The sequence below is a fragment of the Candidatus Chloroploca mongolica genome (assembly GCF_004762035.2).
GTDB lineage: Bacteria > Chloroflexota > Chloroflexia > Chloroflexales > Chloroflexaceae > Chloroploca > Chloroploca mongolica.
The window spans coordinates 1-43,426 of sequence record NZ_SIJK02000041.1 but is presented as its reverse complement, the minus strand read 5'-3'; the positions used below and the strand labels follow the sequence as shown (position 1 = coordinate 43,426).

The 43,426-nt window shown below is 58.8% G+C and carries 27 protein-coding genes and 1 riboswitch; of the genes, 9 read left to right on the top strand and 18 right to left on the bottom strand.

The window, feature by feature from the left end; translation table 11 throughout:
• Together EYB53_RS18715 and EYB53_RS18710 are read left to right on the top strand one after the other, a co-directional pair.
• Positions 1–1,780 (top strand): ATP-binding protein (locus EYB53_RS18715; protein WP_135479918.1); only part of this gene is annotated, 1,780 nt, incomplete at its 5' end.
• 37 nt (positions 1,781–1,817) lie between these two features.
• Positions 1,818–3,911, top strand: a complete 2,094-nt coding sequence (locus tag EYB53_RS18710) for a GmrSD restriction endonuclease domain-containing protein (protein WP_135479917.1) — start codon at positions 1,818–1,820, stop codon at positions 3,909–3,911.
• Positions 3,912–3,983: 72 nt separating this feature from the next.
• Here the strand turns inward: EYB53_RS18710 and EYB53_RS18705 are convergent, their stop codons facing one another.
• Positions 3,984–4,286: an RloB family protein gene (locus EYB53_RS18705; RefSeq protein ID WP_167857476.1), complete on the bottom strand. Its 303-nt coding sequence runs from the start codon at positions 4,284–4,286 to the stop codon at positions 3,984–3,986.
• A 47-nt stretch (positions 4,287–4,333) separates the two neighbouring features.
• Positions 4,334–5,662, bottom strand: coding sequence for an AAA family ATPase (locus EYB53_RS18700; protein ID WP_135479915.1), 1,329 nt, complete (start codon positions 5,660–5,662; stop codon positions 4,334–4,336).
• A gap of 891 nt (positions 5,663–6,553) precedes the next feature.
• On the opposite strand from EYB53_RS18700, the gene EYB53_RS18695 reads away from it, so the two are divergent.
• Complete coding sequence (locus tag EYB53_RS18695; RefSeq protein ID WP_135479914.1) at positions 6,554–7,834, top strand: DUF418 domain-containing protein; 1,281 nt, start codon at positions 6,554–6,556, stop codon at positions 7,832–7,834.
• Between the two features lie 7 nt (positions 7,835–7,841).
• On the opposite strand, the gene EYB53_RS18690 is transcribed toward EYB53_RS18695, so the two are convergent.
• A complete protein-coding gene (locus tag EYB53_RS18690) occupies positions 7,842–9,215 on the bottom strand; it encodes an NAD(P)/FAD-dependent oxidoreductase (RefSeq protein ID WP_135479913.1) in 1,374 nt (457 codons plus the stop codon).
• Positions 9,216–9,457: 242 nt separating this feature from the next.
• On the opposite strand from EYB53_RS18690, the gene EYB53_RS18685 reads away from it, so the two are divergent.
• Positions 9,458–10,102, top strand: a complete 645-nt coding sequence (locus EYB53_RS18685; RefSeq protein WP_205712686.1) for a cysteine hydrolase family protein — start codon at positions 9,458–9,460, stop codon at positions 10,100–10,102.
• 69 nt (positions 10,103–10,171) lie between these two features.
• Here the strand turns inward: EYB53_RS18685 and mgtE are convergent, their stop codons facing one another.
• Together mgtE and EYB53_RS18675 are read right to left on the bottom strand one after the other, a co-directional pair.
• Positions 10,172–11,524, bottom strand: coding sequence for a magnesium transporter (gene mgtE / locus EYB53_RS18680; RefSeq protein WP_135479912.1), 1,353 nt, complete (start codon positions 11,522–11,524; stop codon positions 10,172–10,174).
• 358 nt (positions 11,525–11,882) lie between these two features.
• A riboswitch (M-box (ykoK) riboswitch) is annotated at positions 11,883–12,049 on the bottom strand.
• Between the two features lie 126 nt (positions 12,050–12,175).
• Positions 12,176–13,276 carry a glycoside hydrolase 5 family protein gene (locus EYB53_RS18675; RefSeq protein WP_254151135.1) on the bottom strand — a complete coding sequence of 367 codons (1,101 nt, stop codon included), beginning with the start codon at positions 13,274–13,276 and terminating at the stop codon, positions 12,176–12,178.
• 90 nt (positions 13,277–13,366) lie between these two features.
• On the opposite strand from EYB53_RS18675, the gene EYB53_RS18670 reads away from it, so the two are divergent.
• A complete protein-coding gene (locus EYB53_RS18670) occupies positions 13,367–14,755 on the top strand; it encodes an FAD-dependent oxidoreductase (protein ID WP_135479910.1) in 1,389 nt (462 codons plus the stop codon).
• Between the two features lie 216 nt (positions 14,756–14,971).
• The gene (locus tag EYB53_RS18665; protein WP_135479909.1) at positions 14,972–17,983 is read left to right on the top strand and encodes a protein kinase domain-containing protein; all 3,012 of its coding nucleotides are present in this window, start codon (positions 14,972–14,974) and stop codon (positions 17,981–17,983) included.
• Positions 17,984–18,090: 107 nt separating this feature from the next.
• On the opposite strand, the gene EYB53_RS18660 is transcribed toward EYB53_RS18665, so the two are convergent.
• From EYB53_RS18660 to EYB53_RS18640, 5 genes are read right to left on the bottom strand one after another with little or no spacing between them, the layout of a single operon-like run.
• Positions 18,091–18,705 carry a sulfite oxidase-like oxidoreductase gene (locus EYB53_RS18660; protein WP_135479908.1) on the bottom strand — a complete coding sequence of 205 codons (615 nt, stop codon included), beginning with the start codon at positions 18,703–18,705 and terminating at the stop codon, positions 18,091–18,093.
• A gap of 12 nt (positions 18,706–18,717) precedes the next feature.
• Positions 18,718–19,449, bottom strand: a complete 732-nt coding sequence (gene pgl, locus EYB53_RS18655) for a 6-phosphogluconolactonase (RefSeq protein WP_135479907.1) — start codon at positions 19,447–19,449, stop codon at positions 18,718–18,720.
• Positions 19,446–20,450: an aminoglycoside phosphotransferase family protein gene (locus EYB53_RS18650; RefSeq protein WP_135479906.1), complete on the bottom strand. Its 1,005-nt coding sequence runs from the start codon at positions 20,448–20,450 to the stop codon at positions 19,446–19,448. Before EYB53_RS18650 ends, pgl begins: the two co-directional genes overlap by 4 nt.
• Entirely contained in the window at positions 20,447–23,899 is a 3,453-nt protein-coding gene (locus tag EYB53_RS18645) for a flippase activity-associated protein Agl23 (protein WP_135479905.1), read from the bottom strand. Before EYB53_RS18645 ends, EYB53_RS18650 begins: the two co-directional genes overlap by 4 nt.
• Positions 23,900–23,902: 3 nt before the next feature.
• Positions 23,903–26,323, bottom strand: a complete 2,421-nt coding sequence (locus EYB53_RS18640; RefSeq protein ID WP_135479904.1) for a flippase activity-associated protein Agl23 — start codon at positions 26,321–26,323, stop codon at positions 23,903–23,905.
• A gap of 234 nt (positions 26,324–26,557) precedes the next feature.
• Here EYB53_RS18640 and typA point away from each other — a divergent pair, with 234 nt between their 5' ends.
• From typA to EYB53_RS18625, 3 genes are all read left to right on the top strand, one after another.
• The gene (gene typA / locus EYB53_RS18635; RefSeq protein WP_135479903.1) at positions 26,558–28,390 is read left to right on the top strand and encodes a translational GTPase TypA; all 1,833 of its coding nucleotides are present in this window, start codon (positions 26,558–26,560) and stop codon (positions 28,388–28,390) included.
• A 272-nt stretch (positions 28,391–28,662) separates the two neighbouring features.
• A complete protein-coding gene (locus tag EYB53_RS18630) occupies positions 28,663–29,610 on the top strand; it encodes a sigma-70 family RNA polymerase sigma factor (RefSeq protein ID WP_135479902.1) in 948 nt (315 codons plus the stop codon).
• Between the two features lie 175 nt (positions 29,611–29,785).
• Positions 29,786–34,204 carry a hypothetical protein gene (locus EYB53_RS18625; protein ID WP_135479901.1) on the top strand — a complete coding sequence of 1,473 codons (4,419 nt, stop codon included), beginning with the start codon at positions 29,786–29,788 and terminating at the stop codon, positions 34,202–34,204.
• On the opposite strand, the gene EYB53_RS18620 is transcribed toward EYB53_RS18625, so the two are convergent.
• The 8 genes from EYB53_RS18620 to EYB53_RS18585 form a co-directional block, all read right to left on the bottom strand.
• Entirely contained in the window at positions 34,205–34,675 is a 471-nt protein-coding gene (locus tag EYB53_RS18620) for a hypothetical protein (RefSeq protein ID WP_135479900.1), read from the bottom strand. It abuts the gene before it with no gap.
• Between the two features lie 85 nt (positions 34,676–34,760).
• Positions 34,761–36,473 (bottom strand): sodium:solute symporter family protein, encoded by a 1,713-nt coding sequence (locus EYB53_RS18615; RefSeq protein WP_135479899.1) that lies wholly within the window; start codon positions 36,471–36,473, stop codon positions 34,761–34,763.
• Positions 36,474–36,487: 14 nt separating this feature from the next.
• The gene (locus EYB53_RS18610) at positions 36,488–36,775 is read right to left on the bottom strand and encodes a DUF4212 domain-containing protein (protein ID WP_167857475.1); all 288 of its coding nucleotides are present in this window, start codon (positions 36,773–36,775) and stop codon (positions 36,488–36,490) included.
• A gap of 520 nt (positions 36,776–37,295) precedes the next feature.
• Entirely contained in the window at positions 37,296–38,591 is a 1,296-nt protein-coding gene (locus EYB53_RS18605; RefSeq protein WP_135479898.1) for a dihydrolipoamide acetyltransferase family protein, read from the bottom strand.
• 3 nt (positions 38,592–38,594) lie between these two features.
• Positions 38,595–39,572: an alpha-ketoacid dehydrogenase subunit beta gene (locus EYB53_RS18600; protein WP_129670316.1), complete on the bottom strand. Its 978-nt coding sequence runs from the start codon at positions 39,570–39,572 to the stop codon at positions 38,595–38,597.
• 1 nt (position 39,573) lies between these two features.
• Positions 39,574–40,641 (bottom strand): pyruvate dehydrogenase (acetyl-transferring) E1 component subunit alpha, encoded by a 1,068-nt coding sequence (gene pdhA, locus EYB53_RS18595; RefSeq protein WP_135479897.1) that lies wholly within the window; start codon positions 40,639–40,641, stop codon positions 39,574–39,576.
• Positions 40,642–40,656: 15 nt separating this feature from the next.
• On the bottom strand, positions 40,657–41,124 hold the full coding sequence (locus EYB53_RS18590) for a CBS domain-containing protein (protein ID WP_135479896.1): 468 nt from the start codon (positions 41,122–41,124) through the stop codon (positions 40,657–40,659).
• A gap of 212 nt (positions 41,125–41,336) precedes the next feature.
• Positions 41,337–43,199, bottom strand: coding sequence for a VanW family protein (locus tag EYB53_RS18585; protein ID WP_371879135.1), 1,863 nt, complete (start codon positions 43,197–43,199; stop codon positions 41,337–41,339).
• Positions 43,200–43,426 lie beyond the last annotated feature (227 nt).

Below are 43,426 nucleotides of genomic sequence, written 5' to 3'. Positions count from 1 at the left end.
GGGCGTGGCCGGGGGCGTGGCCGGGGTCGTGGCCGGGGTCGTGGCCGGGGGCGTGGCCGCAGTAAGTACATCACTCCACCTCTGGAGTTACCCATTCGGCCTGCTCGGGGTGCTGCGGGTTGCGTTCGGCAAGCCTACCCCGGCGCGGGCGCGCTGGTTGCCGCCACTCTGGGACGAACGGGCCGTGCTGCCCTTCCCCTGGCTGAGCCGGGCTCTGGTGAACCTGGCCCGACACTACCCGCAGGAAGGGCGCGAGGTGCTGGCTCAGGTTGCGGCGCATCCCTACCAGCGCCGGGCGGCATTGCAGGCCTATGTGCGGCTCACGGTGAACGAGGCCGGGCAGGCGCAGAGTTTGCCCACAATCGCCAATCTGAACAACAGCCTGACCTGGCTGCCCGCCGACGACGATCTGCTGCCCCAGTTGCGCTCGCTGTTGCCAACCCTGCGCGACATCAGCAAGGAGGTCGCTGCGGCGCTGGAGCCGGGCAGTAGTGTTGACAACCAGATCAACCGTTTGCACGATGCCCGCCAGTACATCGATGAGACCCGCCAGGGCGGGTTCTGGTCGGCCACCCCCGATCTGGCCCCGCTCCAGGCCACGCTGGGTGCCTGGGACAGGATCATCGCCGACCGCATCAACCAGATCGAGCGCGAACTCCAGGCCCGAGGCTACATCCGCAACCCCTACAAACCTTCAGGCAATCCGCTCGAACCCGACCGCAGCGGCGACCATGAGGTCTTCCGTGGGCGCGATGCGACCTTCGAGCGTCTGAGTCGGCTTGTCGGCGACAACAGCCGCCCAACGCCGCTGCTGCTGGTTGGCCCGCGCCGCAGCGGCAAGTCCTCGATCCTGCGCTTCCTGCCCAAGCGTATGAGCAGCAAGATCCTGCCGGTCGATCTCTCGATGCAGGCCCAGGTCGACAGCCTGCCGGCCCTGCTCGAACGGCTGGAGCAGGACATCCGCGAGCGGGCGCTGCGGGCGAGCAATCGGCGCAGCGACATGCCCAGACTCGACCGCAACCGGGCCGAACGGGAACCACTGGCGGCCTTCTGGTCCTGGATCGACCAGGTCGAACAGTGGCTTGGCGAGCAGGTGTTACTGCTGGCCCTCGACGAATACGAAGGACTCGAACGAGGCATTACCCGCGGCACCTATGATGAGCGCGTGCTGGAAATCCTGCGCTCGCTCATCCAGGATCGGCGCAAGATCGCCGTCATGCTCGCGGGCGTTCACGAACTCGACGAAATGCGCCCGGTCTGGGCCAGCCACCTGATCAACGTCGTCTCGATCCGGGTCGGTTTCCTGGAGCAGGCCGACGCCCGCGGGTTGCTACGGCAGCCCACGCCTGCATTCCCCACCGCAACCCTGGCACCGGTCGAAGACGAGATCCTGCGCCTGACCCACTGCCAGCCATTCCTGCTACAAGTGCTGGCCTACAGCCTGATCGAGCGGCTCAACGCGCAGGGTCGGTACACAGCCACCCCCGCCGATCTCACCGCCATCTTGCCCCAGCTCTTCGCCGAACAGACCGGCGCCTATCTGAGCGATCAGTGGCGCACCGAGAGCGGCGGCGACATTGGCGAAGCCGTCCTGACTCGGCTGGCGCAGCGCCCGCACAGCGGCGACGAACTGCGCACCCTGGTCGGCAGCGACGACAGCTTCGGGCGGCTCCTACGGCGCATGACCCGCCGCGAGATCATCACCCGCACCGAGGATGGCCACTACCAGATCACCGTGCCGTTGCTCCAGCACTACATTCAGCAAGAGACGAGGTTGTAGGGAGATGTAACACCCGTTATTCCAGTGGAGTATTACAATGCACGACACCCAATCCCGCACCGAATCGCTCCTCGACACGATTCGAGGCATTCAGCAGCAGACAATCATGCTCCCCGAGTTCCAGCGCGACTTCCGCTGGGAACTCGACCGTACCTACGATCTGTTCGACTCGCTGGTGAAGGAGATCTTCATCGGCACGATCATCTATGGCAAGCCATCCTTTGGCATGACCTTGCGCGAAATCGACACCCGTCCGCGCAAAGGCAAGGGCAGCAATCGGCGACTGACCGTCCATGCCATCGACAGCGACGAGATGAAGCGTCGGGCACAGACCGAGAACCTGCGCATCGTGCTCGACGGCCAGCAGCGGATCACCGCACTCTACCGCGCGATCACCGGCATCGACGAGGTCTACTGCATCGTGCGTGACGTGCGCCACGAGACCAACCCGCACCAGTTCGAACTGGAAGCGATTTTAGAAGAGTTCGCCGGCGAGGAGCGATCCGACGCCATCTCGGTGCGCCTCGTCGATGCCTATACCGCCGAGATTGAGAACTGGGATGACGAACAGATGGATGAGCGGTTTGCGGCCTCGGCCTATGCCCGACAACAGCTTGCCGAAGCCGACCCTGACACCATCAAGCTGGATCGGCGCATCTATCGGCGCACACTGCGACGCCTGATTGAACTCTACAAACGCCAGAAGATGGTCGCTTTCTACCTGCTCGATATGACCCTGGAGAAATTCTGCCTCTTCTTCGAGCGCAGCAACAGTCGGGGCATTCAGCTCAACTTCATCGATATTCTGGCAGCCAAGCTCTACAGCGGGTTCAACCTGCGCAAACGGATCGAGGAGTTCGAGACCCAGACCCAGTTCCAGATGAACCGTGAGGTTATCGTGCGCACGATTGCCTTCATTCGTGCCACCGAACGGGGCGGGCAGATCAAGATCGACCGTAGCTACATCCTTGAGCACCTGGAGGCTGCCGACTTCCAACGGCTCTGGGACGAGGTCTGCACACTCTATGCTTCCACACTGCGCTATCTGGATGGACAGCACTTCATTCTAGCGCAGAACTGGATGCCCTCAGAGAACATGCTCATCCCGCTCATGATCTTCCTACGCGAGATTGGCGGCGGCTTCGACCGCATGAGTGAGGAACAACGGGCCTTCGTCGAGTTCTGGTACTGGGCTTCAGTCTTTGCAAACCGCTACAGTACGGCGACGAACGAGGTCATCATCACCGATAGCCAGGCACTCACCCAGATTGCACATGGCCAACCCATCACCGCCCGCGGTTACTTCCGGCGTTTGCGCTCACTGATCACTGAGCCGACCGACCTCTACAGCTACACCCGGCGTGCCAGCCTGACCTATCGTGGTGTGCTGAACCTGCTCGCCTACAATGCCAGTGGCTTGCACGACTGGAGCAGCACCCAGCGCATCAGCCTGGCGACAAGCGATCTCGACGACCATCACATCTATCCCCGTGCCTACATTGCCAGCCGGCCCGAACTCGATATGGACAACGACGAGGCCGAGCAACTGGTCGACTGTGTCGCCAATCGCACCCTGATTCCCAAACGCCTGAATATCCGCATCGGCAAACGCTCACCACATGACTACCTGGATGAACTGCGGCAGAAAAAGAATACCCAGCTTGCGGACTGTCTTGCCAGCCACCTCATTCCTGCCGAGATCCTTGACGAACAGACCTGGGACGGCCTGTTCGGCTTCTTCGTCGAGGAGCGTGCCAAAGCGATCTTCGCGTTGATAGAGCAGTACGCGATGACGCCACTCACAGAGATGGCTGAACGCTACGGAGCTGGCAGCGACATCGAGCACAATACTGCATCTCGGCGTACCAGTCGCGACCGGCTGCCGCGCATGCTTGCCGATGGGCGAATCAACGTCGGCGACCGGGTCTACGTTACCGGCCATCCCAATGCCGTTGCCACAATTGCAAGCGGCTACGATGTCGAGTACGAAGGTCGGCGCATACCGATCAATACCTGGGGCCAGCAGATCACCGGCTGGGCGTCGATCAACATCTACGCAAACGTCTATCTGGAACGCACCGGCAAAACCCTCGAAAGCCTGCGCCAGACGAGCGAGGATACACCAGAGTAATGGGCCGCTGGAATACGACAACCTGACCCGCTCGCTGGAGAACAAGCAGCGCCGTTACATCTCCCGATCTCATTACTGACGGCGATGCCGATTCAACTGCTCAACCAGTTCGTGTACTGTTGTGGACGGATCGTCGTTTTCTGGACGCCAGGGGTTATAGCATGCAAGCAAGCGCTGAGCATTGGCAATTGCTGTTGCTTGCCGTTCGTACAGGAGTGTATAGATCTGCACGTCGTTCTTGGCATAGCCATGCGTGAGTCGCCGAGCTAACCGATCACCGTAATCGCTACGTGAGATCGCAGTGTGATGAAAGTCAAAGTGGAGCAGATACCAGAGTTCAAAGGCTTGATTGGAGAATGCGCTGGCGTACCTCACGAACGCCGATGCGTCGCCGGGATCGACCTTGTGCAGTCTTACCCGATTTATTCCTGGCCATGTTCGGCCTCTAGCAAACCGGCTAAATCCCCAATAAACGGCACCGCACCATAGCGCCCGGCGATATAGTCCTTCTCAAACGAAGCATCGTTGCGCACCATGCGCTCGTCAAGACGATACTCGACCAGCGAATAGAGATCTGAGGCACCTCGACGCGATTTCTCGACAAACCAGATCTGATCACGCCGAAACAGCTTCGCACTGAGCAAGTTGGTGTTGTGCGTGGTGAAGATCAACTGGGCATGGTGCGGATTGGTGACCGGATCATTGAAGAGCTTGATCAACTCGACTGCCAGGTTCGGATGCATGCGTGCATCCAACTCGTCTACCACCAGCACCCCACCCTTCCGCAATGCACGGACGATTGGGTACGCCAGCGCAAAGGCACGACGAGTACCAGCAGACTCTTGCGCTTCCAGGTCAAAGGCCACCGTACCCACCGATCCTCCGTCACGATCATAACGCTGATGATAGGTTTTCACACTCACAGACTCGACCTTGTCGCTATTTTTCGTCAGCCGGTCGAACATCTGTTGCATCAATTCGGAAACCTCGGCAGGCATAGTGGATGGCGGTTGAAAAGGCACACGTTCGATAGCGATAGCCTCAATGCCGATATCAAGCCGCCGTACCAACTCCTCAATTGCTTCACGATCAGATGAACGCTCAAAATTGTGTAGTGCCTCAATCAAATCGCGCTTGTCAGTGACACCAAGATTCACACCAAGCTGCCCAAACCAGCGCACCAGATCGCCGGCGATTGCCCCGTTATTCTGGGCGACCACCGACAGAAACAGCGCATTGGAACGAGTTCGTTTTTCAAGGCCCAATCCTTCCCGAAACGAGCGGGAATTGACCTTGATCTGCGCATCGTGACGTTCAAACAGGGTGAGTTCACGCGATGAGCCGAGCCGAAACAACCATTCCCGCACAATCTGTTCCGAATTCGCCGCAAAACCATAGCGGTATTGCTCATCTGCAATGAGAAAGACGATCTCGAAGGTCGACGGGAGCCGTTCTGTTTCCGTATTCAGGCGGAACGGCTCCACCGGGATCGGCTCGCCAACCTGAGTATCGCTGAACGACCTGCCTACAAACGTGCGCATAAAGCGCAGCGCGGCAATCAGATTGCTCTTACCACTTGCGTTGGCACCATAGATTGCGGCACTGGTCAACAGGCGCACGTTTTTTCCTGCACTGAACACATTGTGCTCGTCAAGCGACGCTGGGCGTGAGGAAATCTTTGCCGCCTCCATGCTCAGGGTTACCTGATCTTGAAACGAACGAAAATTTTCTACGCTGAACTCAATTAACATAGCTCGCTCCGTATCGAAACACTGATATGCGTGAAAATATCACACGTAAAGATTATAGCTACAAAGGAAGGCCTATGTCAATCGGTGATCGGGCAAACGCTCGATGTAGGCCCAGGACGGCAGCCCAGGTGCATGGAGTTCAGTCCCTGAGCGTGGCAGGGTGCGCCTGGCGAATGCTGTCGATACCCCGTAACGATGCCGATGTTTACGTCACGTTTTGGAGCCATTTTGGCGCTGTTTTGGCGCCGTTTGGGCGTATCGCCGGGCGGCCTTTCCTGATGCAGACGCGGAGTTTCCGCCATGCCCCGACAAGTACCGCCTGGTGTCCGTCGTGCACACGCCCTCGTGGCGTGAATGGTCGTGCTGTTCCGGGCTACGGTTGTGCATCGTGGATGCTTCGCGATAGACGCAATGCACGCATCGTCAGCGCAGGGTGTCCCATGCTCCAATCGAGGGATCGCGATGGTCGTGTTGGGCCATCATGCCACCTTTCGACCGCGAGCCGCCTGCACCAACCCGGCCATCTGGTCGACGTACGCGCTCCAGCCGGCCAGCGCCAACGGAAGATGCAATTGCCCTAAAGCACGCGCCCCCGTCCAAGGCCCACGCCCGTGGGCGGGGCGCATCCTTCGGCCCATCATTCCATGACCATTGTCATCCCGCTTTGATGACGATCGTCACTCGTCAGATCCCCGGCCACGCGGTACTATACCAATGACGATAGACGATAAGTGGTACCGTATGGTCAGCGCTGTCATTGGGACGCCCACGATCCTTCGCTACGCTCCTCACCCAACCCAAGGTTTCAGGCTCCTGTACCGTTCGGAGGCATACATCGCGCCCTGATACGCTCGCCTATTTCCTATTTCCTCATTGACAGGAGGTTCACCGATGACGCAGGCACCGGCAATGCCCGACGTTTCGCCAATGCCCCAGGCGTCCGCTCGCCCTGTGGCCGAGACTGAACGCATTGCGACGATTGATATCCTTCGTGGATTCGCGCTCTTTGGCATTCTGACGGTCAATATGTATCTGTTTAGTAATCCGTTTCAGAATTATTTGCTCCCGCTCGACCCGAATATGCCCTGGTATGATCGGGTTGGCCTCTGGTTGGTGCATTTTCTGACCGAAGGCAAGTTTTATACGCTCTTTTCGCTCTTGTTTGGCCTGGGTTTTGCGCTTCAGCTTCAGCGCGCTCGCGCACGCGGCGGCAAGTTCTGGACGGTCTATATGCGTCGGTTGCTGGTGCTGCTGGGGTTTGGCCTTGTTCACGCCTTTTTTATCTGGATCGGCGATATTTTGGTCCTCTATGCGCTGCTCGGGTTTGTGCTTTTGCTCTTTAGCAAAGTCAAACGCCCACGTACCTTGCTAATCTGGGCTGGCATCTTTCTGGCGATCCCGCAAGTGCTTAGTCTGGCGCTCGCTGCCCTGATCGAGTTTGGCCGCACTGTGCCCGAGGCTGCTGTCCAGATCGAGGCGGCGTTTGTCGAGCAAGAAGCGATGTTTGCCCAAGAGGCTGAGCGTGCGCGCGAAGTCTATCAAACGGGCTCGTTTCTGGAAATCACGGCCCAGCGCGCCCGCGATCTTCAGACGATGTGGCTTGGTACCCTCACGATGGCCCCGACGGTCCTGGGGATGTTTCTGATTGGGGCCTATTTTGGCAAACGCGAGATCTTTGCTGATCTCGATGCCCATACGGGCCTTTTCCGTCGCCTGGTTATCTGGGGTTTTCTGATCGGCATTCCAGCTAATCTCTACTATGCCTTTGCGATCATGCAGATCTCGCGGGCGATCTTTGGCTGGGATCTGGCTTTTGCGAATCTGGCCCTGGCTATCGGTGGCGTGGCTCAGTCGTTGGCGTATCTCGGTAGCATCACGCTACTCTCGCGCCGTGATCCGTGGCAGCGCCCGCTGAGTGCGCTCGCCCCTGTTGGGCAGATGGGCCTGAGCAACTATCTGTTGCAGTCGATCATTGCGACCCTGATCTTCTACAGCTATGGCCTGGGTTTCTTTGGGCAGGTTGGGGCGGCAGCCGGCTGGCTGATCGCCATTGCCATTTATGCCACCCAGATCCCGCTGAGCCACTGGTGGATGCGGCGCTTCCGCTACGGTCCCGCCGAATGGCTCTGGCGTACGCTGACCTATCTGCGGTTGCAACCAATGCGTCGCTAAGGCTACCTTACAACTGTCCCACGTCCCCCCACTGCGCCAGACGCGCCATATACGCCGCATCATCGTAGCGGCGCAGGTCAAAGGCAGGGGCATACGCGGGCAGGCTGGCCCCGACGACGTGAGCCGCGACCAACTCGCTCGCGCCACACGCTGCCATCAGCCCAAATCCACCAAGTGCGCCGATGATGTAGGTCCCCTCAACTGGCAGGGGGCCTACCAGTGGGCGGTTTTCGCGGGTGCGCGTGTAGTACCCACCATCAACATAGCTCTGCGGCAGACGTTCGAGGTAGGCTGCTAGCCCTGGAATGAGCGTCGCCATGCCACGCAGCACCACCTCGCTCACAACGGGATCGACCGGCAGCGGAAAAATTGGCTCGACCGGGGTTGTGTGATAATCCCAGAGCAAGAGCAGCGTTGTTGCGCCGGGGCCGCCTTCGGGCCGCCCGTGGGCACCGGCAGGCAACGGGTCAAGCAGCCAGCGCAACGCGGGGTCCTCCGCCAGCGCTTCGCGCTCCTCGGTCTCCCACGGCAACACAACCGGATCGTTGAGAATCAGCAGCGGTGCGTCACGGGGTACGATGCCAAGCTGGTCGTTGAACGAGAGCTTGAGGTGCAATTCGTTGTAGATTGGCAGCTTCAGGCCGAGCATGGTGCCGATCGTCTGCTGGAGCGGGCCGGCCGCGCTGACCAGGGCACGCGTAGCGATCTTTGTTGTGCCACCATTGACCAGATCCACCTGCACCCCGCGTACTGCCCCTCCCGCCACCTCAACACCAGACAAGTGCCCGCGCAGCAACTGCACCCCGGTGGCACGGGCCTGCTCAAGCATCAACATGCCAAGCTGACGTGCGCTAAACCAGCCGGCCCGTCGCACATGCAACGCGGCAACAGCCTGCTCGGTCAAACACGGAAAGTGTTGCTGCAGCAAGTCACGGTCAAGGATCATATCGGCCCCATCAGGCTGATCGGCAAAACCATGCGCCGACGCAGGCACATACGGCACGCCCGATGCACCCGCCCGATGCACGCGCAACGGGCCAGCCCCAGCCGCACTGACCTGCTGCGCACTCGCGTGCAACCGCTCGGCACCCACCGGATCGAGCGTGACATAAAGATAACCACGCCGATTCAGCAAAAGCGCATGATCCGACGCCAGCGCCTCCAACCGATCAAGACTCCGGTTCATCAACGCCACCATCGCCTCATCGGGCCACCAGTTGCGATACGCCTCACTCGACTTATCACTCGTCAGCGCCAACGGATCGCCCTGTTCCACCAGCACAACCCCACGCACCCCATGCGTCACCGCCAACTCATAGGCCGTCGCAATCCCCGCAATCCCCGCCCCACAAATCACCACCTCAGCCGACGCATCATTCATCACCCACCACCTCTGCGCCTCTGCGCCTCCCCGCCTCTGCGTTAAAAAAACCACCCGCTATTGTAACGCAGAGACGCCAAGACGCGGAGACGCCGAGATTTCGCATGCCTTGACAGCCCCCTCACTCTCACGCATAATTGAAGACACAGCCAAACATCACCTACACCAGGGTTCGCACACGAGGAAGCACGTGATCGTGCATTGCTGTGTCTTGGTATGAAAAAAACTACAAAAAGGAGCCAATGATGGATCCGAAAACGACTGCGGTGGTCTTGATCGAGTTTCAGAACGACTTCACGTCGGAGGGTGGAACGCTTCACGATGCGGTGAAAGGGGTCATGGCCCAGAATAACATGCTCGCCAACGCGGTTGAACTGGCAACCCAGGCCCGCGAGCTTGGCGCAATCGTCATTCACGCGCCCATCAGTTTCGCCGAAGGCTATCCCGAGCTGCCCACCGAGCCCTATGGCATTCTCAAGGGCGTCGTTGACAGCAATTCGTTTCGCAAAGGCACCTGGGGGGCGCAGATCATTGACATTATGACACCCCAGGCTGGCGATCTGGTCGTCGAGGGCAAGCGCGGGCTCTGCGGCTTCGCCAGTACCAACCTCGATTTCATCCTGCGTCAGCGCGGCATCAAGACTGTCGCCCTGGCCGGCTTTTTGACCAACTGCTGCGTTGAGTCAACAATGCGCACCGCCTACGAGCTTGGCTACAGCGTGATTACGCTCACCAACTGCACCGCCACGCTTAGCCCCGAAGAACAAGAAATGGCGACAACCAAGGACTTCCCCATGTTCTCGCGGCCAATGACGCACGACGATTTCCTTGCGGCCCTTGGTGGCGGCGAGGCGGTCGCCGCCGCAGGGCGCGGCTACGAAGCGTAAGATCATGCAAAGAGGAAGCGGCCAGATACATCTGGCCGCTTCCTCTTTGCATGATCAAGGCGAGAACCCTCACACAATGCCGAGCAACCAGGTCGCCAGCGAGAAGTAGATCAAGACCCCGGCAATATCCGAGAGCGACGTGATCAAGGGCCCACTGGCCGTCGCCGGATCCAGGCCAAAACGACTCAAAATAAAGGGTAGTACCGTTCCGATCAGGCTCCCGGCAATGACAATGATGATCATCGTCAGCGATACCACCATTGCCACCTCGGATCCAGTACGGAAGAAAGCGACCAGCCAGACAGCCACGGCCATCGAGACGCCAAGCAGCGCAGAAACCAGCACCTCTTTGCGCAACGAACGCGCCCAGTCACTCTTCTTGATATCGCCCATCGCCATCGCCCGCACCATCAGGGTCGCCGATTGCGATCCGGCATTGCCGCTACTCGCGATCAGCAACGGCATAAAGAAGACCAGGGCCACCACCGCTGCAATCGTATCCTCAAACGCGGCAATAATCGCCCCCGAAAAAATATTCACAAAAACCAGCACAATCAGCCACGGCGCACGCTTCATCACCAGTTCGCGAATGCCCGTTTCAGAATAGCTTGCCCGTAGCGGGGCCACCGCCGCGCTCTTGTGGAAGTCCTCGGTCGTCTCTTCGTCGGCGACATCGATCAGGTCATCGAAGGTGACAATGCCCACCAATACGCCATCCGAGTCAACGACCGGCAACGAGGCCAGGTCATAGCGGCGCAACGCTCGCACAGCTTGCTCGCGGTCATCAAAGGCCGAAAGCACAATATAGGCCCGATCCATAATCTGTTCGACCGTTTGCTCTGGCTCGGCCATAATGAAACGCCGCAGATCAATCGCATCAAGAAAGCGCCAGCGGCCGTCGGTAACATAGATCGTATTGATCGTTTCACTGTCGCGCCCTCGCGTACGAATATGATGTAACGCCTGTGAGATCGTCCAAGTAGGGCGAACCGCGACATAGTCGGGGGTCATCAAGCGCCCGACACTCTCTTCGGGGTAGCCGAGCAACTGACGCGCTTCACGCAGATCCTCAGGGCCAAGCAGATTGAGCAATTTCTGGGTCGCCTGGCCCGGCAATTCTTCAAAGAGTTGCGTTCGGTCATCAGGACTCAGATTCGCCAGCAAATGCCGGGTCTCTTCGCTGTTCAGTTGGGTCAAAAGCTCATTCTGCTGCTCGGTATCAAGGTGGGTAAAGACTTCACTTGAGATCTGGCGTGGCAGCAAGCGAAAGACGACCATCTGCTCGGTGGGGTTCAATTCCATCAGCAGATCGGCCACTTCAGGCTCGGGCCAGAATGCAAGCATGGCACGCAATTCGGCCAGTTGGCGGTCAGCAACGAGTGTGCGGACATCCTCAACGTTGGTGCTCGGAAACGTGGTCATGGTTCCCCCCCGCTATATGCATGCAACATGCACTGTTGTGTGCCGTGTGCAACGTGATAGAAGCATGGCGCGGGGTCGGCACAAAGGCCAACCAGAGGCAGATCGCCGGTACAACCGACTCCAGAGGGAACAAAAAACCCGGTGGAGCAACGCTCACCAGGTCTGAGGCAACATCAGGGGCATGCAGTCATCAGCACACGCCCACCGTGGAGGCACAGGCAGGGAGAGCAATTCTCAGAGCGGTTGTATGCGCGACACCGCGCCGCCGTGAATGACTACTAACGTCCATATTCCTTCCAGATAAACGAAATGCCCCTCACATGCACATGTGGGGGGCATCAGCAAAAGAAAAGCTGATGAACTCCCCCCTGGTTGAGCTTAAGCGTTCCCACAACGTAGCAGTCGTGCTGCAGTCATCTTAACACATCCCTTAAGCCGAGAAGTGCCGTGTACCTCTGAGCGTCTCTCGACGGGCCGAGGCAATGACCTTTGTTTGTGGGAGCGCCGCGCCTAACGAAGGAGCATCGCTGCATATTTCACTCTCTATGGCCAAATTGTATGCCTGCGAGGGTGTTTTGTCAAGCACCTGTGCTGGCGACAACCTCTGTCCATCTCGCCCGCGTGTGGTGAATGAGGCCAGCTTTGCTGGCCTCATTCACCACACGCAAAAGCATACTCCTGGACGGCGAGATAGACGGCTCGCGGGGTGCCGTCAGGGGCAACAAAGTTCCAGGCATCCGGGTACGAGCGCGTCGCAAACGGTGTGCTGTGTTGCCATAACGCAACTGCTTCGAGCCACGGGTAGCTGCGCGCTTGCTCGTACATGGCTATCGTCCAGCGTACGCGGTCAGCCGGGCGTACCGCTGCACTCCAGCGCGGGTGGTCGTTGTAGCCACCTTCGGTGATGATGAGGCGTTTGTCGTGGTCACCAAAATCGTCAAGCATCGCTCGTACCAGTTCGATGCGCCGAAAGTTGACCCGCTCAGACCCCGGCGGTGCGTCCGGCGGCTCTTGCCCCCCATACGCATGCACGGCCCACATATCAAAGTATGGCCCCGCTTCGGCATCGTACAGTGAGGCTAGGTATTGCATGTCATCCATCCGACTTGCGCCATCTTCCAGCGAGGTTCCCGGCGAGAGTGCCCCGGCAATAATGATTGCCTCTGGGGCAACTGCTTTGACCGCCGGATAGACGACTTTGAGCAAGGCGGCATAGGCACCAGGGTCCGGCGGACGTTCGCCCCATTCAAAGCGGAGGTTCGGTTCGTTCCAGATGATTAGGTGCTGTACTCCCAGCGGGGCGTAGCGCTCGGCAAAGGCGGCTACGTAGGCCGCATAGTCGTCGTAAAAGTCAGGATCGAGGTAGCGGTCGGTCGTGTTCGCCGGCCTCGCCCAGCCTGGTACTAGGTCAAGCCGGGCAACCACGGTTAGCCCCTGACGCCGCGCATGCTCGATCACCAGATCCGCCCCGACCCAGTCGTAGCCGTACCGCGAGCGCGGTTGCACATACGCCCACGGAAAGAGCTCGACAATCCACGGCGCTCCCATCGCGCGTACCTGCTCCAACGCACCGCGAATATAGGCCTCGTCACCAATGCCCGTAAGCCGCGTGTGCAGGCCAATGCGATCATTGCAGGTAACGACGGTCTGCTGTGGGGGAAGATCGAGCACCCGTGGCCCACGGAGATGCAGAAATTGAATGAGCAGTAGTCCTACGAGAAGTACCACCGCAATGCCTCGAACAATGAGCATGAGCATACCTTGCGCCAGATTCTTAACCGTGATATAACGGTAATAGGCGACCGTTTTAAATAACAGATTACTATCGAAAGAGCACTCACGATGCGTGTAATTATAGCTGGTGCCGGGCCAGCCGGAATGGTTGCGGCTCGCAACCTGATCGATCGCGGCCACGAAGTCATTGTACTGGAAAAGCGTGATGTTCCGGGCGGCAAAGTTTCCGCCTGGCAAGATGCCGACGGTGATTGGATCGAGTCCGGTCTCCATGTCTTTTTTGGCGCTTATCATCATCTCCTTGGTTTTCTTGATCGTTATGGTCTCGGTGATACCTTTAATTGGAAGCCCGCCGAGATGATCTTTGCCTCTGAACGCCACGGCCTCGCGGGGATTAGTTTTGTGCCCTGGCTACCGACGCCACTCAACGGGTTGGCTGGCGTCGCCAAATTCAAGCCACTGACGCTCGGCGATAAGGTGCGCATGGGCCTTGGTTTGATCCGCCCGATCTTTGGCGACCAGTCCTATGTCGATCAGCAGGATAATGAGAGTTATGCCTCGTGGCATCTTCGTCACGGGATGGGCCAGCGCTCGCTCGATGAGGTGATGCATACGATGGCCCTGGCGCTCAATTTTCAACGTGCCGATAAGGTGTCGGCCAAGCTTGCCTTGACCGCAATGCTCCACTTTGCCCACGAAAAGAATGCGCCCAAAATGGCCCTCGTCAAAGGCTCCCCCGATACTAATATCTGGCGCCCCTTGATTGCGCAAATCGAGCAGTTGGGCGGTCGCGTTGAGCTTGGGCGCAAGGTGAGCAGCATTGACTATGACGCCGAGACGAATCGGGTCATGGGTTTTGTCCTTGATGATGGCAGTACGATCACTGGTGATGTCTATATCTCGGCGATGCCCGTCCATAATCTGCGCAAGATCATTCCTGATCGTTTGCGCGAGTATGACTATTTTGCCAACCTCAAGCACCTCAAGGGTTCACCCGTCATTACGCTGCAACTCTTCTTCGACCGTCGGATCGCTGGGGTTGACAATCTGCTCTTTAGCGCCGGTACGCATCTGAGTGTCTATGCCGATATGGCAATGGTTGCGCCCGAATACCATAATGGCGGCAAGAGCATTATGCAGTTTGTCGTCGCACCAGCCGAAGAATTGATCAAACTGCCCGATGATGAACTGGTGCAGTTTGTGATGGAGGAGTTCCGGCGCTTGCACCCGGTTGCCCGTGAGGCAAAGTTGCTCAAGCATACCATCGTCCGTATTCCCAATTCGGTCTACCAGGCACTGCCCGGCGTCGATAAATATCGCCCCGACCAGGCTACCCCGGTGAGCAATTTCTTCCTCGCCGGCGATTATACGCGCCAGCACTTCCTGGCTTCGATCGAGGGCGCAACAATCAGTGCCGAACAGTGTGTCGAGCGCATTACAACCGCGATCAATCATGGTACACTGATCCCGGAACACGCAGCCATCGCTGCCGATTAAGGCCAGGGCTGTTGCAAAGTTATCCTGATTGTCCGCAGATTACGCAGATTACGCAGATTATGACTTGCCCATCTGCGTAATCTGCGTAATCTGCGGACATTATCTAATCCTACTGGGACTTTGCAGCAGCCCTACGATTAAGGCACGTATGCCGCGAGCGCTAGCGGCCCGCCCGCCCTGGTGGGCAAGAACATTTTGTTGGCGCTGAGGTAACTCATGCTGGCACCCGAGACGACTCTCCATGACCACTATCGCATCCTGGCGGTGGTGGCTGAGTATGATGACGAGGTCATCTATCGTGCGCTCGATACTCGCCATGCACTGCGCGTGATGATCGCGCAATTGCCCCAGCCAGATGCCCAGGCGTTGACTGATGTGCAAGCGCTGGCAACCCAGATCGCCAGTGTCGAGGCTCCGCCGTTGTTGCCCCTGCGTGACCATTTTGCCCAGGGGTTCAGCTATTTTGTTGTGACCGATGATCCAGGCGGCCAGTCACTCGATCAACTCGCCCGTCAACCCCACGAGCCTTTGTCCGAAGATACGGTGCTTGGCTATGTTGAGCAACTCTTAAATGGACTCGATCATTTGCACGAACGTGGCCCGTCCCTCCTGCTAGGCGATCTGCGCGCCACCGATCTCTGGTCATCACTCGATGGCTCTCTCTTTCTGGCTCCGTTTGCGCTGCTGCGCCACGTTGGCTCCGAACGCTCGCCCTATCGTGCCCCCGAGTTGCACGATCTTCACGCCGAACCAACGACAACGAGCGATGTCTATGCCATCGGTGCTGTGCTCTATCAGTTGCTTACCGGATCGGCCCCACCTCCAGCCCCTGAGCGTCAGGCTGGTACAATGCTCGATGCACCACGGGCGATCCATCCCCGCGTCTCTGTTCTGGCCGAGCAACTGGTGCTGCGCTCGCTTGAACTCAAGCCCGTAAATCGCTATCAATCCGCCCGCGAGATGCGCAGTGCCCTCCATGCCGTACGCTTGATGGCCGGACGAACGCTCGGCACCGCCGAGCCAGTCGCGTCAGTTCAGGCTCCAGGCGTGGTGTCGGCAAGCGCCCCAGGTCAGATGCTCGCCCCGGCTGTGCCTCCTGAAATTGCCGGGCCATTACCGCCTGCCCCACCACCTGTGCCATTCCCGTCTTCGTTTGGCACAACTCTATCCACGCCCGCTCCCACTCAGCCGGGTGCGGACAGGTCGAATAAGCTCCTGGTTGCCCTCACAACGGCGCTCGTGATCATCGCCCTCTTTATCTGTGCGATGGGTCTCTGGCTCGGTTTTCTGGTGTTGCGCGAACGTGCGGTGTTTTCAGGCTCGGACTCAGCAGCCCTCGGCACATTGGGCGGGGCACCCGGGGTGGCGGGCACCCCCGATCCTGTCACTGCTTCACTCATTCAGGCCGGGGCGATCTTTACCCAGACCCGCCAGTTGCGTGATGAACGGGTTGGCGCAGTGCTCTATGCGCCCGATGGCGGGCTGATCGCAACCGCGCTTGGCCGGACAGTTGAGTTGCGCAGTGGTACGAGTTTTGAGCCCCTGGCTCGCCTCGAAGGGCACGCTGGTGATGTGAGCGCGCTCGCGTTCGCGCCCGATGGCCGCATCCTCGCCTCGGGTGCCCAGGATGATCCTCGGGTCTACCTCTGGGATGTAATGACCCGTCGCCAGATCGGGCAGTTCGAGGGGCATACCGGCTGGATCAGGAGCCTCGCCTTTTCACCCGATGGCAGCGTGCTCGCCTCCGGAAGCACCGATGCAACTGTGATGCTCTGGGAGGTTGCGTCAGGTCGGTTGCTCGCGACGCTCAGCGGGCATCGCGCCTATCTTGGCAATCTTGCCTTTAGCCCGGATGGTACCACTCTCGCGTCGGCCTCGCGTGATGGTACGGTGCGTATGTGGGACGTAGCGCGTGGCCGCGAGCTCACTACCTTTGCTTATACCGGGCCAATCAATCCAACCAGCGGCGAGCCCTACTGGCTCACCGGGCTTGCTTTTAGCCCCGATGGGCGCCAGCTTGCGGTTGGTTCAGTCAATGGCTCAGTCTATCTGCTTGAAGCTGCCACCGGCCAGTTTGCCTACGAATTGCAAGGCCATCAGAGTTGGGTGGGTATGCGTGGTGTAAGTTTCAGCCCCGATGGCACCACCCTCGCCAGCGCAAGCCTCGATGGTAGCGTGCGTCTATGGGATGCCCGCAACGGGACGAGTCGCGGCACCCTCAGCGAGCAGGGGTTGCAACTCTTTAGCCTGAGTTGGCATCCCGATAGCACCAGGCTGATCGCGAGTAGCGATACTGCCGGTGGGCTAACGGTGTGGGATATTCAGCAGGGCTTGCCTCAACAACAGATTTTTTTGAGCCAGGGTACCGTCATTGCCCTCACCTATGCGCCTGATGGCAGCGTCCTTGGTACCGGCGGCGTCAATGGTACCGTGAACCTGCATCAGCTTGTCACTGGCCGCCAAGAGACCCTCAGCGGAGGATCACCGACCGGCCAGTATCTCGCCCTGCTTAGTCCAACTCGCATGGCTGCGATCAATGAGGATGGCGCCCTCGTTGTCCTCAGCCTCGATGGTGCCAGTCATAACCGTCAACTCGCCGGTCTCGCTGGGCGCGCTGTGACCCTCGATGTGAGCGCCGATCGGCAGCGTATCGCCGTAGGCAATAATCGCGGCGAAGTCGTGATCTGGCACACGGATACCTTTGATGTTCAGCAGACTCTCCACGGCCTCAGTGGCTCGGTGCTTGCCGTGACCTTTAGTGATGAAGGGCGCACGCTCGTAGCAGCCTCAAATACTCCCTCTGAACGCCCCGAAATCATGGTGTGGGACGTCACGAGTGGGGCCGAACTGGGACTCTTCCGTGGACATAGCGCCCCAATCACTGCCCTGCGGATGATCGCCAGTCAGGATCTTGTGGCTAGTACGAGTCGCGACGGTACCCTTAAACTCTGGCGCGCTTCGGACGGTACCGAAGTACGGACAATCGAGGTCGCACCAGATGATGGCTGGTTCACCAGTGTAACCGTCTCTGCCGATGGCGCGCTGATGATTACTGGTAGCCTTGGCGGGCGCGTCACCTTCTGGGAGACCGCCACGGGTACACCGTTGAACCAGATCGATCTGGCGAGCCACGGACCAATCCTTAACCTGCTCTTGCGCGACGATAGCCTTCAACTTGCCATCGCCACCCGTGATGCGGGCGTGCTCCTCTTTGAACCAGAGTTCTGATGGCAGGGCGTCCGGATAGTGTTCAGGATTCTCCTGGGAACGAGGGCGTCCCGCCCTCGTTCCCGGGCTTTGCCTCTTACCCCAAGTGTGAACAGTTACGGCGTCCGTTATTCCGCGTAGCGCTCCTCTTTCCACGGATCGGCATGATTGTTGTACCCGTAGCGCTCCCAGAAACCAAGCTTGTCATGGCTCAGAAACTCAAGCCCACGTAGCCATTTGGCACTCTTCCAGAAATATTTGCCCGGCGTGAGCAAGCGCAAAGGATAGCCATGCTCGGGGGTCAATTCTTCACCCTCATACGTATAGGCTAGCAGCGCATCGGGGTGCAGCAGAACCTCCAGCGGCACATTCGCGGTAAAGCCATATTCGCAGTGCGCAATGACATGCGTTGCCGTCGGCAACAGGGCCGGGATCGCCTGCAGAAAATCACTGAACCGCATCCCTCCCCATCGTGTATCAAGCTTGCTCCAACGGGTTACGCAATGAATGTCGGTCACAATCTCGACCGTTGGCAAAGCTCGGAATTCGGCAAAGCTCAGGCGTGCGGTCGTTTCAAGTTCCCCCCACACACGCAGATCCCAATTCTGCTCTACATCAGGATACGAAGGAACATTGCCATAGTGGAGTACCGGGAACTTGTCCGTCACATACTGTCCCGGAGGCACCCTCCCGGCTTCGGCAGCAGTATTCTGATCATCCTGCTTTTTGTACGCTTTGAACATCGTTCCTCCTCATCATGAAAGCTCACGTGCGGCAGCCGCATCAAGCATCCAGGTCACCCGCCCAGCGGGCGGACGCACCAGTTGCGCTGGCAAGCGTTGTGGATCATAAGCACCTTGTAACACCTGACGTACCATCGGGGCTTTGTCGGCCCCGGCCACAAGAAAGATGACCCGACGCGCCCGATTGAGCGCATGGGCCGTCAACGTCACTCGTGTTGGCGGAGGCTTCGGTGCATCGGTGACGGGCGCAACGAGTGTTTCCGGGCTAGCCTCAAGCTGGGGAAAACCGGGGAAGAGCGACGCCGTGTGACCATCAGGCCCCATGCCAAGCAAGGCAAGATCGATCTGCCCCGCATGGCGCTCAAGCAACGCCTCGACCTGGTTTTGGTAGACCCGGGCGGCTTCTTCTACCGGATAATAGGTCGCCACAGGAAAGACCTGCTCGGAAGGGATGGGCACATGGTCAAGCAGGGTTTGCCGAGTCTGAAAATAGTTGTTTTCGCGATCATGAAAAGGTACGAGCCGCTCGTCGGCCCAGAGGATGCTCAAGGTGTGCCACGGTACCATGTTGCGCAGGGGAGCCTGACACAACTGGTGAAAGACCCCCGGCGGGGCCGAACCTCCCGAAAGCACAACCAGGGCACGGGAACGTTGGGCAAACAGGGCTGCCATCTGACTCGCTGTGGCCGCCTGCGCTTCTTCGACCGTCGGATAGACCAGGATCTCCGGGTTGATACTCATCATGCCCCCTGTCGGCTCGGCATACCTGCCACGGTTTCAAGCAAACTCCGCGCTTCGTCACGGGCGGCTTCGTGGGGCAAGGCGCGACTGTAGCGATACGAGGCAAGCCAGTAGCTCGCCAGTAACCGTAGCAGCGGTAAGCGTGTTTGTTCTTCTTCACGCAACGGCATCGTCGAGCAGTAACCGTCGAGTAGACCCTCGCGCCAGGCGGCAGGATAGTTTGCACAGAGGCCCGTCGCCAGGTCAAAGAGACCGTCACCACCAACACACGCTCCCGGTTCGACCAGGGCCTCAAGATGCACATGTGGCCCCGATGTACAGCGGACGGCACCTGGCCCAAAGTTGCCGTGCATCAAGACGGGATGCTCGCAAATCAGCCGCGGATCATCAAGCAGACGCGCAACGGCCTCCTGTTCAGCCTCGCTGAAAACGAGGCTATCAGTAGGCGGCGGGGCAAACGAGTGGCCGAGCCGTGTCAGCGTCGTCTGCCAGCGCTGCGTTGGCCAGCGCCCATGCTTGTTGGGCCGCCATGTCCCCGGTGTCGTCACCCGCTGCATCCGCCGCAAGGCGCGCCCCGCCTGACGCCCAGCACCCCGCAAGAGGTGCGGTTCCGTCAGGTCAGCCGCGCTGCCCCCGGGTACGTAGGTTTCAAGCGTATACGCAAAGGGCAAGAGGCTCCGTGAAAGATCACGCTGGATAATCTGTGGCCCAGGGAGTTGTTGCCCATTCAGGCAGCGCATGAAAAAGATGTAGCCGCTCAGATCATCCTCCGGGGCAATGCGCAGGATGAGGTGTTCATTCAAGGTCGAGATCCGCACCAGTAGGTGCGCTTCGGTCTGCCCATAAAAGACCACTTCGCGTGGACGAAGATTCGTTGCGCGGATAATCAACGTCGTATAGTCGCCCAGGCGCGCCAGTGCTTGTCGCCAGGGTTCACTGACCCCTTCGGTGACCGGGGGCACATAATGGTTGAGATAGCTGTAATCGGCTGTCCGTGAAATCATGGCATCTGGATTGCTGGTAATACAAAATAGAGCACCCGTCCCGCTAGGCGATCAGTCACCCACACTCCTCCGTCGGCATCAACGGCCATCCCACTCGGTCCATTCAGTGAGGCAAGATCCTCGCCTGGCCCACCCCAGCGCAGCAGTGGATCACCCCGCAGGTTGAACGCAAGCACCTGATTGCTAGCCGGTACACTAACAAAAACGGTACTTTCAGCGGTTACGGCAATCGACGGGTCATCATAGGTGTTTTCATTCCACCCGCTGATCCGCCAGGTCACCAGCGGGATGCTGCTCACCCGCCCTGACCCATCCGGCGTAAAGACTTGCACCCGCCCATTCCAGATGTCGGCGACAAAGACATTGCCCCGTGCATCGACGGCCACCCCGGTCGGCTCATTGAACTGGCCGAGCTCACTCCCCGCCCCTCCAAACTGGTAGAGGAAGGCGCCCATATCATCGGTGACGACAATGCGCCGGTTGCCGGTATCGGCAATATAGACCTTGCCTTCATTATCAACGGCTATGCCGCGTGGCCCAAAGAAGCCCAGCGGATTGGCCTCATTGCGTACCGGGTCGCCATCGGTGATCGTCGCCCGTCGCCCGTCGGCCAGATCGCTCTCACCCGAACCCCAAGTTGTTATAACCCGTCCCTCGGGATCGTATTTGACCACCCGTGCGTTCCAGGTGTCGGCCACATAGAGGTTGCCCGCGCTGTCTACGGCTAGGCCACGTGGCTCGTACAACTGGCCCGGTTCGTTGCCAAAACCACCGATGGTGCGAATTAGTTCACCTGTGGCGCTAAAGACGTGGATCTGGTGCCGCCCGGTGTCGGCTACATAGAGGTTGCCATTGGCATCAACCGCCGCCCCGGTCGGGTTGCCGCCTTCCAGTGGCCCCGCTGCAACCTGCTGTGCTACCAGACGCAACGACGGTGCCGCGCCGGTCGTGCCGCTCCCTATTCCGCTCGCCTCACCAACTCCACCCGCTAGATCGCGCCGCAACCAGAATTCCATCTCGCGTGCGCCTGGCACAAGTGGGTAGGGCAGTTCGCGATAGAGCACATATTTACCCAACGTACCCCAGTTTTCACGCCGGAACGGCCACATCAGCACTTCAAATGGCCCATAGACCTCCGCCGAAATGTCGCGCCCACATCCGCCCCCTTCCGATGTGCCCTCCAGTTGATCGCGTGGCGTCCAGGTACTGTAATAAAAGCGTTTGTACCCCGGACTCTGCGGTGAACACTTGTCCCCTTCGGGGAACCACCAGTTGAAGACGCTCGCCGGACCGTAGGGCTGCACATATGCTTCACTCAATACGTTGCGCACTTCAGTGGTCACATGGGGCTTGTAGAGCATGACCACCGGGGCGAGCACCGTGGTGCCGTCGGGCATCTGCGCCTCGAAGGTGCTTTGCGTCGGATTCGTCTGAAAGTCCTCGCGTTTCGTCCAGGCAACCCGCTGGAATTCGCGGAAGTACCATTGCAACGGCCACGCCAGTGAACCGTCACCCGACGGCCCGCCACTATCAACAATGATCGGCATGCTCAAGCCACCAGTTACATCCTCCGGGGTGCGTGAGCTACGGGTCAGATTGATCGCCAGTTCGCGCACATCGGCGACATGCCGCGGCACATCCGGGGCGGTCTGGGTGTAGATCATCGGCTCGATCGGCGTATCTGGATGGGTATAGACCACCAGCCAGGTGGCTCGGATCGTATACGCTCCAACCAGCACCACCAGCGTCAACCCCGCGACCGCGGCTACCTGGCGGGCACCAAGGTGATGCGCCAGCGTCAGCAACCAGTAGATCATGCCGCCGGCAATCAGGAGGGGCACCAATCCTTGCAAAAAGTTCCGCTGCGCCTCTTGCCCTGCCCCGGTCTCGCCCAGTCGCCAGAGCGCAACGCTCACGGCAACCCCAATCAAACTGGTCAGTACCGGGACGAGCCAGATCGTCGCTCTCGCGAACGGCCTGCCTTCTCCAACACCATCCTCGGCAGATGGGGTTGGTCTGGCCGCTTCGATCATCTTCGCAATCACCCATGCCATCAAGAGGTTGCCCGGCAGCGCCATATGCACGACCAGCCACGGCATCTTCTCGCCTGCCCACGAAAAGATGATCAGCGCCGTCCAGAACCAGAAGACGGTCAGCAATGGATAGAGCGGCCACGGTTTGGCCGGCACGACAACTGCCGCCTCAGCCGCCGGAGCCTGCTCGTCTTCGGCTGAAGCCTCCGGTACCCGCGCTTTGCGGGCGGCAAGCAGGCGCTGCGCCACCGCCACAATCATTGCGACCACAGTGCCAATGCCAGCCGCGAACGCCAGCGGATCATAGAGCGGCAAGAGGATCAGGTAGTAGTACCACGGCTGATCGCCCCGCGCATACTCTTGCTGGCTGCCCAACCAGTACGCTAACCCCGCATATAATCCATCAAGCGCTCCCCGCATGTAAATAAAGAATGAAGAGTAGAACACAAGATAGATCGATCCAAGGATGCCCAGCGCAATCCAGATCGTCTCACGCCGCTCACGCCACAACTCCTGAAGCCGCGGAATCAAGATGGGCTGTGGCTCCCACAGACTCTGACAGAGCCAGGCAAGCAGAAAGGCCGTCGCAACCAGAAAGGCTTTTTCGCCAAAATAGAGCCCCTGACCAACCGGGATGCGCGGGTTAAAGACCATCAAGACCAGTGCCAGCGCCATGACGCCAAGCAAGAAGAAGTTCAAATAGCGGGCAAAGCGACTCTCGGCCAGCAAGCGCATTAATACAAAGACGCCAAAAATAAAGAAGAGAATGTAGTAGAGTTCATGCGTTGCAACCGCCAGGGCGATTGCCACCGCTGTCAAATAGAGCCACCGGGCCTTGCCGGTGTCAAGCCAGCGCAGCGCCCCGATGAACATCCACAGTTCCCAGAGCACCATCAGGCCATCGTGGCGTGCAAAACGCGTATAGTAGAGTAAGGCCGGCGTAAACCCGAGCAATAGCGCCGCCACCAGGGCACCCTCACGCCCAACATAGGGCCGGAGCCACCAGGCCGAGGCGACCAGGAGCATGCCAGCGACCGCCATCGGTAGGCGCGCCTGGGCGTCGCCATCGCCAAAGAGGAAATAGGCGAGCGCCGTGAAATAGTAGAGTGACGGTCCATGATAGACCGGATCATAACAGTAGGTCGGCGAAACGCGATCAATGCGGGGGCGGCCCTCTACCTCCACTCCGCTCCAGCAGTTAAAGCCGCCAGCACCGGTATAAAGCCGCCAACTCGACCAGGCATGAATGCTCTCATCATGATGCAGCGCCATCCGGTCGAGGCCCCAGAGATGGGCCATCACACTGGCAATGATAATCAGCGTATAGGCAACCACTTCCCATCGCACCCGCGCCAGATCAAAAGCACGGGTCAGGGCAAATGGGCGTGGGTTTGGATCAATGGTCTCAACTGCCATGTTCTATCTTGTTCCACCATCAAGCTGTCCACTAAGACCAATTCCGATCTGGTTCGCAAGTTCGGGGCGCACGGCGATGACAAAGTCGCTTGAACCAAGCGCTGCCCCAGGGTCACGGAAGATCAAAAACCGCCACCAGCGCTCGCCAACCTGGCGATCAAAAGGATTGCGCAACAACTGCCCTACCAGTGAAGCCTGCTCGAGCGGTACGTCCCGCCAACCTGGCCCAAGGCGGTAGACCTGATCTTCAGGAAACCACCAGCGCAACGGGTAGCGCTGCACAACAAAACCCTCCAGGATTGTACGATTCTCCGGGAACCGGTCAAGATTTTCTTGCAACAGAAAGACTGCCATCACCTCGTTGCCCGGTGCCGTTCCCAGCGTTCCCGATACACGTCGCGCATTGCTGAAATTGCGTAGGTACCACGTCCAGACCGTCTCATTATCATAGATCACCGGCATCGCCAGGCCGCGACCACGTCGTATCGACGCTTCTTCCACACGCCGAACCACTCGCATGACATCAGGCGATGTCTGCGTATAGACCATCGGCTCGCGGGGCACATCCCCATTGACATAGACCAGGCGCACGGTGCTACGCATAGTATACACGCTCAGCGCGAGCACGACACATGTCACAAGCATCCCGGTGGCCGCTCGAGCGCCCCAGCGCAAACCAATGCCAATCGTAAGCAACGCAACCAAGACAAGCGTCGCCGCCACCACCATCCACGGATAGAGGCGCGCCTCTTCGCCGTAGGTCACGACCATGGTCATCAGGGTAAAGCTCAGCCCGCTAATCGCCGTAAAGAGTGCTCCGTAGATCACCCAGGCCGGGCGCGGAGCCACCGTCGGCAGGGGCGCATCGGTCGTTGGTCGCGCATGTCGCCCCCAGACCAGTTGTTGCACCGTCCAGCCCGCCAGTAGGGTAAAGGGCAGCGTGATATGGATCGTCAACCACGGCATCTTCTCGCCAGCCCAGGTATACATCCCCAGGGCCGCCAGTGACCACCAGGCTACCAGCAGCACCGCAAAATTGACCGGTGTTACCGCTTGCGTCACATCCACCCCGCGCACATGCTGCACCAGCCAGATTCCCACCAGAATCAGCCCGATACCCCCAAAGATCAGCAGCAACGGCTCGTACACACCAAGCAAAAAGAGGTAATAGTGCCCCGGTTGACCCCCGCGCTCAACATTATGCTGGGCCAACCAGTAGAGCAATGAACCAGCCACCCCGCTGATCGCCCCGAGGATATTCGTGAAGAAAGCGGTGAAGCCAATCAGATAAATCGCCCCAAAAAGCAGCAATGGAGGCAACCAGCGCCGCTCTCCCCCGAGACTCGCAAAGACCTGCGCCGACGGAGCCTCCTGCGCATAGGCAAGCTCCCAGGGCGTTTGCCCATCAACCCCGGGCCGACGCCAGATCAGATAGATCAGCGCACTCAATGTCCCCAGCGCCAACCCAGTTGCCAGCACCACCGCCGGATGCGCAAAAAAGCGCAGCAACTCACCGACATAGATTACCAGATTGGCAAAGAGGCTTTGCCCACCACTCGCATCATCGCGATTGCGCACCAGCAACGCATACCCATTATCGTCGGTCGGCAGCGGCGGCCACCCAAAAAGACCGGGGCGCTCAATCTGCATCGCCCCGGTCTCTGGATCGCGAATGGCATGATGGCCCCCATCAACCAGTGCCCGCCCGGGCACAACAAAAATCAGCGCCGCCACCACCACCCCCAGCAACGCAACCAGGACAATTCCAGGCCGATAGACCTGCCACAGAAACACGATGGCAAGCGGGGCCAGCATGATCAGCAAAAAGAGATAACTCGACTCGTGATTGATGAACATCAACCCGAATGCTGCCGCACCAATCATCAACCAGCGGAACTGCCGCGTACTCACATAGCGCACAATTGCCACAAAGACCAGGATCTCACACAGCACCGAATAAATGTCGTGGCGGAAGAAACGCCCCACATAGAGCGACACGGGCGACACGAGCAGATAGACCGCCGCAAGCAACGCGGCTGGACGCCCAAGCTCACGTCGCAAGAGATACGGCGTCAGCGTCAGCGCCGTCCCAGCCAGCGCCGGCATCAACCGTGCCGTGAAATCATTATCCCCAAAGAGAAAATAGCCGAGGGCCCCTAGATAATAGAGCAACGGTCCGTGCAGCAACGGATCGTGAATATACCCTCGTCCAACCAGCAGAAACCACGAATACGACGCATGCAACGTCTCATCGTGATGCAGCGACCGATCTCCGAGCGCCCACACATGTGCGAACAGAGCGACCACCCCAAGCAGGAGATAGGCCAGATGCTCTACCGTCAACAACCAGGGGCCAGAACGCTCGGCAGACGCAGCCAGTGACGGGGTGGCAGTTGCGTTCCGTGGCAGATCAACACTGGTCATCGCACCTCAAATCAAGCTCAAATGCAAGACAATAATCTGTGGGCATTGTACACGAGTCAACCTGCCTGGGCAACCAGAATCGCTTCAACCATAGATCATGGTACAATAAGATGTTGAGCTCCCAGGGGGATGGGGCCTGCGGCCCTAAATATAGCTCCCAAAAACTCACGTTGTGCTGGCACGCAGCCAGCGCAGCTGGCTGCGTGCCAGCACAAACATAAACTCAGGAGCCTTATGCGCCGTACCGATATCCGTAACATTGCGATCATTGCCCACGTTGATCATGGCAAAACAACCCTGGTTGACGCGATGCTCAAGCAGAGCCACATTTTCCGTGACAATCAGACCGTCGAAGCGCGGGTCATGGACTCGAATGCGATTGAGCGTGAACGCGGGATCACGATTCTTTCGAAAACAACCGCCGTCAGTTACCGTGGTACCAAGATCAATATTGTTGATACCCCCGGCCATGCCGATTTCGGCGGCGAGGTCGAGCGGGTGATGAATATGGTTGATGGCGTGCTCTTGCTCGTTGATGCCGTTGATGGCCCGATGCCCCAGACAAAATTTGTCTTGCGCAAGGCGCTGCAGGCTGGTCACCGCGCGATTGTGGTGATCAATAAAATTGATCGCCCTCAGTCTCGCCCCAACTGGGTCGTCAATGCTACCTTTGACCTCTTTGTTGATCTCGGTGCCAGCGATGAGCAGGCCGAGTTTGCGACGATCTTTACCAATGCCCTCCTCGGCCACGCGGCTCGCTCGCCTCTGAAACTCCACGATTCGCTTGAGCCGCTCTTCGAGGCCATCATTGATCGCATCCCTGCCCCCGATGTGGATGCCCACGGCCCTGCCCAGTTCCTCGTGACCACAAGTTCGTATGATGAGTATAAGGGCAAAATTGTTACCGGGCGCCTCTATCGCGGTACGCTGAATCGCGGCCAGCCGTTGGTGCGCATTGACCGCACCGGGGCACAGTTCCCCGCCAAGATTAGCCAACTCTTTGTCTACAATGGTCTGCAACGCCACGATGCCGAGAGTGTCCAGGCCGGTGATATTATCGCCCTCGCTGGTATCGGTGATGCCAATATCGGCGAGACGATCGCTGATGCCCTCCAACCCGAGGCCTTGCCAACCATCAATGTTGAAGAGCCGACGGTGCGCATGACTTTTGGCGTCAATAACAGTCCCTTCGCCGGGCGCGAAGGGACCTTTGTGACGTCCCGTAAGCTCCGCGAACGCCTCTATCAAGAGACCGAGCGCGATGTGGCCCTTAAGGTTCAAGATACGGAAAGCGCCGATGTCTTTCTCGTTAGTGGCCGCGGCGAGTTGCACCTTGGTATTCTGATCGAAAACATGCGCCGCGAAGGCTATGAGTTCCAGGTCTCGAAGCCCGAGGTTATTTTTCACGAAGATGAGCGCGGGGTCTCCCTTGAACCAATGGAATTGGTCGAGATCGAGGTCGGGAGTGATTATCAGGGGGTTGTCGTCGAATTGCTCGGTAAACGCCAGGGCGAGATGCGTGATATGCACGTCCGTGATGATGGTAGCGTCCATTATGTCTATGTCGTGCCGACCCGTGGCTTGCTCGGCTTTCGCCAACTCTTCTTGACCGCAACCCGTGGTACCGGTATTCTCAATAGTCTCTTTTATGCCTATGAACCTGTCAGCGGTGAGATTAATTCTCGCGAAAATGGCTCCCTGATTGCCTCCGAGACCGGCAAAGTTTCGACTTATGGCCTCAATCAGGTGCAGGATCGCGGCACCTTTTTCGTCACCCCCGGCCAGGAAGTCTACGAAGGTATGGTGGTCGGCCAACATATTCGCGATGTTGACCTCGAAGTCAATGTCTGCAAAGAAAAACATCTTACCAATATCCGCAATAATAAAGGGGCCGAAAATGTTCGCCTCGATGCGGCGCGTACTCTGTCCCTCGATGATGCCGTTGAATACATCGGCGACGATGAACTCGTTGAAGTTACCCCGCAAGGCTGGCGCATCCGTAAAAAATTGCTTAGCTCCGACGACCGCCGCCGCGAAAAGAAAAAACGCGACCTCGCCCTCGCCTAAATAATGATGTTGTCGATAACCCAGCTACCCGCCTTTGTCGGCTAGCTGGGTTGTCCAAAAATACTCATCAATTTCTCATCTTTCCCTAAGCCCTTTCTTACCCCCGTATCCCATAATAGAATCTTGACGTTCCCTCCCAGGGAGGTATGTGCCCTGTCTTGCGCATCCCTCCAGCCGGTTCCTTCGTCTTATTCTATCGGAACCACCGTGTCTTTCTGGTGTCAAGCACCGACTCGCAGCGTCGGTGTGTGGGCAAAAGAAAGGGGAGACTAATGACAAATTCTGCTTATAACAGCCCTTTGGCGGCTGATTCGATTATTCTGTATCTGAACGAGATTGGCGATGAGCCATTGTTGACCTTTGGGCAAGAGCAAGATCTTGCCCGTGTGATGCAAGAAGGCCACGAGGCACGCCATCGGCTTGACCATGAGGCCCAACCGTTGACCCTGACCGAACGGCAGCAGCTCGAGGCGCGGGTGTTTGCCGGCGAACGCGCTCGCGCTCAGTTGATCCATTCGAATCTGCGCCTCGTTGTGAGCATTGCCCGTCGTTATCAGGGCCATGGGCTGAGTCTCCTCGATCTTATTCAAGAGGGTAGCCTTGGCCTGATGCGGGCTGTGGATAAGTTCGATCCGACCCGTGGACTCAAGTTTTCGACCTACGCAACCTACTGGATCCGCCAGAGCGTTGGGCGTGCTATTGCTGACCAGGGGCGGACTGTTCGCCTGCCGGTGCATCTCGGTGAACGGTTGTCGCGCCTCGCCCGCATGCGACAACAGTTGACCCAGATGCTTGATCGCGATCCGACTTGCGAAGAATTGGCCGAGGCTCTCGGTCTTACGCCTGAACAGGTCACTAAAGCCGAACAGGCCGCTCTCGTGCCCGCTTCGCTTGATGAACCACATACCGACGACGGAACTGGCTCGCTGGCCGAGGTCATCTCTGATCCATTGCAACCCTCTCCGCTCGATCAGATTAGCCACGGGCTGCTCCGCCAGGATCTCAGCGAGGCCCTGGCGCATCTCACGCCCCGCGAACGCAATATTCTGCAGTTGCGCTATGGGCTCAGTGGCGAGCTGGCTATGACGCTTGAGCAGATTGGACGCCGCCTGAACCTCACCCGCGAGCGGGTTCGCCAGCTCGAAAGCGAGGCTCTCCGCAAGCTCCGCGATCCAATGCTGGGCCGCCGCCTCCACGGCTATTTCGAGGAACGCGAATAGATTTGCGTATTTTGCCTAGCGAATGCCCCCAACCGGCAAAGCCGGTTGGGGGCATTCGCTAGGCATGGCTTTTCAGCCTATCCCATTTTTGTTACCCCTTTGCAACCTTCCCTGGCGTACAATGTGTGCAGGAGATGCTCCATGCCATGTGGTACAACCCACAGGGGAGGTTGCGATGACGTCACTGATCACAACCCTCGTTTGTTTTGTCGCACCGTTCGCTGTCTTGATGATGGGCCTAGTCTGGTGGAGCAAGCAACGCCGCCAAGCCAGGGCCGAACAGCCACTTGATCTTGCGACCTTCAGTCAGTTCGACCGTCTGGTCGCGCGTTGGCAGGTGCAGGGGCAGATCTCCCCGCAAGAGGCTGATCGTGTCCGTGCGTTGCTTGCCGCTGAAGTCGCGCTCCTCACCCGTCAACCAGAGGTTGCCCCGGCCCAGGGGCAGGAAGGGATGGGGGAGCATGCCGCCCCAGTGGCACCAGATCTCGTCCCGCCCTCCGCCACGGGCCACCCACCCGCACCAGCGCCCGCCCCGTTGCCTACAATGCCGATAGCACCGAGCGTCGGTGAGGAACCTCCACCCGCGCCAGTGCCCGCCCCGCTGCCTGCAATGCCCGCAGCGCCGCTCCTCGGTGAGGCCTTGCTACCGCCTCCGCTCGCCGCTGCAACTGTTCCTCCCCTTGCAGCAGTCACGAACGAGTCGGCGGGTGAGGTCAGTCTTGTCTCCGTACCAACGCCATCCCTCAGCAGTGTACCAACGCCGGTGGTGCCATCGACACCCCGCACGACGCGCCGCTCGGTGCGTGCGGCCCTCCTTGCCCTCGGCACAAGACGCATGTTGCTCTTCCTCGGCACCTTCTTGCTCTTGATGTCGAGTCTGACGCTCATCATTTTTAACTGGGCCGTCTTGCCTCCTCTGATCCAGTTGACGATTATCGCGGGTACAACCGGGCTGATCTGGGCCGGTGGGGCCTGGATGACCAGCAAACCCGATCTGGCAACGGCTGGGCAGAATCTCCAGCTTGTCGCCGCCCTGCTCTTGCCCGTCGTTGGCTTTGCGCTCAGTCGCCCCGGTCTCCTTGAGCTCGCCCCCCGTCAGGCATGGTTGCTCACCGCTGTCATCAGTCTCATCGGCTATCTGGTGGCCGCCCGCAGAACAGGCCGAGCCTTTTATAGCGGGGCTGCCGTCGTTGCCGCAGCGAACCTCTTTCCCGCCTCGCTCGGTCAGTTGACCCTCGGGTGGCAACTCTTTCCGATCATGCTGCTGCTGACTGCCGTGTTGCCCCTCGCACGCCGCCTCGCTCAATCCAGTCTACCTCGGTTAGGTTTCGGTGCGCGCATCGTCGCCCTCTTCGGCGCACCCCTCTGCCTTGCATTGATTGCGCTGGTCGATCTTGGCATCTCCGGTGAGCCCTTTGCCCTGGCAATGTCACTCACGGCAGGCGCGTTGTTTGCCGGGGTTGCGCATCGCACCGAACAGCGTGAGCCCTGGCTCTGGGCTGCGGTGTTGTTGCCCATTGCAGCACTGCGCGTCACTTTGATGGCGCTGAACGCTGACCTTGCCCTGAATGCATTGAGCTTTGGCCTGGCATCGCTCGTCTATCTCGGGCTCAGTGTCGTTGGGGAACAACGCTTGCCACCACTGAGGCGTCCAGGGTTCGCTGGAGCTATTGTGCTGGTGCTCTTGACCTTGCCGCTGGCCTTGATCAGCCTCGAAGCGACACGACTGGCCTTGCCTCCTCTGATTATTTTTGGCCTCGCCTTTGTGATCCTGGTCGAGCGCGGTTCGTTTGCGTGGCTCGGTACGCAGGTAGCGTTGTCCAGCACCGCAAGCCTGGCAAGCGCCGGGGTGCTGCTCTTTGTCTGGCTCGGGGTGGTGATCAATGATCGCCTCAATGATCTCAACGCCACGTCGCTCGCTCTGTTGCCCCTGGCCGCCCTCTTTTTTGCCAGTGCTCGCTGGTGGCCTGGGCGGCTTCGTCCCAGTTATGATCTCACCATGCAAGGGCTCGCCCTACTCGTGAGCCTGCTCGCTGGTCAATCATCCTTGGCGAGCGACGAACATCGCCTGGCTGCCGCTCTGCTGCTGGCGGTGATCTTTATCGGTCAGGCGCTGCTTCGCCCCTACGCCGCCTGGTCTGCCGTTGGGCTTGGCATGGTCAGTATGGCCGTTGCCGTTGCGGTCGAACGCCTGGTGCCCGCAGTTGATCAAGTGCGCGTTGTTGCTCTGGCTGCCCTCGCGCTCGCGGCGATCTTTAGCCTCGGCGGCGAACGGTTGCGCACAACCCCCTTCCGCCATTGGACATGGCCGGGCCTCGGGTGGGCCAGTGGCTGGGCACTGGTTGCCACCGGTGCTGCCTTGCTTCAGTTCTGGCGCTACCCTGGTCTCACTGTCGGCGTCTGGCTCGCCCTGGCTGCGTTGCTCGGTTTGCACACCTATCTCTGGCGGCAACCACGGGTTGGCTACCCGGCGGCGCTGTTGCTCGCTGGTGCTGTGCTGCTCGCCGCCAGCGAAGGCTTTTTCCTCGCGTGGCAACCTGCGTTCGAGGATCTCGCCTATAGCATCATTGCGCTCACGGTCGCCCTGGCGCTGCTCGGTCAGTGGCTACGCCGCTTTCGCCCTGCCTATGCGTGGCCCTACGAACGCGTGGCTTTTGTGGTGCTGCTCGGTGCGCCCTTGATGGCATGGGCTGATCCGGCCCACCTCAGCCTGGCCTGGATCATGCTGACCCTGCTCTATTTCGTCGCCCGCTGGCGCTACCGGCTCCAGTGGATGCTCGCGCTCGCTTTTCTCAGCCTCGATCTGGCCGCGCTCACCACGGCGGCCTGGCAGTTCCCCGGAGGCGAACCAGCCGGCGCGGGGCTGATGCTGGCCGTGATCGTCGTTGGTCAGGGTCTCTTCAGTGCGTTCATTCATCACCGCCTGCCCACCTGGGGCGATGCCTGGCGCTGGGGCTATCTCGCTGCCGTGCCAGGCGCCGCCGGGGCGCTTGCGCTCGCTTCGCCAAGCCCTGCGCATCTCGCCGCTGTCGCGGGCCTCTTCGCCCTCTTGGCCGGGGTTCTGGTCTGGCTCGAACGCCAGCACTTGCTGGCCTGGGCCTCATTGATGCTGCTCGGGGTTAGCCTTGAGGCGCTGCATCGTTTCGCCGGACTTACGCTCGACATGAGTCTGCTGCTCGGTAGCCTCGAAGCGCTCGCTCTCTTTGGCGTTGGCTGGGCCTTGCACCTGCGTGCCGCGCAACGCCTGGTGGCTCGCCTCTGGGATGATGCCCTGACGATTGGTGCCGGCGGCGCGATGCTCTTGCTGCCAATGACCCTCGCAGGACACATCTGGAGTACCGATGGCCGCTTCATCGGCATCGCTATCTTCCTGACCGGGCTTGGGATCGGCCTGCTCGGCGGGCGGTTGCGCCAGACTGTGCTGGCCGGACCAGCGCTGGCGGTCTGGGTCGTCGCTGTACTCGCCGAAGGCACCGTGCGCGTGCCATTCTTCTGGGCCGACGCAGGCTCACAGCTGTTGCTCGGCCTGGCCTGGTTGATTGCGGCAGCCGCGCTGGCCTGGCGTCTCGGCAGCGCCGTGCAAACCCGGCAACCACTCGCCGAGGCGAAGCTCTTCCACGGCACAATCTATGGGGCAGCCCTCCTGTCGAGCGTACTGGCGCTGGTGGGCACCATCGGGAATGCCGGGATGACTGCGATCATCAGCTTGGCGCTTGCGCTGCTCACCGCACTCATTGCGAGTCTCGAACGGCGCGAAGCCGTCGCCTGGGCGAGTCTTGGCCTGGGTGTGCTCGGAGCATGGCTCTGGTTTGCTGCCTACACCAGCTTTGACGAAATCTGGATCGCCGCGTGGCTGATCCTCGCCATGGTGGGCGTGAGTCTGGCGAGTTGGGGGGTGAGTCGCCTGGGGTTAACGGTGTGGCAACGCCCTGGTGCCTTTGGCACGCTGGGGATCGGAACCTTGCTTGCCCTGCTGGTCGGCTTTGTCACGAATGCGACCGGCCTCTTGCCCCCGCTCACGCTGGCCCTGGTCAACCTGGGACTCTTGCTCGTCACCCTCGCCGTCCGCGAGCGCGAACTTGGCTATGCCTATATCGCCGGGGCGAGTTTTGTCGGGGCGATGCTCTGCCAACTCGCCGACTGGGGGTTCCGCGAAGCGCAGTGGTACGTGCTTCCCTCGGGGCTCTACCTGCTCGCGCTCGCCGCCGGTCTCCGGCGTTTTCAGGGCCAGCGACGGGTCTCCCAACTCATCGAAACCGTGGCGACGATCCTGTTGCTTGGCGTCACCTTCATCGAAATGATCCGCAACGACGGCAGCCTCTTCACCAGCATCCTGCTCTTTGGCGAGTCACTGGCGCTGGCGAGTTACGGCGCGCTCACGCGGCTACGGGTACCGTTTGTCGGGGGCATCGCCTTCTTTGTCATCGGCGTCACCTGGATGACGCTCGAAAACGTCCGCTTTGCCAACCAGTGGGTCTTGCTCGGGATCATCGGCCTCTTGATGGTGATCGCCTACGTCATCCTCGAACGCCACCAGGAACGCCTCGTGAGCACGGGGCGCCAATGGGCTGCACAGCTACGGAGTTGGAATTGATCATGCGCGATCTTGGATCTGTTTTTTAAACAAATCCTCAAGTGATTTTACTTGAGCCTGGGGTACCGCTGCCTCACTAAAGACAAGCAGCAAGCCATTTTGCAGCGTCAACTCATAGACCCCAAGCGCCTTGCGCCACGCTTTGAAATCCGACCAAGTGAAACTACTATTGCCCTTGGGCGTATGCAAACGCACGCCACTTGTCGTCAACTCATACCGCATCGGCAAAAAGGCCGGCAGATCGGGATCATTGCTCCGGCGAATAATCGCAGCCCAGCCCCCGATGCTATAAGCCAGCAACGGCACAGGCGCAACCACATAGATCGCGATTGGTGCTGTCGGATTGGTAAGGGCATAGACGGTGAGCACCGCAAAAATAAAGGCATAAAAATAGAACATCGAGCGCCGAAAATGGCGATTCAGTTCATACCGGCGAAACTCTTCGGGGGTCAATGTGCTTTGAATAACCATAAGGATGGATAGTTGACTGGGAAAACGCCAGCTTAGCTGGCGTTTTCCCAGTCAACCAAATTGGCTTCAGGTTGATCCTGCGATCCTAATCGTGGGCGCTCGCAGCGCCAGCACCACGGGGAATACGCACCGACTCGACCAGTTCCTGGATTTCAGCAGGAGGCGGAGGCGTCATCCGCGAAACGATCAGCGTGACCGCAAAGTTGAGGATCATCCCAAGAGTGCCGATGCCCTGGGCACTGATGCCCATAAAGGGACCCATCAGCGGCTCGGCGGTACCAAAGATCCGCACCGATTGCATCATCACAATCATCACGGCGGTAAAGATCAGACCCACCAGCATACCGGCAATCGCACCCTGGCTATTGGCGCGCTTGTCGAAAATGCCCAGCAGAATGATCGGGAAGAAGCTCGCGGCGGCCAGACCGAAGGCAAACGCCACCACTTCGGCCACAAACCCCGGAGGATTGATCCCGAAATAGCCGGCCACAACCACGGCACCAAAGATCACGATACGCCCAACAAGCAGACGTCGCTCTTCAGTTGCTTTCGGGTTGATCAGGCGGTAATAGAGGTCGTGCGCAAGCGAACTCGAAACGACCAAGAGCAGACCAGAGGCCGTCGAGAGGGCCGCAGCCAAACCGCCCGCCGCCATCAACGCAATGATGAACGGAGCAAGCTGAGCAACCTCAGGCGTCGAGAGCACAATGATGTCGTTGTCAAGCTTGGTCAATTCGTTGGCAATGCCATCAGTTGCCTTGGGGCCACGGATCTGCAGAATGCCATCGCCATTCTTGTCTTCGAAACCAAGCAGACCTGTCGCCTTCCAACTCTTCACCCAACCAAGCTCCTCAACTTCCGCAATTGGCTTATTATTGAGGCTCTCGAGCAAGTTGGTGCGAGCAAAGATCGCAAGAACCGGTGCGCTCAGGTAGAGCAGCGAGATAAAGAGCAGCGCCCAACCAGCCGAATAACGTGCAGCACGCACATTAGGCACCGTATAGAAACGCACAATCACGTGGGGCAGACCAGCGGTACCTGCCATAAGCGCAATCGTGATCGCAATCACATCAACCATGCTACGGTTCGCAAAAGGCTGTGTATACTCATTGAAGCCAAGCTCAACCTGGATCTGGTTCAAGCGGGGAACCAGGTCACTCGTAATCAGTGCCAACTGAGGAATAGGATTGCCTGTCAGTTGCAACGAGATCGCAATAACGGGAATGAGGAAGGCAATGATGAGCACCGAGTACTGCGCCACCTGAGTCCAGGTAATGCCCTTCATCCCACCGATTACCGCAAAGAACGCCACAATGACCATGCCGACAATCACACCCACTTCAATCGACATCCCAAGGAAGCGACTGAAGACCACCCCAACCCCACGCATCTGCCCGGCAACATAGGTGATCGAAATAAAGACCGCCGCCACCGCCGCGATGGTACGTGCAGTTGACGAGTAGTAACGGTCACCTACAAAGTCAGGTACCGTAAATTTGGCAAACTTACGCAGATAGGGGGCAAGGAGCAGGGCCAGCAGCACGTAGCCACCCGTCCAGCCAAGCAAATAGACTGCACCTTCAAAGCCCAGTACCGAGATCAAGCCAGCCATCGAAATAAACGAGGCAGCACTCATCCAGTCAGCAGCCGTCGCCGCACCATTCGCTACCGCCGGTACACCCTGACCTGCAACATAGAAACCCTTTGTATCACTCACCCGACTGGCGTATCCGATGTAGATGTAAATCCCAAAGGTCAGAATGACCAGGGCCCAGGTCCAGATTTCTACTGCCGACATCCTTGTCTCCTCAATTATTCGTGGACGTTAAAGCGCTGATCGTACCGATCCATCACCACCGCATAGACGAAGATGAGCACAACAAAGGTAATGATTGCACCCTGCTGCACAATCCAGAAACTCAGGGGCACCTGACCGAGATTGATCCCGCTGAGCATACCAGCCATCAAATACCCAGCAACGTACGATACAAATGCCCAGATACCTAGCAGGATTGTAATCAGACGAAGGTTTGCCTTCCAGTAGGCAACTGCCATCTCTTCGCCGCCTTCGACCACGGCAACTTTGCGCGATGAGGCCATAACTTTGCTCCTCTGTTCTAACGACTACTCTGTTCCTGACACTGATCCCCTAACCTTAGCTCCACCTGTCTTGGCGTGGCAAACGCCCTCAACCAAAGGTTTGTCGTCTCCCTTGGCGTGCTTGACTTTGCCAGAGTTCCTCTTTCTCTCATTGTTACCACATACGTGACTGACTCACCTCACAAGCGTCGAACGCAAACGCACCCCTGCGGTACACGCGCATCAAGCCACACACCAATGCATCGTGCTGTCTGAGAACAAGCTCGATAGATGTACTCTCGAACGTGGAGAGACTCTGGTCAGCAAGGTCAAGGACGTGACGCAAAGCCTAACCAGGGTGGTTTGTTACGCACTATGGATATGAGTTCAGTAACTTGGTGTTCTTAATCTATCAGAGGTTTTTCAGGTTTCGTTAAGGTTTCTGTAAAGTTTCTGTAAAGAAGACCGACAAAACGGCGGGAACCACTGGTTCCCGCCGTTTTGTCGGTCTCTAAGGCCTTCGATCTCCGCAAAGCTCGCGTTAGACGAGGATGCTCAACGGGGCCTCGAGCAGGGCTTTGAGTTGCTGCAAAAACTGCGCCGCCACCGCGCCATCCACGACACGATGATCGGCACTGAGCGTGACGGTCATGACCTGGCCTACGACGATGGCATCGTCACGAACCACCGGGATTTTGCGGACGGCCCCGACCGCCAGCGATGCCGCTTGCGGCGTGGTGATGATCGAGCCAAACTCACTCACTCCAAACATGCCCAGGTTGGTCACCTGAAAGGTTGCGCCCTCGATCTCGTTCTGCTTGATCTTGCCCTCACGCGCATTGTTCGCCAGGGTGCGGATCTCAGCGCTAATTGTGCCGACACTCTTTGTGTCTGCATCTTTGATCACCGGCGCAATCAGGCCGTCATCAAGCGCAACGGCTACACTGACATTGATCGCTGCGTGATGCGCGATCGCCGGTTGCCCATCTTCGCCGACCACAAAGCTTGTATTCACGGCTGGAATCGCTTTGAGGGTCTTGGCGACCGCTTTGACGACCAGATCATTGACCGACAACTTGACCGGCGCGGCACCTGCATCATTCAGTTGCGCCCGCAAGGCCATCACCGCATCCATGTCGATCTCCATCGAAACATAGATGTGCGGGATGCCTGGCTTCGCCTCGGTCATCGCCCGCGCAACCGCTTTCCGCATCCGCGACATCGGAACCACCGTCGCTGAGGCCGGCGCTTTCGGGGCCGCTGCAGGGGGCGTAGGGGTAACCGGGGCCGGTGTTGGCGGCGTGGCTGGCACCGCTGCCGGGGCTACAGGTGCAGGCTTTGTGCCTGACATTGTGGCCGCGTAGGCTTCGACATTCTCTTTCACAATCCGCCCGCCCGGCCCTGTCCCTTCCACAAGGTGCAGGTCAATGCCGAGTTCGCTGGCAATGCGTCGCGCCACCGGCGATGCCAGGATGCGCCCATTCTCGTCACTTCCACCGGAACTCGCCGCCACCGGGGCAACCGCCGGAGCCGCCTTCGCCGAGGCCGCTGGTGGGGCCGCACTCGCCGGGGGGGCCGCAGCAGCCGGGGCGTCTTCCACCGGGCCATCCCCAATGTAGGCGATCACTTCGCCAATCGGTACTGTCTGACCCTCAGCCACCACAATCTTCTGGAAGGTTCCCTTCTCGAACGCTTCCAGTTCCATCGTCGCCTTATCGGTCTCGATTTCGGCGATAATTTCACCAACCTCAACCTGATCACCTGGCTTCTTGAGCCAGCGCCCAACCGCTCCCTCCGACATCGTATCAGACAGGCGCGGCATTGTTATCTCACCCATAGCTCACTCCATCACCTTGCGAATCGCGTAGATCAAACTGTGCGCACTCGGCTTTGAGGCCGCCGAAAGATCTTTGGCATAGGGCAACGGGGTTTCGATGCCTGCGACACGCTGAACCGGTGCGTCAAGATAGTCAAAGGCCTCTTCCTGGATCGTGGCTGCAATCTCGGCGGTGACGCCATACGAATACCAGTCTTCGGCGATCACGACGGCGCGATTGGTCTTTTTGACCGACGCGATGATCGTCGGACGATCAAGTGGGCGCAGTGAACGCAAATCAACAACTTCGACACTGATGCCCTCGTTCGCCATGCGCTGGGCAACCTGCATCGCCACGGCGGTCATCCGCGAATACGAAATCACCGTTACATCGGTACCGGTGCGTTTGACTTCGGCCACCCCGATAGGCACCACAAAATCGTCATCCTCGGGCACATCGCCCTTGGTATCATACAACGCCAGACTCTCGATGAACATCACCGGATCATCGTCGCGGATCGCAGCCCGTAACAGCCCTTTGGCATCATACGGGGTTGCGGGGGCCACGACTTTCAGGCCGGGACAGTAGGCAAACCAGTTTTCGAAACTCTGTGAGTGGGTCGCGCCGAGCTGGCCGGTGCCGCCCGAAGGGGTGCGGATCACCAGGGGAACCCGCACTTGCCCCCCAAACATGTAGTGGATTTTCGAGGCATGATTCACAACCTGATCAATCGCGACAAGGATAAAGTTGATCGTCATGATTTCGACGACCGGGCGCAACCCAAGCATCGCCGCCCCAATCGCTACCCCGACAAAACCCTCTTCGGCAATCGGGGTGTCAACCACTCGCTTGGGGCCGTACTCTTGCAGCAAGCCCTCGGTGATCCGGTACGAGCCTTGAAAGACACCGATCTCTTCACCCATCAAAAGCACATTCGGATCACGTTTTAATTCTTCGCCAAGTGTATCGTTCAACGCCTGACGATAGGTAATAATCGGCATCTTACACCTCTCCCCGATTGATCTTCACCGCCGCGATTGCATCTTCGGGGCCAGGTGTATTGGCAACTTCAGTGGCATACATAAACTGATAGAGCTCCTCGATCTTTGGATCGGAACTCGCATTGGCAAAATCGATTGCTTCCTGGATCTCGTGTTCAACCTGATCGGCGGTGGCTTTGAGCCAGGCATCATCAATGATCGCATGTTCATGCAGCAAGGTCGCAAAATTGCGCACCGGATCGTGCTCCTGACGGCCTTTGCGCACAAACTCAGGGTTGCGATAGCGATCCGAGTCGATCACCGAGTGCCCGCGAAATCTGAAGCTGACCATGTCAAGGATCACTGGATCAGCCTCGCGCTCGGCATAATCACGCAGACGGCGGCAAGCATCACGTACAGCCAGCACATCAGTCCCATCGATCTGCTCACCATGAATGCGGAACGAAGCCCCCTTCTTCCAGAGATCCGGCTCCGAAGACCCCATCGCCACCGAGGTTCCCATGCCATAGCCATTATTGACGATAAAGAAGAGCACCGGACACTTCCAGAGTTTCGCCAAGTTGAGCGATTCGTAAAAAGCACCGATATTCGTTGTGGCATCGCCCATCTGGGCCACCACGACCCCGGGTTTCTCCTGGTAACGCAGGGCATAGGCCGCACCGACCGCGAGGGGCACCTGCCCCCCGACAATCGCATACCCGCCCATAAAATGACGCTCGGCATCAAACAGGTGCATCGAGCCACCACGTCCACCACTCACCCCGGTCTCTTTGCCAAATAACTCGGCCATAATTGGCCCGGGCGGGGTTCCGCGTGCCAGCACATAGCCATGATCACGGTAGTTCGTAAAGATATAATCTTCAGGTTTCAACGCGGCCATCAGGCCAACAATTGTCGCCTCCTCGCCAAGATTTAGGTGGCAATAACCACCAATTTTTGCCTTCACATACATCTCGCCCGTACGCTCCTCGAAGCGTCGCAGCAAGAGCATTTGATAGTAATAGTGACGCAATTCGTCGGCATCTTCGTCGGCCAACGACGTGCGTACGATATCTGCTTCTTTGACCATCTGGTCACTCCTCACCTACATACCAGGCGGCACCACATCATGAATAAACGCCGTCGCGCCCGCGCCGCAACTGGGGCAGTAGTCAGGTGGCTCCAGGCCACGCACACTCTCACCACAGACGCCGCAGACCCAACGCATCGCAATCTGGCGCACAAGATCCGACCGACTCACAATTCCGATCACTTTGCCATCTTCGACCACAGGCACACGCCGAATCCGCTGATTGGTCAAGAGGTGCTGGATCTGCTCAACTTCGGTCTCAGGCCCAATCGTGATGACCCCTCGACTCATAATATCGCTCACGAGACGCCCCTCCCGAGCGATGAGGTCAAGCTCGGTCACCAGACCAACCAGAATGCCCGTCTCATTGACGACCGGCAAGCCACTGATCCGATTGCGCGCCAATAAGCGTGCCGCGTCTTCAACGGTGGCATCATCCAGGATTCTGATCACCTCGGTGGTCATGATCTCGCGAGCCTTCATTGCCCACTTCCTTCTGTGCTGTCGCCTTTTTCACATAATTGTGATAAAAAGCACAAATATCATTCTCAAAAAAAGAGCTTACCCGTTAGTTCAGTATACCAGACATTGCCGAGGAGTTGCGCCCTTAAACGGGATTGCTTATGCTGGAAAGCCGCCAGCTACGCTGGCGGCTTTCCAGCATAAGCAAGACTCCTGAGGGTCACAGGCCCCCTTTAACGCCCTGTCCCACGGACATAAATATTCGGCCAGGGGCGAAACTCTGTCTCAAAGGTCTGCCGCGATGACTCACCGCCCCTGGTGATCGTACGATACAACTCGATCTCGATTCCACCGCGCGCTACGTCGCTCTGGCGTACATAGCCCACCGGTTTCGTCGGATCATTCACATAGACCGGGGCCGTAGGCGCAGGCGTCCGCGCAACCACACGGTGATCGTAGGTCACCGTGCGACCCGTTGGCGTTCCATAGAGGGCCACCGACAGACGCTGCCGACTCAGATCTACATAGCTCTCCATCAAGAGCCAGTGACCAGTATCATTCGTAAAACGAAGATCGTTATACGGGGTAAAAATGGCTGCATCAAACCCTGGTGGTTCCCCAAGTTCTTCATACCAACTGATGCGAAAAGCGTGGGCATGGCGTTCATTGATTGGCAAGCCACCAAAGAAGGCTGCCCGAAAGACGGTTGTCGAAACCTGACACAGCCCACCTCCCCACTCCTGCTGCGTCCGATTATTGACAATCGCCAAACCCTCGACAAAGCCATTCGCGGCGTCAACCGACCCAAGCTGATCATTGAAGGAGAAGCGTGTCCCCGGCGGAATCAGCACCCCATGCATCCGCCGCGCTCCCGCACGAATATTGGTAATGCGATACTGCTCAGAGTTCGCAAACGAACTGATGCCCGAAGCCACCTGATCGGTAATGCCCAGGCTCGCCAGATTACTCGCCGTCACCGGGGGCGGGATCGCGACCATTGGCAACGCGAGCGTTCGCTCTTCATGCGCCAGCAGCGAACGTATGTCAGCGACCGCCTGATCAACGTCCATGCCCTGACCATTGGCCCCAGGGGCCGTAATTACGAGGTTGCCGCCATTCCAGGCCACCCTCGGCAAGGTACCCTCTTCACGTACCGCCGTCGCAAGTGGGCGTAACAGATTACGGATCTCAGTGGGATCAAGGCTAATGGCGTAGGTCGGCTCACCATCCTCGCCAACGATGCGCCGTACACTCAGCCATGAGGCAAGTTCGTCAATTGACCATTGCCATTGGCAACCCTGCACACAGGCCCCCGTTGAGCCGTTGAGCACAATGGGCTCACTGAGCATCAAGCGCAGTTCATCCGCAAAAGGCGCGACCTCTGCATCACGCAAGCGCGGCTCAACCTCTCGCGTGCGCACGACCACCGGGCGACGTACCAATTCCTGAACGGTCGCCGTCATATCGGCCACCGTCTCGTCAATCAGTACCTGGCGGCCCCAGTGTTCTGGTTGCTGCACAACCGTGGCTCCCTGGAGCCACAGCGCTGCATCACGCGGCGGATCTTCGATGGTCGCAGCAATACCAAGCAGATACTGCTGCATCACCTGCTGATCAATTTCAAGGTGAAGCGGCAGATCAATGCCCTCTTGCCAGACAGTCGCCGCCATGCGCACATTCTCGAGCCGGGTAGCGCCTCGCCCATAGGCCAGCGCCTCATCCAACGCGTCGTCCATCACCAGACGCAACCCAAGCTCATCAGCTGCAGGATACCAGAGTTGCTCGCGAAACTGTAATTCGACCGGATTATAGAGAAAAGCCCCGTACGCCCGTTCGACCTCGGCCCGTGCCTCTTCGACTGTCATCCCGCTCACATCCACCCCTCGAATATTGATATTCGGGTAGATGCGCTGCTCGTATTGACGCTCAGTAAAGAGCAAAGTTAGGGTAAGTGCTGCCGTAATGCTCGCGACAATCACCAGCACCAGGATCAACCACTCGATCAGATGCCGAAAGAGCGAAATACGCCGACGCGGTTGTGGCCCATCATCAGCCAGCCGATCGTCGCTTACATGGTCAGGAAACGATGTTGACACAGCAATCCCACGGGGAGTGAACCCAACTGTTGCGCTACGCAACGCAACGAGAACTAATATGAGTGTACAACCCCAGACATGGCTCTGTCAAGAAGCAGAGTGTTGCGAGCGGCGCGATTGCATCATACGAAATCGGATACAACGGGGCCCCCGCACGGGGAGCCCGTACCTTTTGGGGGTAGGTTTTTTATCCAAGCGCCGAGGGAGCGACATGACGTTCGTTTTTT

What these genes read in the sequence shown, in the direction of transcription:
- pgl (WP_135479907.1), bottom strand. Translation starts at nt 19,449, where the DNA reads ATGATGAGTATCAACCCGGAGATCCTGGTCTATCCGACGGTCGAAGAA.
- EYB53_RS18640 (WP_135479904.1), bottom strand. Translation starts at nt 26,323, where the DNA reads ATGACCAGTGTTGATCTGCCACGGAACGCAACTGCCACCCCGTCACTG.
- EYB53_RS18650 (WP_135479906.1), bottom strand. Translation starts at nt 20,450, where the DNA reads ATGATTTCACGGACAGCCGATTACAGCTATCTCAACCATTATGTGCCC.
- EYB53_RS18630 (WP_135479902.1), top strand. Translation starts at nt 28,663, where the DNA reads ATGACAAATTCTGCTTATAACAGCCCTTTGGCGGCTGATTCGATTATT.
- EYB53_RS18675 (WP_254151135.1), bottom strand. Translation starts at nt 13,276, where the DNA reads ATGCTCATTGTTCGAGGCATTGCGGTGGTACTTCTCGTAGGACTACTG.
- EYB53_RS18610 (WP_167857475.1), bottom strand. Translation starts at nt 36,775, where the DNA reads ATGGCCTCATCGCGCAAAGTTGCCGTGGTCGAAGGCGGCGAAGAGATG.
- EYB53_RS18700 (WP_135479915.1), bottom strand. Translation starts at nt 5,662, where the DNA reads ATGTTAATTGAGTTCAGCGTAGAAAATTTTCGTTCGTTTCAAGATCAG.
- EYB53_RS18625 (WP_135479901.1), top strand. Translation starts at nt 29,786, where the DNA reads ATGACGTCACTGATCACAACCCTCGTTTGTTTTGTCGCACCGTTCGCT.
- EYB53_RS18605 (WP_135479898.1), bottom strand. Translation starts at nt 38,591, where the DNA reads ATGGGTGAGATAACAATGCCGCGCCTGTCTGATACGATGTCGGAGGGA.
- EYB53_RS18600 (WP_129670316.1), bottom strand. Translation starts at nt 39,572, where the DNA reads ATGCCGATTATTACCTATCGTCAGGCGTTGAACGATACACTTGGCGAA.
- EYB53_RS18710 (WP_135479917.1), top strand. Translation starts at nt 1,818, where the DNA reads ATGCACGACACCCAATCCCGCACCGAATCGCTCCTCGACACGATTCGA.
- EYB53_RS18685 (WP_205712686.1), top strand. Translation starts at nt 9,458, where the DNA reads ATGATGGATCCGAAAACGACTGCGGTGGTCTTGATCGAGTTTCAGAAC.
- EYB53_RS18615 (WP_135479899.1), bottom strand. Translation starts at nt 36,473, where the DNA reads ATGTCGGCAGTAGAAATCTGGACCTGGGCCCTGGTCATTCTGACCTTT.
- pdhA (WP_135479897.1), bottom strand. Translation starts at nt 40,641, where the DNA reads ATGGTCAAAGAAGCAGATATCGTACGCACGTCGTTGGCCGACGAAGAT.
- EYB53_RS18695 (WP_135479914.1), top strand. Translation starts at nt 6,554, where the DNA reads ATGACGCAGGCACCGGCAATGCCCGACGTTTCGCCAATGCCCCAGGCG.
- EYB53_RS18590 (WP_135479896.1), bottom strand. Translation starts at nt 41,124, where the DNA reads ATGAAGGCTCGCGAGATCATGACCACCGAGGTGATCAGAATCCTGGAT.
- typA (WP_135479903.1), top strand. Translation starts at nt 26,558, where the DNA reads ATGCGCCGTACCGATATCCGTAACATTGCGATCATTGCCCACGTTGAT.
- EYB53_RS18690 (WP_135479913.1), bottom strand. Translation starts at nt 9,215, where the DNA reads ATGAATGATGCGTCGGCTGAGGTGGTGATTTGTGGGGCGGGGATTGCG.
- EYB53_RS18620 (WP_135479900.1), bottom strand. Translation starts at nt 34,675, where the DNA reads ATGGTTATTCAAAGCACATTGACCCCCGAAGAGTTTCGCCGGTATGAA.
- EYB53_RS18670 (WP_135479910.1), top strand. Translation starts at nt 13,367, where the DNA reads ATGCGTGTAATTATAGCTGGTGCCGGGCCAGCCGGAATGGTTGCGGCT.
- EYB53_RS18660 (WP_135479908.1), bottom strand. Translation starts at nt 18,705, where the DNA reads ATGTTCAAAGCGTACAAAAAGCAGGATGATCAGAATACTGCTGCCGAA.
- mgtE (WP_135479912.1), bottom strand. Translation starts at nt 11,524, where the DNA reads ATGACCACGTTTCCGAGCACCAACGTTGAGGATGTCCGCACACTCGTT.
- EYB53_RS18665 (WP_135479909.1), top strand. Translation starts at nt 14,972, where the DNA reads ATGCTGGCACCCGAGACGACTCTCCATGACCACTATCGCATCCTGGCG.
- EYB53_RS18645 (WP_135479905.1), bottom strand. Translation starts at nt 23,899, where the DNA reads ATGGCAGTTGAGACCATTGATCCAAACCCACGCCCATTTGCCCTGACC.